Source organism: Agromyces sp. Soil535 (assembly GCF_001428255.1).
Taxonomy (GTDB): Bacteria; Actinomycetota; Actinomycetes; order Actinomycetales; family Microbacteriaceae; genus Agromyces.
In genome coordinates this window covers 227,487-283,154 of record NZ_LMRW01000023.1, presented here as the reverse complement: position 1 = coordinate 283,154, position 55,668 = coordinate 227,487, and the positions used below count along the sequence as shown (strand labels likewise).

At 71.6% G+C, this 55,668-nt stretch carries 54 protein-coding genes and 1 tRNA gene (2 of these 55 running past the window's edge); 26 read left to right on the top strand and 29 right to left on the bottom strand.

Translation table 11 applies throughout. The annotated features are described in order from the left end of the window. On the top strand, window positions 1–451 hold the 3' portion of the coding sequence (locus tag ASG80_RS14360) for a hypothetical protein (protein ID WP_056731846.1). Its footprint begins 77 nt before the window's first position; 451 of the gene's 528 nt are visible here — the last part of the coding sequence; its start codon lies beyond the left edge, outside the window; it ends in the stop codon at window positions 449–451. Window positions 452–457: 6 nt separating this feature from the next. Here the strand turns inward: ASG80_RS14360 and ASG80_RS14355 are convergent, their stop codons facing one another. The 6 genes from ASG80_RS14355 to ASG80_RS14330 all read right to left on the bottom strand — a co-directional run bounded on the left by ASG80_RS14355 (window position 458) and on the right by ASG80_RS14330 (window position 6,657). After that, on the bottom strand, window positions 458–1,945 hold the full coding sequence (locus ASG80_RS14355; protein WP_235508336.1) for a dihydrolipoamide acetyltransferase family protein: 1,488 nt from the start codon (window positions 1,943–1,945) through the stop codon (window positions 458–460). Continuing rightward, window positions 1,933–2,955 (bottom strand): alpha-ketoacid dehydrogenase subunit beta, encoded by a 1,023-nt coding sequence (locus tag ASG80_RS14350; RefSeq protein WP_156401858.1) that lies wholly within the window; start codon window positions 2,953–2,955, stop codon window positions 1,933–1,935. Before ASG80_RS14350 ends, ASG80_RS14355 begins: the two co-directional genes overlap by 13 nt. Then, window positions 2,952–4,097 (bottom strand): pyruvate dehydrogenase (acetyl-transferring) E1 component subunit alpha, encoded by a 1,146-nt coding sequence (gene pdhA / locus ASG80_RS14345; RefSeq protein WP_056731842.1) that lies wholly within the window; start codon window positions 4,095–4,097, stop codon window positions 2,952–2,954. The genes ASG80_RS14350 and pdhA overlap by 4 nt, the downstream gene beginning before the upstream one ends. A gap of 108 nt (window positions 4,098–4,205) precedes the next feature. After that, on the bottom strand, window positions 4,206–4,700 hold the full coding sequence (locus ASG80_RS14340; RefSeq protein ID WP_056731841.1) for an Lrp/AsnC family transcriptional regulator: 495 nt from the start codon (window positions 4,698–4,700) through the stop codon (window positions 4,206–4,208). Next, window positions 4,697–5,524, bottom strand: a complete 828-nt coding sequence (locus ASG80_RS14335) for an oxygenase MpaB family protein (protein WP_056731839.1) — start codon at window positions 5,522–5,524, stop codon at window positions 4,697–4,699. The genes ASG80_RS14340 and ASG80_RS14335 overlap by 4 nt, the downstream gene beginning before the upstream one ends. After that, window positions 5,524–6,657: a hypothetical protein gene (locus ASG80_RS14330; protein WP_056731837.1), complete on the bottom strand. Its 1,134-nt coding sequence runs from the start codon at window positions 6,655–6,657 to the stop codon at window positions 5,524–5,526. Before ASG80_RS14330 ends, ASG80_RS14335 begins: the two co-directional genes overlap by 1 nt. A gap of 79 nt (window positions 6,658–6,736) precedes the next feature. Between ASG80_RS14330 and ASG80_RS14325 the strand changes: the two genes are divergently transcribed. After that, complete coding sequence (locus ASG80_RS14325) at window positions 6,737–7,903, top strand: glycoside hydrolase family 3 N-terminal domain-containing protein (protein ID WP_056731835.1); 1,167 nt, start codon at window positions 6,737–6,739, stop codon at window positions 7,901–7,903. Window positions 7,904–7,999: 96 nt separating this feature from the next. Next, window positions 8,000–8,563, top strand: a complete 564-nt coding sequence (locus tag ASG80_RS14320) for a YceI family protein (protein ID WP_056731833.1) — start codon at window positions 8,000–8,002, stop codon at window positions 8,561–8,563. Between the two features lie 74 nt (window positions 8,564–8,637). On the opposite strand, the gene ASG80_RS14315 is transcribed toward ASG80_RS14320, so the two are convergent. Beyond that, window positions 8,638–9,738: a winged helix DNA-binding domain-containing protein gene (locus ASG80_RS14315; protein ID WP_056731831.1), complete on the bottom strand. Its 1,101-nt coding sequence runs from the start codon at window positions 9,736–9,738 to the stop codon at window positions 8,638–8,640. A gap of 142 nt (window positions 9,739–9,880) precedes the next feature. Here ASG80_RS14315 and ASG80_RS14310 point away from each other — a divergent pair, with 142 nt between their 5' ends. Continuing rightward, window positions 9,881–11,479, top strand: a complete 1,599-nt coding sequence (locus ASG80_RS14310; protein ID WP_056731830.1) for an ABC-F family ATP-binding cassette domain-containing protein — start codon at window positions 9,881–9,883, stop codon at window positions 11,477–11,479. Between the two features lies 1 nt (window position 11,480). Here the strand turns inward: ASG80_RS14310 and ASG80_RS14305 are convergent, their stop codons facing one another. From ASG80_RS14305 to ASG80_RS24795, 3 genes are read right to left on the bottom strand one after another with little or no spacing between them, the layout of a single operon-like run. Next, window positions 11,481–12,317, bottom strand: coding sequence for an SURF1 family protein (locus tag ASG80_RS14305; protein WP_056731828.1), 837 nt, complete (start codon window positions 12,315–12,317; stop codon window positions 11,481–11,483). Then, a complete protein-coding gene (locus ASG80_RS14300) occupies window positions 12,314–12,562 on the bottom strand; it encodes a hypothetical protein (RefSeq protein ID WP_235508335.1) in 249 nt (82 codons plus the stop codon). The genes ASG80_RS14305 and ASG80_RS14300 overlap by 4 nt, the downstream gene beginning before the upstream one ends. Next, complete coding sequence (locus ASG80_RS24795) at window positions 12,559–12,945, bottom strand: DUF3099 domain-containing protein (protein WP_082590380.1); 387 nt, start codon at window positions 12,943–12,945, stop codon at window positions 12,559–12,561. Before ASG80_RS24795 ends, ASG80_RS14300 begins: the two co-directional genes overlap by 4 nt. A 144-nt stretch (window positions 12,946–13,089) precedes the next feature. Here ASG80_RS24795 and fabG point away from each other — a divergent pair, with 144 nt between their 5' ends. Further along, window positions 13,090–13,800, top strand: coding sequence for a 3-oxoacyl-[acyl-carrier-protein] reductase (gene fabG / locus ASG80_RS14290; RefSeq protein WP_056731827.1), 711 nt, complete (start codon window positions 13,090–13,092; stop codon window positions 13,798–13,800). Between the two features lie 22 nt (window positions 13,801–13,822). Here fabG and ASG80_RS14285 read toward each other — a convergent pair whose 3' ends face one another. The 3 genes from ASG80_RS14285 to ASG80_RS14275 all read right to left on the bottom strand — a co-directional run bounded on the left by ASG80_RS14285 (window position 13,823) and on the right by ASG80_RS14275 (window position 16,774). Beyond that, complete coding sequence (locus tag ASG80_RS14285) at window positions 13,823–14,773, bottom strand: SMP-30/gluconolactonase/LRE family protein (RefSeq protein WP_056732175.1); 951 nt, start codon at window positions 14,771–14,773, stop codon at window positions 13,823–13,825. Window positions 14,774–14,870: 97 nt separating this feature from the next. Then, complete coding sequence (gene serB / locus ASG80_RS14280; protein WP_056731825.1) at window positions 14,871–15,533, bottom strand: phosphoserine phosphatase SerB; 663 nt, start codon at window positions 15,531–15,533, stop codon at window positions 14,871–14,873. Continuing rightward, window positions 15,530–16,774 carry a glucose-1-phosphate adenylyltransferase gene (locus ASG80_RS14275; RefSeq protein ID WP_056731823.1) on the bottom strand — a complete coding sequence of 415 codons (1,245 nt, stop codon included), beginning with the start codon at window positions 16,772–16,774 and terminating at the stop codon, window positions 15,530–15,532. Before ASG80_RS14275 ends, serB begins: the two co-directional genes overlap by 4 nt. An 82-nt stretch (window positions 16,775–16,856) precedes the next feature. Here ASG80_RS14275 and glgA point away from each other — a divergent pair, with 82 nt between their 5' ends. The 3 genes from glgA to ASG80_RS14260 all read left to right on the top strand — a co-directional run bounded on the left by glgA (window position 16,857) and on the right by ASG80_RS14260 (window position 19,280). Further along, complete coding sequence (glgA, locus tag ASG80_RS14270; RefSeq protein ID WP_056731821.1) at window positions 16,857–18,044, top strand: glycogen synthase; 1,188 nt, start codon at window positions 16,857–16,859, stop codon at window positions 18,042–18,044. Window positions 18,045–18,121: 77 nt separating this feature from the next. Next, window positions 18,122–18,907: an ABC transporter ATP-binding protein gene (locus ASG80_RS14265; protein WP_056731819.1), complete on the top strand. Its 786-nt coding sequence runs from the start codon at window positions 18,122–18,124 to the stop codon at window positions 18,905–18,907. A 124-nt stretch (window positions 18,908–19,031) separates the two neighbouring features. Further along, complete coding sequence (locus tag ASG80_RS14260; protein ID WP_056731818.1) at window positions 19,032–19,280, top strand: type B 50S ribosomal protein L31; 249 nt, start codon at window positions 19,032–19,034, stop codon at window positions 19,278–19,280. A 73-nt stretch (window positions 19,281–19,353) separates the two neighbouring features. Here the strand turns inward: ASG80_RS14260 and ASG80_RS14255 are convergent, their stop codons facing one another. Next, window positions 19,354–20,139 carry an exonuclease domain-containing protein gene (locus ASG80_RS14255; protein WP_082590378.1) on the bottom strand — a complete coding sequence of 262 codons (786 nt, stop codon included), beginning with the start codon at window positions 20,137–20,139 and terminating at the stop codon, window positions 19,354–19,356. 112 nt (window positions 20,140–20,251) lie between these two features. On the opposite strand from ASG80_RS14255, the gene ASG80_RS14250 reads away from it, so the two are divergent. Both ASG80_RS14250 and ASG80_RS14245 read left to right on the top strand, forming a co-directional pair. After that, window positions 20,252–21,145, top strand: a complete 894-nt coding sequence (locus ASG80_RS14250; RefSeq protein WP_056731816.1) for an alpha/beta fold hydrolase — start codon at window positions 20,252–20,254, stop codon at window positions 21,143–21,145. Next, a complete protein-coding gene (locus ASG80_RS14245) occupies window positions 21,142–22,242 on the top strand; it encodes a glycosyltransferase family 1 protein (RefSeq protein WP_056731814.1) in 1,101 nt (366 codons plus the stop codon). Before ASG80_RS14250 ends, ASG80_RS14245 begins: the two co-directional genes overlap by 4 nt. Window positions 22,243–22,254: 12 nt before the next feature. Here the strand turns inward: ASG80_RS14245 and ASG80_RS14240 are convergent, their stop codons facing one another. Further along, a complete protein-coding gene (locus ASG80_RS14240; RefSeq protein ID WP_056731812.1) occupies window positions 22,255–23,076 on the bottom strand; it encodes an NAD-dependent protein deacetylase in 822 nt (273 codons plus the stop codon). 112 nt (window positions 23,077–23,188) lie between these two features. Here ASG80_RS14240 and ASG80_RS14235 point away from each other — a divergent pair, with 112 nt between their 5' ends. Both ASG80_RS14235 and ASG80_RS14230 read left to right on the top strand, forming a co-directional pair. Then, entirely contained in the window at window positions 23,189–24,025 is an 837-nt protein-coding gene (locus ASG80_RS14235) for an RNA methyltransferase (RefSeq protein WP_056731810.1), read from the top strand. Next, on the top strand, window positions 24,022–25,305 hold the full coding sequence (locus tag ASG80_RS14230) for a D-alanyl-D-alanine carboxypeptidase family protein (protein WP_056731808.1): 1,284 nt from the start codon (window positions 24,022–24,024) through the stop codon (window positions 25,303–25,305). The genes ASG80_RS14235 and ASG80_RS14230 overlap by 4 nt, the downstream gene beginning before the upstream one ends. Here ASG80_RS14230 and ASG80_RS14225 read toward each other — a convergent pair. After that, window positions 25,287–26,072, bottom strand: coding sequence for an SGNH/GDSL hydrolase family protein (locus ASG80_RS14225; RefSeq protein ID WP_056731806.1), 786 nt, complete (start codon window positions 26,070–26,072; stop codon window positions 25,287–25,289). The two genes, ASG80_RS14230 and ASG80_RS14225, sit on opposite strands and share 19 nt — an antisense overlap. A 63-nt stretch (window positions 26,073–26,135) precedes the next feature. Here ASG80_RS14225 and ASG80_RS14220 point away from each other — a divergent pair, with 63 nt between their 5' ends. Further along, on the top strand, window positions 26,136–27,932 hold the full coding sequence (locus tag ASG80_RS14220) for a DEAD/DEAH box helicase (RefSeq protein ID WP_056731804.1): 1,797 nt from the start codon (window positions 26,136–26,138) through the stop codon (window positions 27,930–27,932). 64 nt (window positions 27,933–27,996) lie between these two features. On the opposite strand, the gene ASG80_RS14215 is transcribed toward ASG80_RS14220, so the two are convergent. Further along, window positions 27,997–29,223, bottom strand: coding sequence for a PLP-dependent aspartate aminotransferase family protein (locus ASG80_RS14215; protein WP_056731802.1), 1,227 nt, complete (start codon window positions 29,221–29,223; stop codon window positions 27,997–27,999). A gap of 110 nt (window positions 29,224–29,333) precedes the next feature. Between ASG80_RS14215 and ASG80_RS14210 the strand changes: the two genes are divergently transcribed. Continuing rightward, window positions 29,334–29,810 (top strand): Lrp/AsnC family transcriptional regulator, encoded by a 477-nt coding sequence (locus tag ASG80_RS14210; protein ID WP_056731800.1) that lies wholly within the window; start codon window positions 29,334–29,336, stop codon window positions 29,808–29,810. A gap of 54 nt (window positions 29,811–29,864) precedes the next feature. On the opposite strand, the gene ASG80_RS14205 is transcribed toward ASG80_RS14210, so the two are convergent. The 7 genes from ASG80_RS14205 to ASG80_RS14175 all read right to left on the bottom strand — a co-directional run bounded on the left by ASG80_RS14205 (window position 29,865) and on the right by ASG80_RS14175 (window position 39,374). Continuing rightward, window positions 29,865–30,959: a VIT1/CCC1 family protein gene (locus tag ASG80_RS14205; RefSeq protein ID WP_056731797.1), complete on the bottom strand. Its 1,095-nt coding sequence runs from the start codon at window positions 30,957–30,959 to the stop codon at window positions 29,865–29,867. A 164-nt stretch (window positions 30,960–31,123) separates the two neighbouring features. Further along, window positions 31,124–31,996 (bottom strand): DUF3097 domain-containing protein, encoded by an 873-nt coding sequence (locus ASG80_RS14200; RefSeq protein ID WP_056731795.1) that lies wholly within the window; start codon window positions 31,994–31,996, stop codon window positions 31,124–31,126. A gap of 113 nt (window positions 31,997–32,109) precedes the next feature. Further along, window positions 32,110–33,285, bottom strand: coding sequence for an MFS transporter (locus tag ASG80_RS14195; protein ID WP_056731793.1), 1,176 nt, complete (start codon window positions 33,283–33,285; stop codon window positions 32,110–32,112). A gap of 97 nt (window positions 33,286–33,382) precedes the next feature. Next, window positions 33,383–36,823: an error-prone DNA polymerase gene (locus ASG80_RS14190; RefSeq protein ID WP_056731791.1), complete on the bottom strand. Its 3,441-nt coding sequence runs from the start codon at window positions 36,821–36,823 to the stop codon at window positions 33,383–33,385. Window positions 36,824–36,855: 32 nt separating this feature from the next. Beyond that, on the bottom strand, window positions 36,856–38,400 hold the full coding sequence (locus tag ASG80_RS14185) for a DNA polymerase Y family protein (RefSeq protein ID WP_056731790.1): 1,545 nt from the start codon (window positions 38,398–38,400) through the stop codon (window positions 36,856–36,858). Next, window positions 38,397–39,122 (bottom strand): hypothetical protein, encoded by a 726-nt coding sequence (locus ASG80_RS14180; protein WP_156401857.1) that lies wholly within the window; start codon window positions 39,120–39,122, stop codon window positions 38,397–38,399. Before ASG80_RS14180 ends, ASG80_RS14185 begins: the two co-directional genes overlap by 4 nt. Before the next feature lie 168 nt (window positions 39,123–39,290). Beyond that, window positions 39,291–39,374: transfer RNA gene (locus tag ASG80_RS14175), tRNA-Leu, on the bottom strand. Window positions 39,375–39,486: 112 nt separating this feature from the next. On the opposite strand from ASG80_RS14175, the gene ASG80_RS14170 reads away from it, so the two are divergent. After that, complete coding sequence (locus tag ASG80_RS14170) at window positions 39,487–40,812, top strand: M20/M25/M40 family metallo-hydrolase (protein ID WP_056732173.1); 1,326 nt, start codon at window positions 39,487–39,489, stop codon at window positions 40,810–40,812. A gap of 49 nt (window positions 40,813–40,861) precedes the next feature. After that, window positions 40,862–41,686, top strand: a complete 825-nt coding sequence (locus tag ASG80_RS14165; protein ID WP_056732172.1) for an undecaprenyl-diphosphate phosphatase — start codon at window positions 40,862–40,864, stop codon at window positions 41,684–41,686. 78 nt (window positions 41,687–41,764) lie between these two features. On the opposite strand, the gene ASG80_RS14160 is transcribed toward ASG80_RS14165, so the two are convergent. After that, complete coding sequence (locus ASG80_RS14160; RefSeq protein WP_056731786.1) at window positions 41,765–42,703, bottom strand: PAC2 family protein; 939 nt, start codon at window positions 42,701–42,703, stop codon at window positions 41,765–41,767. A 75-nt stretch (window positions 42,704–42,778) separates the two neighbouring features. Here ASG80_RS14160 and ASG80_RS14155 point away from each other — a divergent pair, with 75 nt between their 5' ends. From ASG80_RS14155 to lnt, 9 genes are all read left to right on the top strand, one after another. Beyond that, window positions 42,779–43,453, top strand: coding sequence for an HAD family phosphatase (locus ASG80_RS14155; RefSeq protein WP_056731784.1), 675 nt, complete (start codon window positions 42,779–42,781; stop codon window positions 43,451–43,453). Next, on the top strand, window positions 43,450–44,475 hold the full coding sequence (locus tag ASG80_RS14150; protein ID WP_056731782.1) for a tRNA (adenine-N1)-methyltransferase: 1,026 nt from the start codon (window positions 43,450–43,452) through the stop codon (window positions 44,473–44,475). Before ASG80_RS14155 ends, ASG80_RS14150 begins: the two co-directional genes overlap by 4 nt. Window positions 44,476–44,518: 43 nt before the next feature. After that, window positions 44,519–45,466 carry an FKBP-type peptidyl-prolyl cis-trans isomerase gene (locus ASG80_RS14145; RefSeq protein ID WP_056731780.1) on the top strand — a complete coding sequence of 316 codons (948 nt, stop codon included), beginning with the start codon at window positions 44,519–44,521 and terminating at the stop codon, window positions 45,464–45,466. A 49-nt stretch (window positions 45,467–45,515) separates the two neighbouring features. Next, complete coding sequence (locus ASG80_RS14140) at window positions 45,516–46,535, top strand: YafY family protein (protein ID WP_156401856.1); 1,020 nt, start codon at window positions 45,516–45,518, stop codon at window positions 46,533–46,535. Next, window positions 46,532–47,560 (top strand): YafY family protein, encoded by a 1,029-nt coding sequence (locus ASG80_RS14135; protein WP_235508334.1) that lies wholly within the window; start codon window positions 46,532–46,534, stop codon window positions 47,558–47,560. Before ASG80_RS14140 ends, ASG80_RS14135 begins: the two co-directional genes overlap by 4 nt. Window positions 47,561–47,653: 93 nt before the next feature. Next, a complete protein-coding gene (gene tatA / locus ASG80_RS14130) occupies window positions 47,654–47,929 on the top strand; it encodes a Sec-independent protein translocase subunit TatA (protein WP_056731774.1) in 276 nt (91 codons plus the stop codon). Window positions 47,930–47,979: 50 nt separating this feature from the next. Continuing rightward, window positions 47,980–48,732 carry a twin-arginine translocase subunit TatC gene (tatC, locus tag ASG80_RS14125; protein WP_056732171.1) on the top strand — a complete coding sequence of 251 codons (753 nt, stop codon included), beginning with the start codon at window positions 47,980–47,982 and terminating at the stop codon, window positions 48,730–48,732. Window positions 48,733–48,741: 9 nt separating this feature from the next. Next, window positions 48,742–51,174, top strand: a complete 2,433-nt coding sequence (locus ASG80_RS14120) for an RNA helicase (protein WP_056731772.1) — start codon at window positions 48,742–48,744, stop codon at window positions 51,172–51,174. A gap of 33 nt (window positions 51,175–51,207) precedes the next feature. Then, on the top strand, window positions 51,208–52,782 hold the full coding sequence (gene lnt / locus ASG80_RS14115; RefSeq protein ID WP_056731770.1) for an apolipoprotein N-acyltransferase: 1,575 nt from the start codon (window positions 51,208–51,210) through the stop codon (window positions 52,780–52,782). On the opposite strand, the gene ASG80_RS14110 is transcribed toward lnt, so the two are convergent. The 4 genes from ASG80_RS14110 to ASG80_RS14095 form a co-directional block, all read right to left on the bottom strand. Further along, complete coding sequence (locus ASG80_RS14110; protein WP_056731768.1) at window positions 52,764–53,129, bottom strand: RNA polymerase-binding protein RbpA; 366 nt, start codon at window positions 53,127–53,129, stop codon at window positions 52,764–52,766. The two genes, lnt and ASG80_RS14110, sit on opposite strands and share 19 nt — an antisense overlap. Window positions 53,130–53,214: 85 nt before the next feature. Continuing rightward, window positions 53,215–53,967, bottom strand: a complete 753-nt coding sequence (locus ASG80_RS14105; protein WP_056731766.1) for a glycerophosphodiester phosphodiesterase family protein — start codon at window positions 53,965–53,967, stop codon at window positions 53,215–53,217. Window positions 53,968–53,973: 6 nt separating this feature from the next. Beyond that, window positions 53,974–54,924, bottom strand: a complete 951-nt coding sequence (locus tag ASG80_RS14100) for an SPFH domain-containing protein (protein ID WP_056731764.1) — start codon at window positions 54,922–54,924, stop codon at window positions 53,974–53,976. Continuing rightward, a complete protein-coding gene (locus ASG80_RS14095; RefSeq protein WP_235508344.1) occupies window positions 54,921–55,388 on the bottom strand; it encodes an NfeD family protein in 468 nt (155 codons plus the stop codon). Before ASG80_RS14095 ends, ASG80_RS14100 begins: the two co-directional genes overlap by 4 nt. A gap of 138 nt (window positions 55,389–55,526) precedes the next feature. On the opposite strand from ASG80_RS14095, the gene ASG80_RS14090 reads away from it, so the two are divergent. Further along, window positions 55,527–55,668, top strand: the beginning of a protein-coding gene (locus ASG80_RS14090; protein WP_056731759.1) for an SDR family oxidoreductase. The gene runs 626 nt beyond the window's last position; only the first 142 of its 768 coding nucleotides appear in the window; the start codon lies at window positions 55,527–55,529; its stop codon lies off the right edge, out of view.

Sequence of the window (55,668 nt, the reverse complement as noted above, 5' to 3'; positions counted from 1 at the left end):
CACGGTGTTGCTCCCGGGGCCGGCTCCGCACCAGGCGCCGGATGCCGCGAGCCAGCGTCAGGCCTCCAACGTGTGGAGCCGCGACCTCCGGTTCATGCTCGTGGTCCTCGCCGGCATCGTCGTGCTCTTCCTCGCGTTCGCGTTGCTCATCGCGTTCAGCCCGACCGGGGCGGCGATCAGCGCGCTCGCGATCATCGCCGCGCCGATCGCCACGATGGTGGCCGCGTACTACGGGATCACGCTCGCGCTGCGCCAGGTGAACGACGCACGCAACGCAGCCGACTCCGCCGAGTCGCGCGCCCGCGCGGCCGAGGCGAGTGCCCGCGAGTCCGATGCCTGGGCGGCGCAGATGGAATCGGGGCTCCGGGTCGCCGTGGCGAAGCTGCGCGCCGGCGCGCACGACACGCGCGACGTCGAGCGCGCGGCGGGCACGCCAGACGAGTTCTTCTGATCGCCGTCAGAGGTCGGCGAGCACCGAGACCGGACGCTCTATGCAACGCGCCACGAACGTGAGGAAGGCCGCGGCCTCCGCGCCATCGCATACGCGGTGATCGAACGAGATCGTGAGCTCGGTGACGGTGCGCACGGCGAGTTCGCCCTCGACCACCCACGGCCGTTGCATGAGCCGGCCGATGCCGAGCATCGCGGCCTCGGGATGGTTGATGATCGCCGCGGAGCCGTCGACGCCGAGCGTGCCGTAGTTGTTGAGCGTGAACGTGCCGCCCGACAGCGCCGACGGCGGGAACGCGCCCGACGCCGCCTCGCCGCTGCGGCCGCCGATCGCGTCTCGGAGCTCGCGCAGGCTCATCCGCTCGGCGCCGTGCACGACCGGCACGAGCAGCCCCCGCGGGGTCTGCGCGGCGATGCCGAGGTTCACAGCGCCGTGCATCACGATCTCGTCGCGTTCGGCGTCGAAGCTCGAGTTCAGCAGCGGATGCCGCGCCAACCCGGCCACGACGAACCGCGCCACGAGGGCCGTCATGCCGAACCGCTCGCCCGTGGCCTCCTGCAGCTGGCTTCGGGCGGCGAGGAGCCCGGTGGCGTCGACATCCATCCACACGGTCGCCTCGGGGATCTCGCGACGCGAGCGGGCGAAGTGCGCCGCGGCGGCACGGCCCATGCGGTCGAGCGGCACGCGGCGGTCACCGGGAGCCTCCGACGGGGTGGGGCGAGCGGATGTCGCAGCCGCGGGCCGCTCCGCCGTGACCGTCGGCGCGCCCGGTGCTGCGGGCGACGCGACCGGTGAGGTTGCTGGCGCTGCGCCCCCTTCGAGCTCGTGCACGAACGCCTCCACGTCGCGCCGCATCACGAGGTGATCGGGGCCGGAGCCCTCGAGCTGGCTCGCGTCGAACCCGTGCTCGCGGGCGATGCGTCGGACGATGGGCGAGACGACCGGGGAGCGGCGCGCCGGGTCGAGGCGCGAGGGTGCCGGGCCCGTCGTCGGGCGGCTGGAACCCCCGCCCGCAGCGGGCTGACGCCGGCCGAAGCGCGCCGGCGCACCGGCCGCACGCTTCGTCGCGGTCGACGCCCTGGTGCCGTAGCCGATCAGCACGGCCCCCGACTCCTCGGCGGCCGACTCGGTCGGCACGGCGACCCCTGGCTCGGCGGCGACCGGGGTCGCCGGCGCAGCTGCGGCATCCGCGGCCTGCGGCTCGCCGGTGGCGGCGGCATCAGGCTTGGCGGCCGCCGGGGCACCCACGGGCGCGAGCGTCATGAGCACGCTCCCCGCGTGCAGGACCTGGCCCACCTCACCGCCGAGCGACTCGACGACGCCGGCGAACGGGGTGGGCAGCTGCACGACCGACTTCGCGGATTCGAGCTCGACCACCGGCTGGTCGATGGCCACCTCGTCGCCCGGCTCGACGAGCCACGCGACGATCTCCGCCTCGGTGAGCCCCTCGCCGAGGTCGGGAAGGATGAAGTCGCGCCCCATCAGTCGTCCCACTCCCAGGTGTCGAGCGCGGCGAGCACCCGGTCGGGTGTCGGGAGGTAGTGCTCCTCGAGCTTCGGCGACGGGTACGGGATGTCGAATCCCGTGATGCGCATCACGGGCGCAGCGAGGTGGTGGAAGTTCCGCTCGGTGACCCGCGCGGCCACCTCGGCGCCGTACCCGCCGAACTGCGCGGCCTCGTGGATCACGGCGGCGCGCGATGTCTTGCGCACGGATGCCCCGACCGTCTCGTCGTCGAAGGGGGAGAGGCTGCGCAGGTCGACGACCTCGATCGAGAGGCCCTCGGCCTCGGCGGCGTCGGCCGCCTCGAGCGCGGTGCGCACGGTGGGGCCGTAGGCGAGGAGCGTCACGTCGGTGCCCTCGCGCACCACGACCGCGCGGTCCATCGGCGCCGTGATGACCGGCAGGGCGAGCGCAGCCTTCGACCAGTAGCGGCTCTTCGGTTCCATGAACACCACGGGGTCGTTGCTGTCGATGGCCTCGCGCAGCATCGAGTACGCGTCGGCCGGGTTCGACGGCATCACGACGGTGAGGCCCGGCGTCGACGTCCAGTACGCCTCGGACGAGTCGGAGTGGTGCTCGACGCCCCCGATCGCGCCGGCACACGGAATGCGCACCACCATCGGCAGCGTCATCCGCCCCTTCGTGCGGTTCCGCATCTTCGCGACGTGCGAGACCATCTGCTCGAACGCGGGGTAGCTGAAGGCGTCGAACTGCATCTCGACCACGGGACGCATGCCGTACATCGCCATGCCCACTGCGGTGCCGATGATGCCGGACTCGGCGAGCGGGGAGTCCCAGATGCGGTCCTCGCCGAACTGTGCTTGCAGGCCGTCCGTGACCCGGAACACGCCGCCGAGGGGGCCGACGTCCTCGCCGTACACGACGACGCGGTCGTCGGCGGCCATCGCGTCGCGGAGCGCGGCGTTCAGCGCGCCCGCCATGGTGAGCTGCGTCGGTGCGGATGCCGCGGGCGCGTCGAGCCGGGTCGTGGTCGCGGTCATCGGGCGGCTCCGGCGTGGTTCCGGTGTCCGGCCTGCGTCGCGGCATCCGCCAGCTCGGCCTCGAGGCGGGCACGCTGCTCGAGGAGCGATGCGCGAGGACGCTCGTACACGTGGTCGAAGAGCTCCAGAGGGTCGAGGTCGGCCTCGGTCGTCATGACGTCGCGCGTGTGCGCGGCGACCGCCTCCGCGGCATCCGCGATCTCGGTGCGCGCCGCCTCGGAGAGCGCGCCCTCGGACACGAGGTACTTCTCCAGGCGCTCGATCGGGTCGCGGCGCTTCCAGTGCTCGACGTCGCGGGCCTGGCGATAGCGGGTCGGGTCGTCGGAGTTCGTGTGCGCCTCGATGCGATACGTGAGGCCCTCGATGAGCGTCGGGCCGCCGCCGGAGCGGGCGCGGTCGACCGCGGCGCGCGTCACGGCGTAGATCGCGGCGACGTCGTTCCCATCGACGTGATAGCCCGGCATGCCGTAGCCCACCGCCTTGTCAGCGAGGGTCGCGGCATGCGTCTGCCGGGCGAGCGGCACGCTGATGGCGAACTGGTTGTTCTGCACGAGGAACACCGTGGGCGTCTGCCAGACGGCGGCGAAGTTGAACGCCTCGTGTGCGTCGCCCTCGCTCGTCGCGCCGTCGCCGAGGTACGTCATGGTCACGATCGGGTCCTGGCGGAGGCGCGCCGCGTGGGCGAGCCCGACCGCGTGCAGCGCCTGCGTCGCGAGCGGTGTCGTCTGCGAGGCGCAGCGGTGCGCGTACTGGTCGTAGCCGTTGTGCCAGTCGCCGCGGAACGACAGCAGGATGTCGGCGGGCTCGATGCCGCGGGTGAGCAGGGCGATGCTGTCGCGGTAGGTCGGGAAGAACCAGTCACGCGCCTCGATGGCCGAGATGGCGCCGATCTCGCAGGCCTCCTGTCCGTACGCCGAGGGGTAGGTGGCGAGCCGGCCCTGCTTGGTGAGTGCGGTGACCTGCACGTCGAACCGTCGTGCGACGACCATGCGGCGATAGAGCTCGAGGAGCGTGTCGAGGTCGGGCAGCTCGAACCCGCCGGATGCCGCGCTCCGCACGGCGTGACCTGCGTTGTCGAGGAGGCGGATGGGCTTCTCTGAGGGGAGTGCGCGGACGCTGTGGTGCTCGACGTTGAGGCTCATACCGCCATGGTGCGCCAGTCTGCGGCCGTGCGCGGGGCGTCGGAGCGAAGCGTGAACGAACGGCTCCCGCGATGGAAAAGCGTTGCCATCCGTCCGTCGCAGGCGGGCTCAGGTGTGCCAGATGTCCAGGGTCTGCGCGGGCGGATGACCCTCGATCTCAGCGAGGATCAGGTGCGACCGGGTCGACACCACGCCGGGCATGTCGTGGATGTCGCGGAGGATGGCCTGGCTCAACTGCTCGTGGTCGGGAGCGCTCACCGTGAGCATGATGTCGATGTCGCCGGAGACGGCCTGCACCTTCTCGACGAAGGGGAGCGTCGCGAGCTTCGCCGCGATCACCTCCCACGACACCTCGCCGATGCGCACGACCACGAGCGCTGAGATGTGGAGCCCGATCGCCTTGCGGTCGATCTGCGCGCCGAATCCCGTGATCACGCCGCGCTTCTGCAACTGCTGCACTCGGTTGTGCGCCGCCGTGCGGGAGATGTGCACGCGCTCGGCGAGGGTGCGTACCGACAGTCGTCCGTCCCGGCTGAGCTCCGCGACGATGCGCCGATCGATGCTGTCGAGCGGCTCGTTCCGGTGCGGGATCTGCTGGGTCATCGTCGTCCTCGTGGCTCATGCTCAGCGTAGCGGCTGCGGCGTCGCACGCGCCGGAGCGAGGCATGCATCGGGGCGTGCCGCACGACGCGCGGGAGCCGCGGCCACACGAGCGCGATGCCCTGGAACCAGCCGTCGGCGACGCGTTCGACTCGCGGCGTCCAGCGGAACCCGTAGGCGTCGCGCACGGCGGCCGGCAGGAGCGCGGCGGTGAGGAGCCGGATCGGCGGCAGGAGCGCGGCCGCGCCGAGGTGGAGGTCGGATGCCCCTGAGAGCAGCGCGCGAGCGACCGTCCTCGCCTCGTCGCCGACGACGAGCCGGTCGAGGCGGTCGGTCCACCATGCGTCGAACTCGGCGCGCGTGTCGGGCCATCCCTCCCGCGTCGCCTGGAGCCGGAAGCCGACGGGTGCGTAGCCGCGCACGATCGCATCGCCGGTCTCCGCGTCGAGCGGCCCCCAGAGCCGCTCGTGCAGGTCCATGGCGACTGCGAGCAGCGTCGAGGCCACCCAGCGCTGCGCGTCGGCGTCGAACGCGCTGTAGGCGGGTCGTCCGTCGCCGGCCGTTCCGCGCACCGGCACGTGGCGGGCGTTCACCGTGCGCACCGCTTCGGCGACGAGCTCGTCGTCGCCGAAGCCGACCGCGTACACGTAGTCGAGCGTGCCGCGGAGGCGGTCGAGCGGACGGTCTCTGAAGCCGCTGTGGCGCGCGACCCCGAGCGCGACGCGCGGGTCTGCCAGCTGCAGCAGCACGGCCGCGCCGCCGCCGATGAGCAGCACGCCCTCCGCGCCGTGACGCCGGAATACCGCGCGTTCGTCCTCGCCTTGCATCAATACCAGTTGTACGCCTCGGAGTGCGCCCACGCACCGCATGGGGCCCCGTACCGCGCGTCGATGTAGCCGAGCCCCCAATCGATCTGCGTGGCCGCGTTGGTGCGCCAGTCGGCGCCCGCGCTCGCCATCTTGCTCCCGGGAAGCGACTGGGGGATGCCGTAGGCGCCGCTCGAGGCGTTGTACGCGTCCGCGCGCCAGCCCGATTCGCGGGTCCACAGAAGGTCGAGGCACCGGAACTGGTCGGAGCCCCAGCCGTGGCCCGCCAGCCGGCTCGCGGCATACGCCTTGGCGGCGACGCGGTCGACGACCACGCCCGGCGGCGGCGCGCCACTGTCGCCGCCTCCTCCGCTCCCGCGGGACGCCGCGGCGGCGGCGGCCTCTCGCGCGGCTCGCTCCTGCGCGGCCTGCTCGCCGATGCGGAACTGCCGTTCGAGTTCGACCGTGCGGTCGCGCAGGCTCGCGAGTTGGGCGTACAGCGTGTCGAGCACGCCCTGCTGCTCGACCACCTGCGCCTCTGCCGCCTCGTGCGCCTCCTCCGCGGCTTGCGCGGCATCCGCCGCCTCTTCGGCGAGTCGAGTGCGCTCGGCCTCGGCCACGTCGGCCTGCTCGCTGAGCGCGGCCGCATCGGCACGGGCGGCCTTGGCGCGGGCGGCCACGCCGCCGTACACCTTCGTGAGTTGCGCGGCGCGCGCGAGCCCGACGAGCAGGTCGGCCCCGCCGTCGGTGTCGAAGAGCAGCCGGAGCGTCACGTCGGCGCCGCCCGAGCGGGCGAGCACGGCCCCGAGACGCCCGAGCCTGGCGGAGGAGGCGGCCGCCTCGGCTGCGGCCGCGTCGGCCGCCGTGCGAAGGGTGCCGGCGCGTACCTCGGCCGCCGCACGCGCGACCTCGGCAGCCGCGGAGGTCGCCGCCGCCTCGACTGCGGCGTCGCCGAGTCGGCCCGCCTCGGCCTCGAGCTCGTCGACGAAGGTCGTGATCCGTGCGGCCTCCGCCTCCCGCGACGCGACGTCGGCCTTGGCGGCCTGCACCTGGTCCCAGGTCGGATAGTCCTCGGCGGATGCGGGCGCTGCGGGCGTGGTGAGCAACACGAGCATCACCGCGATGCCCGCGATCGCCTTCCGTCCGCCTCGCACAGCACCCCCTCCGAGCGCCGCGAGTCTACCCACGGGCGCGATCGGCGGTCGCTCGGACACGCAGCGTACACTCGGCCCGATGCACATGAGTCGATCGGCGGCGCTGCCGCTCCTGGTCGCGGCGGTGCTCGTCGGGGTCACCGCGTGCAGCCCGATGGCGCCGACCGCGCCGTCGTCGACCCATGAGTCCACCGCTGCACCCGGGCATGACCGGGGTGATCCGATCGAGGCATGGGTGGACGAGCGGATGTCGCACCTCACGCTCGAGCAGAAGGCCGCCTCGCTCCTCATGCTGCACGCACCCGGCACCGACCCGGCGCCGCTCCTTGCCTACGTCGACGCGGGCGTGTCGGGGCTGCTCCTCATGGGCGACAACGTACCGGGCACGCCTCCGGAACTTGCGGCCCTCACGTCGGCGGTGCAGGACGGCCAGGACGCACCGGTGCTCATCGGCATCGACGAGGAGGGCGGCGAGGTGCAGCGCCTGCCGTGGGATACCGCGGCGAGCGCGGAGACGCTGCGCGGGGCGCCGGCAGCCGCCGCACGCGACGCCTTCGCGACCCGGGCGGCGACACTCGCCGACGTCGGCGTCTCGGTGAACTTCGGCGTCGTCGCCGACGTCACGCCGGATCCCGCATCGTTCATCTCCGGCCGCGTACTCGGCACGGACCCGTCCGCCGCGGCGGAGCGCGTCGCTGCGGCGGTGTCGGGGGAGCGGGGCGTCGTGCTCAGCACCATCAAGCACTTCCCCGGCCACGGCGCGGCGCCGGGCGACTCGCATTCGAGCGTCCCGGCGGCTCCACTGACCCTCGAGGAGTGGCGCTCGGGCCCGGCGATCCCGTTCTCAGCGGGCATCGCCGCGGGTGCCGATATCGTGATGACCGGCCACCTTTCGTACCCGGCGGTCGACGCGGCGCCCGCCTCGCTCTCGCCGACGTGGCACCGGATCCTGCGCGACGAGCTCGGCTTCGACGGCGTGATCGTGACAGACGACATGCTGATGCTCCAGCACAACGACCTGCCGGAGTTCGCCGATCCCGGCGAGAACGCGGTCCGCGCGGTCGCGGCGGGGTCCGACCTGCTGCTCTACGTGCTTCCGGCCGATCCGTCGGAGTTCGGCATCTCGGTGAGCGGACTCGTGGCGTCGATCGTCGGCGCCGTGCAGTCGGGGCGCATCAGCCAGGGGCGGCTCGACGACGCCGTCGAGCGGGTGCTCACCATGCGGCGCTCGCTGGCGACGACGTGAACGGATGTCGCACGCGGGGGAATAGATCTCGAGGGTTCATGCGTTTGCATGTGTGTGGCCGATCGGCCGCAGCGACATCGAACGGAGAACCGCACCATGACGAGCACCGCCACGACGATCGAGATCCCCGGCTACCGCGCCGGCACCTGGAAGGTCGACAACTCGCACAGCGAGGTCGGCTTCAGCATCCGCCACCTCATGATCAGCAAGGTGAAGGGCAAGTTCGAGCGTTTCGACGCGACCTTCGTGACCGCCGAGAACCCGCTCGACTCGAGCGTGACGGCGTCGGCCGAGGTGGCCTCGATCACCACGAACGAGCCGAACCGCGACGCGCACCTGCGCACGGGGGACTTCTTCGAGGCGGAGACCCACCCGACGATCGATTTCGTCTCCACGGGCGTGCGCGTCGACGGCGGCGACTTCAAGGTGGACGGCGACCTCACCATCCGCGGCACCACGAAGGCCGTGACGTTCGACTTCGACTTCGGCGGCTTCGGCGGCGACCCCTACGGCAACTACAAGGGCGGCGCCACGGCGAAGACCGTGATCAACCGCGAGGACTTCGGCCTCAGCTACAACGCCGCGCTCGAGACCGGCGGCGTGCTCCTCGGCGACCAGGTGACCATCACCCTCGAGCTGCAGGCCGCGCTCGAGCAGTAGATCGCTCGATCCGAGCGGGCGGTGCCGCGATCGCGGCACCGCCCGTCACCGTTCGACGGCGTGCAGCGCGTCGGTCAGTTCGCGGTCGCGACGGCGCCGAGCCGTTCGCCGTTGAAGCGAGCCCAGCGTGACAGAGCCGTGCGGTACCGCGAGGGCTCGACGGGCGCGTCGAAGCCGTAGAGGTCGACGGATGCCGTGCCGCGGGCGCGCGCGACCTTCCACACGCCCTCGACCACTCCCGCCGCGACGAGCACCGGCTGGAAGACGCCGTTCGCCCCGGGCACGACGCGACGCGCGTGACGTGGATCGCAGATCGGATCACGGTCGGTGTAGCCGAGGAAGTACTCGTCGAACGCGGCCAGCGCCATCCGTCCGCCACCGCGTGGAGCGGTCGAATCGGCATCGGCCGGCCACCCCGCGTCGGCGGCGACGAAGTGCCCGTCATCGAACGCCGTCACGGCATCGCCTGCCGCCGCGAGCGCGATGCCTGCATCGCCGAGCGTCAGGCCGGCCCACCACGCGAAGTCGCGCACCGTGACCGGACCGTGACCGGCCGCGTACGACGTGAACAGGCGCGCGAGCGTCTCCTCACGGCCGGGCTGCTCGCCCGTCGCGAGGGCCCACTCGTCGAGCAGCACGAAGCGCTGGCCGCGCCCCTCCACCGGGCCGCAGCAGAGCACCGCGTCCTGCGCGAGCCACCAGATCAGGTGATAGCCGCGCTGCCCTGTGGTCGAGATGCCGGCCGACTCCCAGGTGCCCAGGAGCTCCTCGCGCGACAGGGATCGGCCGACGAGCTCACGCTCAGCCACCGCACGAGCCCGGCGGTAGACCGCCGCATCGAGCTCGAGCAGCCGGTGAGTGGTGGCCGCGCGCTGCAGCATCCGGGGTCCGGTGATGGCGAGGATCGGCCGCAACGTCTCGGTCGGCAGAAGGTGCAGTGTGCCTCGCATGGGCCAGGAGCGCACCACCTCGCGCGACTCGATCGCCGCGTCGACATCACCCGCGACCGATCCGGGCACACGGACGCCGAGCACCCATTTCGCGGCCACGAAGTTCTGCGCCTGCACCGCGCCGAGGCGACGCGCCGCCGCGGTGATCGACGGCAGGCCGCCACGTAATCCGTGGGATTCGAGGCGCGCAGCGCGCAGGCGGGCGGCACTGGCGGGCTTCGGCATGCCTCGAGTCTGGCGGATGCCGGCGACATCCGTTCACCGTTGGAACGCTGCCGACGACCGGCGGGTCGCGCCGGTGACGATAGACTGGGGGGCTGTGCCACTCGGCACGTCGCCACCCACCCCGTCCCGCCGGAGGATCACCGTGCTCGCCGTCCATGATCTCGAGATCCGCGTCGGCGCACGCGTGCTGATGGAGCACGTGGACTTCCGCGTCTCGTCGGGCGACAAGGTGGGGCTCGTCGGCCGCAACGGCGCCGGCAAGACCACGCTCACCAAGACGCTCGCGGGCGAGACGCTGCCCACCGGCGGCCGCATCGACCGTTCGGGCGAGATCGGCTACCTGCCGCAGGACCCGCGCTCCGGCGACCCCGAGATGCTGGCGCGCACGCGCATCCTCGACGCGCGTGGTCTCGGCTCGCTGGTGCTCGGGATGCACGAGGCATCCCACCTGATGGGGTCGGACGACCCGGCGGTGGCCGAGCGGGCCATGCGCAGGTACGGCAATCTCACCGACCGATTCACCGCGCTCGGCGGCTACGCGGCCGAGGCCGAAGCCGCGTCGATCGCCTCGAACCTGAACCTGCCCGACCGCATCCTCGACCAGCCGCTGAAGACGCTCTCGGGTGGCCAGCGCCGACGCATCGAGCTCGCCCGCATCCTCTTCTCCGACGCCGAGACGATGATCCTCGACGAGCCGACCAACCACCTCGATGCCGACTCCGTCGTGTGGCTGCGCGAATTCCTCAAGGCCTACAAGGGCGGCGTCATCGTGATCAGCCACGACGTGGAGCTCGTGGGCGAGGTCGTGAACCGCGTGTTCTACCTCGACGCGAACCGCTCGATCATCGACATCTACAACATGGGTTGGAAGCACTACCTGCGCCAACGCGCCGCCGACGAGGAGCGCCGCAAGAAGGAGCGCGCCAACGCCGAGAAGAAGGCCGGAGCACTGCAGTTGCAGGCGGCGAGGTTCGGCGCGAAGGCGTCGAAGGCCGCTGCAGCCCATCAGATGGTCGCTCGTGCCGAGAAGCTGCTCGCGGGCCTCGAGGAGGTGCGCGCCGTCGACCGGGTCGCGAAGCTGCGATTCCCGACGCCGGCGCCGTGCGGCCGCACGCCGATCACGGCGAACGACCTGTCGAAGAGCTACGGCTCACTCGAGATCTTCACCGCGGTCGACCTCGCGATCGACCGCGGGTCGAAGGTCGTGATCATCGGCCTGAACGGCGCCGGCAAGACGACGCTGCTGCGCATCCTCGCGGGTGTCGACCGGCCCGACACAGGCGTCGTCGAGGCGGGGCACGGGCTTCGCGTGGGCTACTACGCGCAGGAGCACGAGACGCTCGACGTGAAGCGGTCGGTGCTCCAGAACATGGTGAGCGCGTCGCCGAACCTCACCGAGACGGAGGCGCGCAAGGTGCTCGGCTCGTTCCTCTTCACGGGCGACGACGTGCACAAGCCCGCCGGCGTGCTCTCGGGCGGCGAGAAGACCCGGCTCGCGCTCGCGATGATCGTCGTGTCGGGGGCGAACGTGCTGCTGCTCGACGAGCCGACGAACAACCTCGACCCAGCCAGCCGCGCCGAGATCCTCGACGCGCTCGCGCATTACGAGGGGTCGGTCGTGCTGGTCAGCCACGATCCGGGCGCGGTCGAGGCGCTCAACCCCGAGCGGGTGCTCATCATGCCCGACGGCACCGAAGACCACTGGAGCCGCGAGTACCAGGAGCTCATCGAGCTGGCGTGACCTACCGCCGGTCGAGGATCTCGTCCTCGATGTCGGCATCCCCGCGCTCGCGTGGCGGCTTCCGTGGCTCGCGCGGCGCCTTCGGCGCCTCGGGCGACGCGGATGCCTCGACGAGGGCACGGCGCTCCTGGTTCGCCGCCCAACCCAGTCCGATGAACCCGAGGAGCGCGAACACGAACCACTGCAGGGCGTACGAGAGGTGCGGACCCTCATCGCGAACAGGGCGAGCCGCTGCGAGCGGCGGGTCGCCGGCGTCGTCGCCCGCCTGCACGAGCAGCCCATACGCGCCCGTGTAGCTCGGCTCGCCGACACGGTCGGCGAGCTCTTGGAGATCGATGGTCGCGAGCTCGTCGCCGGTGCTGGTGCGGCCGGCGATGCGCTCCTCACCGGCCTTCAGGCGCGCCTCCACCTCGATGTGCCCCGAGGACGGGGCGGCGTACTCGCTCGGTCGGCCGTCGGAGTCCTGGGCGATCCAACCGCGGTCGACCATGAACACGGTGCCGTCGTCGAGGCGGAACGGCGTGACGACCTCGAAGCCGGAACTGCCCCCGAAGGGGCGATTGCGCACCACGACCTCCTCGTCGGCGAGGTATTCGCCGGAGAGGGCGACGACCTGCCAGCGCTGGTCGGCGTCGAACGCGTCCGTATCGGGGAGCGCCTCTGCCACCGGTATGGCGCCCGCGTCGTAGTTCGCGTCGATGCGTGCGACCTCGGCGAGCGCCTCCGCACGCCGGTTCAGCTGCCACGTGCCGAGCGCGCAGCATGCCACGGCGAAGACGATCACGAGGGCGAGGTATCCGAGCCAACGCGGTGACCTGAGGAACGACCACTCGCTCACGACTCCGCCCCCGTCGCGGCATCCGTCGTGACTGCCTCGAACGGCGCGACACGCACCGGGAACGACCGCGCCTCGAGGAACCCGCGGAGGTACTCGACGTGCTCGTCGCAGGCGAGCCAGGTCTTCCATCGGTCATCCGTATGGATGCGGGGATTCTGCCAGTCGATGCGCCAGGTGGCGGTCTCGCGGCATGCCGCGCGCGAGCACACGTCGGAGGCGGCATCCGCCCCGATGACGCCGATCACTCGACACCGTGCCCGTCGTCGGGCGGGGGAGCGGCCTCGGGGACCGGTTCGGCGTTCGGGGCATCCGGCGCCTCCGCATCGGGCGGCTCGCCTGCGCCCTCGGCAGGCATGGCACCCGGTTGCGCGGCGGTACTGGGCACGATGCTGCCGGGCCGGAGCACCTCGGGGGCCCTTGTCGGCCCACTGACGTTGGCGAGCACCACGGCCACGTACGGCAGGAAGATCGCGCCGGCGGCGAAGACCGCGAGCCACCAGCCCTGTGCGAAGAGCATGGCGAAGATGCAGGCGACACGGATCGACATCGCGATCGTGTACTTGATCATGCGCGCCCGCCGCTCCGCTTCGGGCGAGGGCGGAAGCGAGGTGATCGACTGCTGCTTCATGGTGGTCGCCGTGGGTCGCGCGGCACTCCTCTCCCTCAAGCCTACGTCCGTCTGAGCCCGGCGGAAGCCCCGATCGGCGAGCCTCTATGCTGGGACGGGCCGATCGGCCAGGGCGCCCGCCCGACCGCACAGAACGGAGTCCACATGACGACGAGTCGCACCGTCCTCGTGACCGGTGGCAATCGGGGCATCGGGTATGCGATCGCCCGCGAGTTCATCGCCCAGGGTCACCGAGTCGCCGTGACGGCCCGTTCCGGCGAGGGCCCCGAGGGCTCGCTCACGGTGCGGGCGGATGTCACGGATGCGGCCTCCGTCGACCACGCGTTCACCGAGGTCGAGGCGACCCTCGGCCCCGTCGAGGTCATCGTGGCCAACGCCGGCATCACGCGCGACACGCTCCTCCTGCGCATGAGCGAGGACGAGTTCACGAGCGTCATCGACACGAACCTCACCGGGGCGTTCCGCGTCGTCAAGCGCGCCTCGAAGGGCATGCTCAAGGCGCGCTTCGGCCGCATCGTGCTCATCTCCAGCGTGGTCGGCCTCTACGGCTCCGCGGGGCAGGTCAACTACTCGGCGTCGAAGGCCGGTCTGGTCGGCATGGCACGCTCCCTCACGCGCGAGCTCGGCGCCCGCAACATCACGGCGAACGTCGTCGCCCCGGGCTTCATCGAGACCGACATGACCGACGATCTGCCCGAGGCCCAGCAGGCGGAGTACAAGAAGAGCATCCCGCTCGGGCGGTTCGCGTCGCCCGAGGAGGTCGCGAAGGTGGTCGCGTGGCTCGCCGGCGACGACGCCGGCTACGTCTCGGGCGCGGTCATCCCCGTCGACGGCGGCCTCGGGATGGGGCACTAGGCACGCATCCCGTCGCACTGACTCAGGGGTCGATCCGCACCACGTCGTACTCGGTGTCGGGCGTCGGCGGCGTGCTGAATCGCGCGTTCGGCAGGAACAGGCTCGAGCCGTACGCCGCCACCGTGGTCGGCACGTCGAACTCGGGACTGGTCAGCTGGTCGACGAGCGTGCCGCTCGTACCGTCGGCGGCCAATCGGACGACCGCGACGGTGTTCGAGAAGTTCTGCACCACGTAGAGCGTGCCGCCGATCACGAGGAGGCCGTCGCCGTTCGGCAGTGCGGTGCCGCCGAGATCGACCGTGGTCGCCTCGCCGGTCGCCGGATCGACGCGGAACAGGGTCGCCGTCGCCGACTGGATCACGAGGAGCGACTGGCGATCCGGCGTCTCGGCGATGCCGTTGGCGTTGAAGTCCGGCTGCTGCACCCAATCGCCGGTGAGTGACAGGGTCACGATCTCCGAGGCATCCGGCAGCGTGCCCGACGGTGCCACCGGCAGGAAGTACAGCTCAGCTGCGAAGCTGTTCGTGAACCAGGCACCGTCGCGGGTCAGCACGACATCGTTGATGAATGCCGGACCCTCGGTCAGCTGGTAGTCGGCGAGGACGTCGCCGGTCGCACTGTCGACGACGCGTGCGGTTCCGGACGGCCCGCCCGAGACGAACAGGCGACCGTGCTGGTCGATCTTGAGGCCGACCGACGGAGTACCGGGGCCCTCGCTGATGACCTCGCCCTGGCCGGTGCGCAGGTCGGCGGCGTAGATGTCGCCGTCGGCCAGTGATCCGAGGTAGGCGGTCCCGCGCGGATCGATGGCGATGCCCTCGGGGCGGAAGCCATCGGGCAACTCGATCAGGTCCTCGACCGCACCGCCTCCCGGCGGCGAACTCGCGGCGTAGGCTGCGCCTGCCGCCGAGACGGCGAGGAGGCCAGCCAATGCGACGGCGGCGAATGTACGTGCGACGATGCGACCGGACATGCGCACATGCTACGTCGGCATCGCCGCAGCGGCCAGCTTCGGCCGGTTCCCTCATCGAGGCGACCCGGCGATCGGGCGCAGGCGGTCCGAGGCGGCGTCAGCCGCGCAGCCCGAGCAGCGCCAGCACCTGGCTGAGGTCGGGACGGTCGATCGCGACATCCGCTCGCTCGCGTACGACCGGCTTCGCGCAGAATGCGACTCCGAGCGTCGCCCGGCCGAGCATCTCGAGGTCGTTGGCGCCGTCACCCACCGCGACGGTGCAGTCGAGGCGGATGCCGCTCGCCTCGGCCCACTCGTCGAGCGCCGTCGCCTTGGCGTGGGCGTCGATGATCGCGCCTTCGACACGACCGGTGAGCCGCCCGCCCACCACCTCGAGCCGGTTCGCGCGGCAGAAGTCGAGGCCGAGCCGCGTCGCAAGCGGATCGAGCAGCTCATGGAACCCGCCGGAGACGACGCCCATGCGCCCGCCGGCGGCGTGGACGCCCTCGATGAGCTCGTGCACCCCGGCGGTCGGCGTCATGCGGGCCCGCGCCTGCTCGAACACCGCGACGTCGAGTCCCACGAGCGTCGCGACCCGTTCCCTGAGGCTGGCCGCGAAGTCGAGCTCGCCACGCATCGCACGCTCGGTCACCTCGGTCACGAGGTCGAGGCTGCCCGCGGCGTCCGCGAGCAGTTCGATCGCCTCCTCGCGGATGAGCGTCGAGTCCGCATCGAGCACGACGAGGGGGCCGCTCGCGCGGCCGGCCGCCGTGCCCGTCACGCGGAGGCCCGAACCCGCGAGCCCTTGCCGACGACCGTGATGCCGCTGTCGGTCACGATGAAGCCGCGCGCAAGGTCCTCGGCGCGGTCGACGCCGATGTGCGCCCCTGCCTCGACGACGACCTCCTTGTCGAGGATCGCCCGCTGCACGGTGGCGCCGGCGTCGATGCGTGCGCGGTCGAAGAGGATCGAGTCCGCCACGTGTGCTCCGGAACCCACGATCGCCCACGGCCCGAGCACGCTGCGCTCCACGTGCGCCCCCGAGATGACCGATCCGAGCGAGACGATCGAGTCGATGACGGTGCCGAGGGAGCCGCGCGCGTCGCGTGTGAACTTGGCCGGCGGCGAGTTGAGCTGCTGGCTGAAGATCGGCCACTCGCGGTTGTAGAGATTGAACACGGGCAGCACCGAGATGAGGTCCTGGTGGGCCTCGAAGAAGGAGTCGATCGTGCCCACGTCGCGCCAGTAGTAGCGGTCGCGGTCGGTGGAGCCCGGCACGTCGTTGCGCTTCAGGTCGTAGACGCCCGCGGCGCCCTGCGAGACGAACGCGGGAATGATGTCGCCGCCCATGTCGTGGCTGGAGTCTGTGCGCTCCCCGTCGCGGAGCACGGCGTCGATGAGCGCATCGGCGTCGAACACGTAGTTGCCCATCGACGCGAGCACCTCGTGCGGCGCGTCGGGCAGCCCCACCGGCTCCTTCGGCTTCTCGAGGAACCGATGGATGCGGGCGGGGTGCTTGGGGTCCACCTCGATGACCCCGAACTGGTCGGCCAGCGAGATCGGCTGGCGGATCGCGGCGACCGTGGCCGACAGGCCCGACTCGATGTGGGCGTCGATCATCTGGCTGAAGTCCATGCGGTACACGTGGTCGGCGCCGACCACGACGATGATGTCGGGCTGCTCGTCGTAAATGAGGTTGAGGCTCTGCAGGATGGCGTCGGCCGACCCCGAGAACCAGCGCTTGCCGAGACGCTGCTGCGCGGGGACGGATGCGACGTAGGAGTTCAGCAGCCCGTTCATGCGCCACGTCTGCGATACGTGGCGGTCGAGGCTGTGCGACTTGTACTGCGTGAGCACCACGATCTGCCTGAGGCCCGAGTTCAGCAGGTTCGACAACGCGAAGTCGATGAGTCGGTACTGCCCGCCGAACGGCACCGCGGGCTTCGCGCGGTCCTCCGTGAGGGGCATGAGCCGCTTGCCCTCGCCGCCAGCGAGGACGATGCCGAATACCTTGCGCGCCATGCCCACCAGCGTAGTCAGACGACGCCGCTTGCGTGGTGGGGAAGTCGGACCATGACGGATGCCGCTGCGCTAGCGTTGCACCATGCGCGTCGACCTGCTCACCCGTGAGTACCCGCCCGAGGTGTATGGAGGCGCCGGAGTGCACGTCGCCGAGCTCGTGCGGGCGCTCCGTCGCGACCTCGACGTGGTCGTGCGCTGCTTCGGGGCGCCGCGCGACGAGGCCGGCGCATTCGGGTACGCCACGCCCGCCGAGTTCGACGGTCGAAACGCCGCGCTCGGCACCATGGGCGTCGACCTGCTGATGGCCGGGGATGCCGCCGGCGCCGACCTCGTGCACTCGCACACCTGGTATGCGAACTTCGCCGGCTTCACCGCGAAGAGGCTTCACGGCATCCCGCACGTCGTCACGGCGCACAGCCTGGAGCCGCTGCGGCCATGGAAGGCGGAGCAGCTGGGCGGCGGCTACCGCCTGAGCTCCTGGGTCGAGCGCACGGCGTTCGAGGACGCCGACGCCGTCATCGCCGTGAGCGGAGGCATGCGCCGCGACATCCTGCGCGCCTACCCGTCGATCGACCCCGGCAAGGTCGAGGTCGTGTACAACGGCATCGACCTCGCCGACTGGCAGCCCAACCACGACGCCGAACTCGCGCGGTCGCTCGGCCTCGACCCAGATCTCCCGTCGGTGATCTTCGTCGGGCGCATCACCCGGCAGAAGGGACTGCCGTACCTCCTACGCGCGGCGCGCCTGCTGCCGCCCGACGTGCAGCTCGTGCTCTGCGCGGGTGCACCCGACACGGAGGAGATCCTGGCCGAGGTCACCGCCCTCGTCGACGAGCTCAGTGCCGAGCGCGGTGGCGTCGTCTGGATCGACCGCCACCTGCCGCGAAACGAGCTCACCGCGCTGCTCACGGCTGCGACCGCGTTCGTCTGCCCGTCGGTGTACGAGCCCCTCGGCATCGTGAACCTCGAGGCCATGGCGTGCGGCGCTCCCGTGGTGGGCACCGCCACCGGCGGCATCCCCGAGGTCGTCGACGACGGCGTGACCGGGGTGCTCGTGCCGATCGAGCAGGCAGACGACGGCACGGGCACTCCGCTCGACCCCGACGCGTTCGTCGGCGACCTCGCAGCGGTGCTCACGCGCGTGGTGACCGACCCCGACTCCGCCCGGGCGATGGGGCGGGCGGGGCGTCGCCGCGCCGAGGAGCATTTCGCGTGGGACGCGATCGCCGCACGCACACGCGAACTGTACGAGCGGGTGCTGGAGGGTTGACGCGAGCGCGACGTCGCGCCGGCGGCGGCCCCTCCGGCGGAACGGAGGGCCCTTCCGGTCCCGATAGCATGGGTCACATGGCGAGTACGGTGCTGCAGTTCCGCGATGTGTCGGTGGTCCGAGACGGCAATCTGATCCTCGACTCGGTGACGTGGAGCGTCGACTCCGACGAGCGCTGGGTCATCCTCGGGCCGAACGGTGCGGGCAAGACGACGCTGCTGCAGATCGCCGCCGCGGCGATGCATCCGTCGAAGGGCACGGCGGACGTGCTGCAGGAGGCGCTCGGCAAGGTCGACGTCTTCGAGCTCCGCCCCATGATCGGCTTCGCCTCCACGGCGATGGCACGCAAGATCCCGCGCAATGAGATCGTGCTCGATGTGGTGCTCACGGCGGCGTACTCGGTCACCGGCCGCTGGAACGAGGAGTACGAGGAGATCGACCTCCGCCGCGCCCATCGCGTGCTCAAAGAGTGGGGCCTCGAAGGCTTCGCCGAGCGCAAGTTCGGCAGCCTCTCCGACGGCGAGCAGAAGCGCGTGCAGATCGCCCGCTCGGTGATGACCGACCCCGAGCTGCTCCTGCTCGACGAGCCCGCCGCGAGCCTCGACCTCGGCGCACGCGAGGAGCTCGTCGGCCTTCTCGGCGGCTACGCCTCCTCGACGGCATCGCCCGCGATCGTCATGGTGACCCACCACGTCGAGGAGATCCCGCAGGGCTTCACGCACGCGCTGCTGCTCTCGCACGGCGGCATCGTGGCCGCCGGACCGATGGCCGAGGCACTGACGTCTGAGACGCTCACCGAGACATTCGGGCTCGACATCGACCTCACCGAGGCCGAGGGGCGATTCGCCGCGCGCGCCGCCTGACGTGCCACCGCGGCGATTCTGCTAGAATCGATAGCTGGCCCGAGGGCCACCATGCTTTTCTGCCGCCGTGCGTGCGCTCGTGGGCGGAATTCCAGTTCATCATCCGATCAGCAAGGAAGTCTCCATGAAGACCGACATCCACCCCGAGTACAACGCCGTCGTCTTCCGCGACCTCTCCTCGGGCGCCACGTTCCTCACCCGCTCGACCGCGACGAGCGACAAGACGATCGAGCTCGATGGCGTCACCTACCCGGTGATCGACGTCGAGATCTCGTCGGAGTCGCACCCGTTCTACACGGGCAAGCAGCGCATCATGGACTCGGCCGGCCGCGTCGAGAAGTTCAACCAGCGCTTCAAGAACTTCGGCAAGTAGGCACTGCCGAACGAGGGCGGGCGACTCCAGTCGCCCGCCCTTCGTCATGCCGTGACCGACTGGCGGGTCGAGGCTAGAACAGCATGTCGGCGGACGCCGGTACCGGCAGGGCGAGCTCGAGCACCGGGGCGGACATGGGCAGCGTCGCCGTCGCAGGTCGCCGGACGGGCCAGGCGCCCGAGGTCGTGAACCCGGGCTCGCCGTTCGCGCGACGGTACGCCTGGTAGCTCTCGGCCTGCTCGCGGCACCAGTCCACCTGCCGCGCGTGAAGGTCGGCGACCGCGACTGCCGCGAGTTCGGGATAGGTACGCACGATGGCCTGCGCCACGCGGCCGGCCGCGACAGCATCGGCGCCGGCGTCGTGAGCGTTCGGCAGCTCGACGCCGTAGTGCGCGGCCGCCGCCGTGAGGGTGCGCTTGCCTCGCCGGTAGCGGTCGACGGCCTTGTCGATGACGAGCGGGTCGATCACCGGCCCGGGGCCGGGCAGCGGCGTGTGGCCGTAGCGCTCGGCCTCGCGCTCGAGGAGGGTGAGGTCGTACGCCGCGTTGTAGGCCACGATGGGCAGGCCCCGGCTCGCGGCATCCGACAGTGCTGCGATGATCTCGGCGACCGCGCCGGCAGCGGGAACGCCCTCGAGCCGGGCTCGCTCGGTGGTGACGCCGTGGATGAGCGACGCGGCGGTGGGGATCTCCACGCCCGGATCGACGAGCCACTCGCGACGCTCGAGCACCTCGCCGCTCGCGCCGATCACGCCCACGTGGGCGGTCACGATGCGGCAGGTGTCGACGTCGATGCCGGTGGTCTCGAGGTCGAAGACGACGAGGGTGTCGGCCCAGCGGGCGCTGCTCGTGGCATCCATGGTTCGAAGGCTATGGGCGGCCACCGTCAGACCCGCGGAGCGACCCGCGTGTCCCGGCATCGACTGTGGACGGCGGGCGATCGCGCAGGCACCGCGCCGTAGAATGTGCGGGATGATCGCCTCCCCGTACGACGAGCAGCTCGCTCGCATCCCCGTGAGCGCGCACCGCACCGACGTCGACGGCGCCGAGACCGCGTGGTGGGAGTACGGTCAGGCGGATGCCCCGGTGCTCGTGCTCGTGCACGGCTTCCGCGGCGACCACCACGGCCTCGAGCCCGTGGTCGCGCAGTTGCCGGGGTTCCGCATCATCTCACCCGACCTTCCGGGCTTCGGCGAGTCGGCGACGTTCGCCGATCGCCCCCACGACATCGAGGGGTACGCCGACTGGCTGGCCGCGTTCATCGACGCGAGCGGCATCACCGGCCCGTACGCGCTACTCGGACACTCGTTCGGATCGATCGTCTCGGCCGCCGCCGTGGCCCGCGGCCTCGCGCCCGAGCGACTCGTGCTGGTGAACCCGATCGGCGCTCCCGCACTCGAGGGCCCGCGCGGGGTGATGACCCGCCTCGCGGTGCTGTACTACCGCACCGCAGCGGCGCTTCCCGAGCGCGCGGGCTTCGCGCTCCTCCGCAACGGCGCGATCGTGCGGGTCATGAGCGTCACCATGGCGAAGACCCGATCGAAGACGCTCCGCCGGTGGATCCACGACCAGCACGACCGGTACTTCTCCGTGTTCGGCGATCGCGACGCCGTGCTGGAGGCGTTCCGGGCGTCGGTGAGCCATGACGTGAGCGAGTACGCCGCCGACATCCACGTGCCCACCCTGCTCGTCGCCGCCGAGCGCGACGACGTCACCCCGATCGACGCGCAGCGTCGCCTCGTGACGCTCTTCCCGGATGCCTCGCTCGAGATCATCCCCGAGGTCGGGCACCTGATCCACTACGAGACGCCCGGCGACGCCGCCGGCCGCATCCTCCGCTTCCTGCGCTCCGGAGCGCGCGCGTGAGGGTCGTCGTCGACTGCCGTTATGTTCGCATCGGCCACCACGACGGGATCAGCCGGTTCACGGCGGGCATCGTCACGGAGCTCGGCAAGCGGCATCCGCTCACCATGCTCATCAGCGACCACCGGCAGCTCGAGATGCTGCCGGCGCTGCCGTGGCAGCTCGTGAGCTCGCCGACGAGCATTCGCGAGCCGCTCGTGGCCCTCCAGGTGAGGAAGCTCCGTCCCGACATCGTGTTCACGCCGATGCAGACGATGGGGTCGTGGGGACGCGACTACAAGCTCCTGCTGACCCTGCACGACCTCATCTACTACGAGAACCGCACCCCGCCCCTCGACCTGTCCTGGCCCGTCCGCCTGCTGTGGCGGCTCTACCACCTCGCATGGTGGCCACAGCGCATGCTGCTCAACCGCGCCGACGCCGTCGTCACGGTGTCCGAGACCACTGCCGGGCTCATCCGGGAGCACCATCTCACCGATCGCCCGGTCACGGTGGTGCCGAACGCCGCCGGCGACCACGGCGCGCGCTCGCTGCCGCGCCAGCGACCCGAGGGTCGCCGGCTCGTGTACATGGGCTCCTACATGCCGTACAAGAACGTCGACACGCTCGTGCGCGCCGTCGCCGCCCTGCCCCGACACGAGCTGCATCTCATGAGCCGAATCAGCCGCGATGAGCGTGCCCGGCTCACGCAGCTCGCCCCGCAGGCCCGGCTCGTTTTCCACAACGGTGCGACGGATGCCGAGTACGCCAGGCTCCTCTCCGGCGCCACCGCGCTCGTGCACGCGTCGCGCGCGGAGGGGTTCGGCATCCCGCTCGTCGAAGCCATGCGCCTCGGCACGCCGGTCGTGGTGAGCGACATCCCGATCTTCCGCGAGATCGGCGGCGACGCCGCCCTCTTCTTCGATCCGGGCAACCCCGAGTCACTGGTCGCGGCCCTCTGGTCGCTGGAACGCGAGGGGGAATGGGAGTGGCGCTCCGCGGCATCCGTCGCCGTGGCCGCACGCTACAACTGGGCGTCGTCCGCGGAGCAGCTGCTCGCGCTCATGCGTCGCACGGTGGCGCCGGGCACGCGTCGTCGTCGCGCGGGCCGGCGGCGCTGAGCCGACGACGGGTCATGACCGCAGTGCGGCCGCCATCGCGGTGAGCGTCTCGCTCGCGCCGGCGTCGATCTTCACCGTCGCGCGGCTGTCGCCCTTGGTGATGCCGCGGTTCACGACGATGATCGGCGTGCGGCGGCGACGCGCGAGCTCGATGAGCCGCATGCCCGAGTTCACCACGAGCGACGATCCCGCCACGAGCAGCGTGTCGGCACCCTGCACGAGCGAAGCCGCGGCCTGGTAGGTGTCGGCCGGCACGAACTCGCCGAAGAACACGACATCGGGCTTCAGGATGCCTCCGCACACGGTGCAGGCAGGGATCACCATCGCGTCGACGTCGTCGACGTCCACGTCGCCGTCGGGCCGCGGACGAATGCCGGTCTCGAGGTCGATCGCCGGGTTCAGCTCGGTGAGGCGGTCGGCAATGGCCTGCCGGGCGTAGTGCTGGCCGCACGTGAGGCACAGCACGCGGTCCATTCCGCCGTGCAGCTCCACCACGTGGCGGCTGCCTGCCCGCCGATGCAGCCCGTCGACGTTCTGCGTGACGACCCCCGTCACGACGCCGCCCGCCTCGAGGTCGGCGAGCGCGACGTGGCCCGAGTTGGGTCGCGCATTGCCGAAGCTGCGCCAGCCGAGATGGCTCCCCGCCCAGTAGCGCTTGCGCGCCGTCTCGGAGGCGAGGAAGGCCTGCAGGGTCATCGGCGTGCGCACCGGGGCGCCCTCGCCGCGGTAGTCGGGGATGCCGGAGTCCGTCGACACGCCCGCGCCGGTGAGCACTGCGACCTGTGCGCCGCGCATGAGGCCGATCGCCGCATCGAACAGCGCATCGGTCAGCATCGGAGCTTCGAGGCCAGGCACCACCGCGTCTCCCTTCGCCGGTGGTCCGATTCTAGACGTCTCCGTTTTCCGGAATGTTTCGTGCACTGGCAGGCTGGAGGGGAGGAGACCCATGCACATCGAACGAGTCCGCGACGCGGCATCCGACGCCGTGGCCGACTACGCCCGGCTCACCGACGTGACCCTGCGCAGCGCCCACGAGCCTGCGCAGGGCCTCTACATCGCCGAGTCCGCGAAGGTCATCCGCCGAGCCATCGGCGCGGGCCATCGGCCGCGCTCCGTGCTCATGGAGGAGAAGTGGCTCCCCGGCCTCGAGTCCGCCCTCGCTCCGTTCGACGTGCCCGTGCACCTCGCCGACCCCGACCAACTCGAGGAGATCACCGGCTACCGCGTGCACCGTGGGGCCCTCGCGGCGTTCGAGCGTCCGGCCCTCCCCGACCCGGCGGAGCTGCTCGCCGCCGCGCGCAGGGTCGTCGTGCTCGAGGACATCGTGGACCATACGAACGTCGGCGCCATCTTCCGCTCGGTCGCTGCGCTCGGAGCCGACGCGGTGCTCGTGAGCCCGAGGTGCGCCGACCCGCTCTACCGGCGCAGCGTTCGGGTCAGCATGGGCACGGTCTTCCAGGTGCCGTGGACGCGCCTGCCCGAGTGGCCCGAGGCGGCACGGATGCTGCACGCCCACGAGTTCTCGATCGCGGCGCTCGCCCTGGCCGCCGACGCGGTCTCGCTGCGCCACCTCGCCACCGACCCGCCCGAGCGGCTCGCGCTCGTGTTCGGCGCGGAGGGCGACGGGCTCAGCACGCACGCGCTCGACGCCGCCGATCTCGTCGTCAGGATCCCCATGGCGCACGGCGTCGACTCGCTGAACGTGGCCGCCGCGGCGGCCGTCGCGCTCTACGCGCTGGCCGTCGATCCGATCACCGGCGAGCCCGCGGGAGGCGATCGATGAGCGCCGCGTCACCGAAGCCCAGGCCGAGCGTCCGCGTGTACCGCCGACGTCGCATCGTCGTGTTCAGCGCCCTCGCCATCGTGCTCGCGCTGCTCACCACGGGCGGCTTCTACACCGCCAACGCGCTGGGGGCGCCCATCCCGGCCGCCGCACCGCAGGTGACCGACCCGGCGCCGGTCGTCGCCGCACCGCAGGCGCTCGCCCTGCCGGGATTCGGCAGCTACGCGGTCGGCGCGGTCGGGTTCGACGGGCTCCTGGCGGCCGGCAACGAGCAGGACCCCGTCGCGATCGCCAGCATCACCAAGGTCGTCACCGCGCTCGTGGTGCTGGAGGAGCATCCGATCGCAACGGGGCAGGGCGGCCCCGAGATCGCCTACACCGACGCCGACGTCGCCATCTACTGGGACATGATCGCGCAGAACGGGTCCGTCGCGCCGGTGCAGGCGGGAGCGACCCTGACGCTCCGCGAGAGCCTCGAGGCGATGCTGCTGCCGTCGGGCAACAACTATGCGATCTCCATCGCGAACTGGGCGTTCGGGTCGGTCGACGGATTCCTCGAGCGGGCCCGCGCCTGGCTCGACGCGCACGGCCTCGTCAACACGCGCCTCGCGGACTCGAGCGGTCTCTCCCTCGAGAACGTCAGCACCGCCGCCGAACTCGTGCAGCTCGGCGAGATCGCGCTCGAGAATCCCGCCGTCGCCGAGATCGTCGCGACGCAATCGGTGGACGTCCCCGAGCTCGGCACCCTCAAGAACGGCAACAAGCTCCTCGGCACCCACGGCGTCGACGGCATCAAGACGGGCACCACCGACGACGCCGCGAACCTGCTCTTCTCCGCCGACGTCCCGGTCGGGTCGTCGAGCGTCACCGTCGTCGGGGTGCTCCTCGGCGGCGCGACGCACGCCGTGCTGAACGACGCGATCGCCGCGCTCCTCGACTCCGTCGCACCAGGGTTCCACGAGGTCGCGCCGCTCGAGGCGAACCAGACGCTCGCGGAGTACGAGACCCCGTGGGGCGAGACGGCCCGAGCACGCACGACCGGCGGGGCATCCGTCGTCGTCTGGAGCGACACGCCGGTCGACGTCGAGGTGCACGCCGATCCGGTGACGCTCGCGGACCGCGGCGACGAGGTGGGCACCGCCGTGGTGCGTGCGGGATCGCAGGAGATCACGGTGCCGCTCGTGCTCGACGCCTCGCTCACCGACCCTGGGGCCTGGTGGCGACTGACGAACCCCGGGGCGCTCGACCCGGCGCGGGTCGCTCAGTCCGGCAGCGAGTAGGGACCGGCATCCGGTCGCTTCGCCGAGACGAGGTCGCCCGACGACTGGTGACGGATGCGGCGCAGGACCCACGGCACGAGATACGCGCGCGCCCACGCAAGGTCTTCGACGCGTGCCTGCCGCCACGTGCTCGTCGGGAGCGGCTCGGGCTTCATGGGCTCGAGGTCGTTCTCGACGTTGAGCGCGTCGAGCACCATGCGCGCAACCGTGTGGTGGCCGAGCGAGTTGACGTGCAGGCGGTCGGGCGACCACATGCGCTGGTCCTGGATCTCGCCGAGCGCCCACAGGTCGGCGACGATGCAGTCGTACTTCTTGGCGACCGTCCGGAGGTTCTCGTTGTAGATCGCGACCTTGCCGCGGATGCCGCGGAACACGGGTGAGAACCCGACGTCGACCCCGGTGAAGATGACGATCGCGGCGTGGTCGCGGGAGAGCCGTTCGATCGCGTGCTCGAACCGCGCCGCGACCTCGTCGGGGTCGGTGCGCGGCCGGATGACGTCGTTCCCGCCAGCGGAGATCGTGATGAGGTCGGGCCGGAGCGCGCGGGCAGGCTCGAGCTGTTCGTCGATGATCTGGTGCATGAGCTTGCCGCGCACCGCCAGGTTGGCGTACGCGAAGTCCTCGGTGCCCTGCGACAGCACCTCGGCGACTCGGTCGGCCCAGCCGCGGTGGCCGCCCGGCATTGTGGGCTCGGGGTCGCCGATGCCCTCCGTGAACGAGTCGCCGAGGGCGACGTAGCGGGACCAGGGATGCAGCTGCGTAACCATGACTCCCATTGTGCCAAGTCGTCGGTTCGAGGATGTCAGGCCCCTCCGCTACTCTCGAATCCAGTGAGCACCGCGACCCCTTCCGGCCACCAGCCGGGCACCTCGGCCGCCGAGCACCTCTCCCCGTCGTTCCCCGAACGAGCAGCGTGGGGCACCGCGAGCAAGCTGCGCGCCTGGCAGGCCGAGGCCCTCGAGCAGTACCTCGCCGAGATGCCACGCGACTTCCTCGCAGCTGCGACGCCGGGCGCCGGCAAGACGACCTTCGCCCTGCGTCTCGCGGCCGAGCTCCGCGCCCGCCGCGTCATCGACCGCATCACGGTGGTCGCACCGACCGACCACCTCAAGCGGCAGTGGGCGGATGCCGCGGCCCGTGCCGGCATCCGACTGGATCCGGGCTTCCGCAACGCCCACGGACAGTCCGCCCGACACTTCCACGGCGTCGTCGTCACGTACGCGCAGGTGGCCATGCGGCCCGCCCTGCACCGTGAGCTCACGATCTCGGGACGCACGCTCGTGATCCTCGACGAGGTGCATCACGGCGGCGACGCGCTCTCGTGGGGCGACGCGATCCGGGAGGCGTTCGAACCCGCGACGAAGCGCCTCTCGCTCACGGGCACGCCGTTCCGCTCCGACACCGCGCCGATCCCGTTCGTGCGCTACGAGCCCGACGCACAGGGCGTGCGGCTGTCCAAGACCGACTACGACTACGGCTACGGGCGCGCCCTCGCCGACGGGGTCGTGCGTCCGGTGCTCTTCATGGTCTACGCCGGGCACATGCGCTGGCGTACCAAGGCGGGCGACGAGATGGAGGCCCGCCTCGGCGAGGACAACACGAAGGACATCACGTCGTCGGCGTGGCGCACGGCGCTCGAACCCACCGGCGAGTGGATCCCCGCCGTGCTGCAGGCGGCCGACCGCCGTCTCACCGAGGTGCGGCACGGCATCCCCGACGCGGGCGGGCTCGTCATCGCGACCGACCAGACCGTGGCGCGGGCGTATGCGCAGATCCTCGAGGGCATCCGCGGCGAACCCGTCACCGTGGTGCTCTCCGACGAGAAGGAGGCGAGCGCACGCATCGAGGAGTTCGCGGGCGACACCCGCAGGTGGATGGTCGCGGTCCGCATGGTGTCCGAGGGCGTCGACGTCCCTCGGCTCGCCGTCGGGGTCTACGCCACCAGCGCGTCGACGCCGTTGTACTTCGCGCAGGCGATCGGCCGCTTCGTGCGTGCCCGCCGTCGCGGCGAGACGGCCTCGGTGTTCCTCCCCAACGTGCCCACGCTCATGTCCCTCGCCGCGCAGCTCGAGCTCGAGCGCGACCATGCCCTCGACCGTCGCAGCGGCGATGGTGACGACGACGGCCTCGACGACAGCCTCCTGGAGTCCGCAAACCGCGAGGAACGCGCGTCCGAAGAGGCCGGGCTCGGCACGTGGGAGGCGATCGGGTCGGATGCCTCGTTCGACCGTGTGCTCTACGACGGCACCGAGTTCGGCACGCTCGCCGAGCCCGGCAGCGACGAGGAGTTCGACTTCATCGGCATCCCGGGACTCCTCGAGCCCGAGCAGGTCTCCGAGCTGCTGCGGCACCGCCAGGCGCGCCAGGCCCGGCGCGCGGGGGACCGGCGCAAGCACACCGCGGAGTCGGAGCAGCCCGAGCCGGTCGCCCTCTACCGCACCCTGAAGGAGCAGCGGGCGCTGCTCAACAGCCTCGTGGGCCTGTGGGCGCGCCACACGGGCGAGCCGCACTCGCAGGTGCACGCGGAGTTGCGGCGGGTGTGCGGCGGGCCGGCGGTCGCCCAGGCGACGGTCACGCAGCTGCAGTCGCGCATCGACCTGCTGCGCCGGCGGCTCGGCAGCCGCTGAGGCCGCGCCTGCGACGTCCGGAGCCGCATCCGCCGCCGGACACCATGGAGGCCGACTCCCGGGCTCAGCCGGCGGTCGCGCCCGCCTGCTCGGGAGCGACGAGCCCGCCGAGCTCCGCCGCAGCGTCGAGCGCGGCCATCAGGTCGGCCGTGAGGTCGTCGACGTGCTCGAGCCCGATCGAGAGGCGCACCACCGCGGCACCGGGCTTCGCCTCGCCCGCGACGGGGCGGTGGGTCAGCGAGGCCGGGTGCTGGACGAGCGAGTCCACGCCTCCGAGGGACACGGCGTGCGTGACGAGTTCGCAGGACTCCGTGAAGCGCGCGGCGGCGTCGTAACCGCCGGCGAGCTCCAGCGCGATGATCGACCCGGGACCCTCGAGCTGCGTGCCGACGAGTCCGGCGGGGTCCTGCCCGGGCAGCCCGGGGTAGTGCACGTGCGCCACGGCGGGGTGGGCGAGCAGTCGCTCGGCGAGCACGCGCGCGGTCTCCTGCTGGGCGCGCACGCGCACCGGCAGCGTGCGGAGTCCGCGATGCAGGAGGTAGGCGGCCATCGGATGCAGCAGCCCGCCGGTGAGCGCGCGGACCCGGCGCAGCCGTTCCACCCAGACCCGGTCGCCGGCGACGACGCCGCCCATGACGTCGCCGTGTCCGCCGAGGTACTTCGTGGCGCTGTGCAGCACGAGCGTTGCGCCGAACTCGGCCGGGCGTTGCAGCACGGGGGTGGCGAACGTGTTGTCCACGAGGACGGGCACGCCGCCAGCGGCATCCGTCACGCTGCGAAGGTCGAGCAACTCGAGTGTGGGGTTCGCCGGAGTCTCGACGATGACGAGCCCGGTGTCGGGTCGGATGGCGGCGGCGATGCCTGCGGCATCCGACCAGGTGACCTCGGTGCCGAGCAGGCCGCTCTCGAGCACGTGGTCGGTGCCGCCGTAGAGCGGGCGAACGGCGACGACGTGCGGCTTGCCTGCAGACGCCGTGGCGATGAGCGTGGCCGCGAGCGCCGCCATGCCGCTCCCGAAGGCGACGGCGCCCTCCGTGCCCTCGAGCCCGGCGAGCGACTCCTCGAAGCGGGCGACGCCCGGCTGCCAGAGACGCTGGTAGACCGCGGAGCGCCCCTCGCCGAGGTCGTGCCCCGTGGCGAGCTCCTCGTACGAGAGGCCGCCGGTCTCGACGGACCCCAGCGGGTTCGTGGTCGACAAGTCGATGACGGGCACATGGGATCCGCTCGTCCGGACCCCGGCCATGCCGCCGTGCACGGCGCGGGTCTCGAACTGCGACGACGATGTCTGCATGCCTTGAATGAAACAGAATCTGTGACGATCAGCAAATCGCCTTGCAGGATCGGTGCGATACACTGAAAATTCCGAAGCTTCTGCAATCAGATCGCAGGGGAGGGCCACCGATGGCGCAGAAACCCGAACTCGACCGCGTCGACCGAGCGCTGCTGCAGGCGCTCTCCACCAATGCGAGGGCATCGGGCGCCGCACTCGCCGCCGAGGTCGGAGTGGCCGAGTCCACGGTATCGCTGCGGCTCCGGCGGCTGCAGAGCCTCGGCACGGTGCGCGGCTACCGGGTGGACGTCGACCTGGCGTCGCTCGGCGTCTCGCTGCAGGCGCTCATCGCCGTGCGGCTCGTCAAGCACGACCGCAGCGAGATCGACGCGTTCCGAGCGCAGGTGCCGCACCTGCCGGGCGTGCTCGCGGTGTACCACATGGCCGGGGCCGACGACTACCTCCTGCACGTGGCCGCCCGCGACGCCGAGGAGCTGCGCCAGTTCGTGCTCGACCACCTCACGGGGCATCCGGCGGTCGCGCACACCGAGACCAACCTCATCTTCGAGCACGTCGACGGCGACGGCTGGAACAAGCTGGTCGGCTGACGCGACGTCGGTAAGACGGATCCACGACGCGGCTGCAGCTGGCGCCGCCTTCGGTCAGCCGATGGTCGTGCCGAAGGCGAGGCCGAGCACGTAGGTGACGGCCGCCGCGCCGAGACCGATTCCGAGCTGCCGCATGGCCCGTCTCAGCGGCGATGCACCCGACAGCAGGCCGACGATCGCGCCCGTCGCGAGCAGCGCGACGCCCACGAGTACCACAGCCGTGAGGATCGCGGCCGAGCCGCTCAGCCCGACGATCCACGGCAGCACCGGGAGGACGGCGCCCGACGCGAAGAACAGGAAGCTCGACAGCGCCGCCGACAGGCCCGTTCCCACCGCCTCGTCGTCCATCGCCACGACCGAGAGCGCATCGGTCGGCGCCTGCGCCTGCTCCGCCGCCTGTACGCGTGCGACCACCAGCGCGGCGCGCTCGTGCGCCTCCACTTCGTCCATGCCGCGCGCGCGGTACACCAGGGCGAGCTCGTTGGCGTCGATGTCGAGGTCGACGAGCGCCTCATGGGTGGCGGGGTCGGGGGCGGATGCCTCGAGGAGCTCCAGCTGCGATCGCACCGACACGTACTCTCCCGCCGCCATCGAGAGGGCGCCCGCGAGAAGGCCCGCGATGCCCGTGAACAGCACGACCGAGGCGGGCACGCCGGTGGCGCCGATGCCGAGCACGAGCGCGAGGTTCGAGACCAGCCCGTCGTTGGCGCCGAACACCGCGGGGCGAAGGGTCCCGGCGAGCCGGCGCCGCCCTCTGGCGGCGAGTCCTCGCACGACCTCGCCGTGGATCCGCTCGTCGGCGGCCATCGCCGCGGTCGCATGGGGATCGGTCGCGTACGGCGAGCGGGCCTCGGCGCGCTGCGCGAGGGCGAGCACGAAGATCGAGCCGAACCGGCGGGCGAGCGCGCCGAGCAGGCGGGTGCGCACGTCCGCGCGCGGCATGCCCGAGTCGTCGCCGTCGAGCAACGCGAGCCAGTGCGCCTCGTGGCGCCCCTCCGCCGCGGCGAGCGCGAGCAGGATCTCGCGCTCCTCGCCATCGCGCCGGGCGGCCAGCTTGCGGTAGACGGCCGCCTCGGCACGCTCGTCCGCGAGGTACCGGCGCCACCTCGCCCGGTCGGCCTCGGTGCTCGACCGCTGCACGTCGTTCATCTGCTCCACATCCCATCGGGAGCCGCGGACGCTGGTCCGGTTGCTCCCGCTCCGTCACGTCGCTGCCGCCTGCGCGGCCTCAGCCACGATATCGGCGGGCGGCGCGGCATCCGGTCCATCCACCTGGATTGGCAGGTTTTCGGAGGGCCGAAGCGCCGTGCCGCTCAGGTCTCCTGCGGCGCCGTCACGAAATCGATGAGCTCCTCGACCCGCCCGAGGAGCGCAGGCTCGAGGTCGCCGTAGCCGCGCACGCGGCCGAGGATGTGCTGCCAGGCCCGCGCGACGTCGGCCTGGTCGGCGTGCGGCCACCCGAACGCCTCGCAGACGCCGTGCTTCCACTCGGTGCCGCGCGGAATGACCGGCCACGCCTCACGGCCGAGGCGGGCCGGCTTCACGCCCTGCCAGATGTCGATGAACGGATGCCCCACCACGAGCACGTGCCGGCCGTGCGGCCCGCGCGCCACCGCGTCGGCGATGCGGTGCTCCTTCGAGCCCGGCACCAGGTGATCGACGAGGATGCCGGCACGCCGGTCAGGGCCGGGACGGAACTCGTCGAGCTGCGCGGCGAGCACGTCGACGCCCTCGAGGTACTCGACGACGACACCCTCGATGCGCAGGTCGGCGCCCCAGACCTTCTCGACCAGCTCGGCGTCGTGGCGGCCCTCGACGAAAATGCGGCTCGGCAGCGCGACGCGTGCGGGCGCCCGATCGACGGCGAAGGAGCCCGATGCCGTGCGGAGCCGACCGGTGGGCGCCTTCGGTGCAGGGGTCACGAGCTGCACGGCGTCGCCGTCGACGAGGAAGCCGTGCCCGAGGGGGAACATCCGCTTGCGGCCGAACCGGTCCTCGAGGGTGACGGTGCGCGTGTCGACCTCGACGACGGCGCCGCAGAACCCGTCGGCGGCGAGTTCGACGACGAGGTCCCGCTCAGCCTCGAGCGTCGGGATGGTGCGCCGTCCGCGTGCTCGCCAGTCGCCGGCGAGCACGTCGGCGCTGTAGCGGTCGGATCCGTTCGGGTCGTGGGTCGCAGTCGGCACCGATCGAGGCTAACCGAAGACCGGCGGCCGGGCGGTCGCCGACACGGTGCGACGTCGAACCCGATCGCTCGCCACCCGAGCTGCGTCGCGCCCACGATGTCGGGCGTCGATGGTCATCCCGCGGGCGGTGCCGACACCGTCGACCGCCGCCGGAGCATGAGCGTCCAGACCGCGCCGCCGACCGCGACCGCGGCGCCGACGCCGAACGCCCACGGGATCCCGAACGGGTCGGCGACGAGCCCGAGCAGGATCGGGCCGATTCCCAGGCCGAGGTCGATCGCCGCGCTCGCGGTTCCGGATGCCACGCCGCGTTGCGACGGCGAGGCGGTCGCGAAGATCGCCGCGAAGAACGCCGGCGTGCTGAACGTGACCCCGACGGCGGTGACTGCCGCCCCGAGGATCAGGCCCGCGGGCGACGGCCATGTCGCGGCGAGTCCGAGGCCCAGGGCGATCGTGCCGAGCGCCGCGGCCCCGAGGGCGAGCGGAGGCAGCCGGTCGGGAACCCGCGCGAACGCGATGCGGCACACGACCACGACGCCGCCGTACACGAAGAGCGCGAGGCTCGCGTTCGCAAGGCCCACGCGGAGGGCGTACAACGACGCGAAGGCGAGGAATCCGCCCATCGCGACGAGCGATGCGAGGAACCCGACGGCGATGGGGAGGGCCGGTCGGTGGATGAGGTGGAGCCCGACATCGTCTGGCGGGCCGCCGGCGCGCGTTTCCCCGACGAGGAACGTCAGGCCCGCGGCGAGCACCGCCAGAGCCGCGGCGCCGGCCCACGCGATCCCGAATCCGAACGCCCGCACGAGCACCTCGCCGAGCGGCGGCCCGAGCGCGATGCCGAGGTAGAGGCCGAGCGAGTTGTACGACAGCGCCTCGCCCATGCGCTCGGGCGGTGCGAGGTCGGCGAGGGCGGCGAACCCGGCGACGAAGAACGCGGCCTCGGCGACGCCCGCCAGCAGTCGCAGGGCGACGATGACAACGAGGTTCTCGGCGAGGGCGAGGAGCGCGAGGCTCGCGGCGGCGAGCAGCGCGCCGCCGAGGAGGAGCGGGAGGCGGCCGCGGAGATCCGCGAGCCGCCCGGCGATCGGCCGGAGCACGAGTGCCGAGAGGGCGAACGCGCCGAATGCCAGTCCGGCCGCGGCGTCGTCTCCGCCGAGGGGGCCGGTGACGTAGATCGGGAGGGCGAAGATCGCCACGCCGACGGCGGTGAAGTAGCAGAGTTCGGCGAGGCCCAGCGCGATGAACGCGGGCGTGAACAGGCGCCCTGCAGGCGGCCGGCGCGTCATCTCCCGACACCTCGGCGGAGCACACCTGGGCTCAGCGGTCGTGGATCGCGGGCGTCCACGACCTCAGGATATTCCGGCGGGCATGGTCGGGTCGCGTTCAGCGGAAGTCCCGCGAGCGAGCGGGCGCCGACACGGTGAGCCGCTCGAACCGGTCGGCGACGAGGTTGACGACCCCCTCGGGGGAGCGCTCGAGGATGCCGCGCACGATCATCGCAGGCGCCTCCCGGGCGATGCGACGGTAGCGGTTCCATACGCCCACGCCCGCGATCACGTTGAGGGTGCCGGACTCGTCCTCCAGGTTCATGAACGTGATGCCGCTCGCGGTCGCCGGCCGCTGGCGATGGGTGACGACCCCGCCCACCTCGATGCGGCGGCCGCTCTCAGCCTTGCGCAGCAGGTCGATCCGGATGGCGCCCCGCTCGTCGAGGTGCTCGCGCACGTGCCGGATCGGGTGGTCGTCGGGGGAGATGCCGGTGGCCCACAGGTCGTACACGACCTGCTCGGCAGGGCTGAGCAGCGGCAGCAGCGGCGGCTGCACGACCACGATCGAGCCGGCGAGGTACTCCTCGCGGTCCTGCGCCGCCTCGCCTGCGAGCCAGAGCGCCTCGCGCCGCTGCAGGCCGAACCCGTCGAACGCGCCCGCCGCGGCGAGCGCCTCGAGCTGCTCGGCGTTCAGGCCCGCGCGCCGGGAGACGTCTGCCATGTCGCGGTACGGCCCGCGCGCCTCGCGTTCGGCGACGATGCGCTCCGCCACGGCGGTGCCGATCGAGGAGACGTCGGCGAGCCCGAGGCGCACCGCGAACGCGGCGTCGCGCCGGTGCTCGGCGGAGCGGTCGGGCGCCTCCCTGTCGAACCGGCCGAAGGGCGGCTGCACGGGGTCGGCGCAGGCGGCCATGCCGCTCGGCCCGCGCCGGGTGCCGACCGCACTGTCGTCGCCAGCGGATGCCGCGGCCCCATCGAGCGCCTCGAGGCCTGCGTCCACCCCCGACCGCAGGATGTCGGGTCGGAGCATCTCCACGCCGTGCCGCCTGGCGTCGGCGGTGAGCGTCTGCGGCGAGTAGAAGCCCATCGGCTGGGCGCGCAGGAGCGCCGCGAGGAACGCCGCGGGGTAGTGCAGCTTCAGCCAGGAGCTCGCATACACGAGCAGGCCGAAGCTCAGCGCGTGGCTCTCGGCGAAGCCGAAGTTCGCGAAGGCCTCGATCTTCTCGTAGATGGAGTCGGCGACGTCGGGCGCGATGCCGTTCTCGGCCATGCCGGCGAAGAGCTTCGACCGGAGCTTCTCGATCTTCTCGATGCCGCGCTTCGAGCCCATCGCCCGTCGCAGCAGGTCGGCGTCGGCGGCGCTGCAGTTGCCCACCGCGATGGCCATCTGCATGAGCTGCTCCTGGAAGAGGGGCACGCCGAGCGTGCGGGCGAGCACCGGCTCGAGCTTCGGATGCAGGTAGCTCACCTTCTCCTCGCCCGTGCGGCGCCGGATGTAGGGATGCACGGCACCGCCCTGCACCGGCCCCGGCCGGATGAGCGCGATCTCGACCACGAGGTCGTAGAAGCAGCGCGGCTGCAGCCGGGGGAGCGTGCCCATCTGCGCGCGGCTCTCGACCTGGAACACCCCGATCGAGTCCGCGCGGCAGAGCATGTCGTAGACGGCCGCCTCCTCCTTGGGAATGGTCGCGAGCTCCCACTCCTCGCCCGTGTGCTCGCGCACGAGGTCGAACGTGTACTGCAGGGCGGCGAGCATGCCGAGGCCGAGCAGGTCGAACTTCACGAGTCCCATCCACGCGCAGTCGTCCTTGTCCCACTGCAGCACCGTGCGATTCTCCATGCGGGCGTGCTCGATGGGACACACCTCGCCCACGGGCCGATCGGTGAGCACCATGCCGCCCGAGTGGATGCCGAGGTGGCGCGGGAAGGTGAGCAGCTGCTCGGCGAGCTCCACGACGGGGCCGGGGATGTCGTGGTCGTCGGTGGAGACGACGGCTCCCCACCGCTCGACCTGCCGCGACCACGCGTCCTGCTGCCCGGTGGAGTACCCGAGCGCCTTCGCCATGTCGCGCACCGCCGCCTTCGGCCGGTAGCTGATGACGTTCGCCACCTGCGCGGCGTTGTGGCGGCCGTACTTGCCGTAGACGTACTGGATGATCTCCTCGCGCCGGTCGGAGTCGAAGTCCACGTCGATGTCGGGTTCCTCGTCGCGCAGCGCCGAGAGGAACCGCTCGAAGGGGAGGTCGAAGGTGATGGAGTCGACCGCGGTGATGTCGAGCACGTAGCAGACCGCCGAGTTCGCGGCCGAGCCGCGACCCTGGCACAGGATGCCGCGACTGCGCGCCTCGCGCACGAGGTCGTACACGATGAGGAAGTAGCCGGGGAAGTCCTTCTGCTCGATGACGTCGAGCTCGCGCGCGAGGCGTTCGCGTACGTGGTCGGGCAGCCCCGGGTAGCGCCTCTCGGCGCCCGCCCACACGAGCTCCCGCAGCCAGCTCATGGGCGTGTGTCCCGTGGGCACCTCCTGCCGCGGCAGCCGCGGCCGCGCGCTCCGGAGGCGGAAGCCGAGCTCCTCGGCGAGCGTCACCGAACGGGCGACCGCACCCGGGTAGCGCTCGAAGCGTCGCATCATCTCGGCCCCGCTGCGCAGGTGCAGGCCGTCCGAGGCGGGCAGCCACCCGTCGAGCTCGTCGAGGCTTCGCCGGGCACGCACCGCCGCGAGCGCCGAGGCGAGCCGGTGCTCGCCTGGCGTGGCGTAGTGCACCGCGTTCGTCGCGAGGAGCGGCAGGCGTGCCCGTGCGGCGAGCTCGGCCAGGGCGTCGTTCGCGTCCTGGTCGAGCGGATGCCCGTGGTCGAACAGCTCCACGACGACGTGGTCGCGCCCGAAGAGGGCGACGAGGCGGTCGAGCTCGCGCCACGCGGCATCCGGCCCGCCGTCGGCCAGTGCGCGTCGCACTGCGCCCTTGCGGCATCCGGTGGGGATCACCCACTCGCCGCCGGAGCGCTCGGCGAGCTCCTCGAGCGAGTACGTGGGACGGCCCTTCTCGCCGCCCGCGAGCTGGCCCGCGGTGATCGCGCTCGCGAGGCGGTGGTAGCCCGGCTCCTGCCGCGCGAGCACGAGGAGGTGCTCGCCCTCGGGGTCGGCGACGCCCATCTGCGGCTCGCCGAGCCCGAGCGAGAGCTCGGCGCCGAACACGGTGCCCAGCTCGGGGAAGCTCTCGGCCGCCTCGGCGAAGCGCACGATGCCGTAGAAGCCGTCGTGGTCGGTGATGGCGAGACCCGAGAGGCCGAGCCGGTGCGCCTCCTCGACGAGCTGCTCGGGCATGGAGGCGCCGTCGAGGAAGCTGTACGTGGAGTGCGCATGCAGCTCGGCGTAGGGCACGATCGGGCCGGCCGGTGCCTCGAGTCCCTCCGAGGGGCGGTACGGATGCCGCTTACGGCTCCACGCGGGGCTGTCGCCGCCGTCGGCGATGAGCGGCGGCCCGCCCGGCCGTCGCCGATCGGAGAGCTTGCGCTCGAGCTCCGACCACGGGATCGACGGATTGTTCCAGCCCATCGCTCACCCCACCTGACGATCGCGAGCAGCCATCAGTCGTACCTCGCCTCGGCCCACCAGCCCTCGCGGTCGCGCACGAGGAGCCAGGCGCAGCCGTCGTCGTCGACGACCTGGAACCGGTGCACGCGCTTGGCGTGCTCGGCGTCCCACCAGCGCTCGACCACGGGCCACGGGCCCGCCCAGGCACGAACGGGCGCCGCTTCGCCGCCGCCGACGGCGAAGCGCTCGGGCGGCGCGGAGATCGCGCCGCGCTGGTCGATCGCGACGATGTCGCCGCGTGCGTCGAGCAGGGCGATGGGCAGCCGTTCGCGGAACACGCTCGCGGGCGCGAGTGCGGGCAGGCTGCCCGGCCACGGCGCGTCGCTGGTGCGCTCGGGCGGCCGATCGCCCCAGGGCACGAGCACCTGCCGGTCGGCGAGCATGCGGCCGCCGCCGATCGCCGCGGTGACGACCGCCTCGTGCCCCAGCATGCTCTGCACGCGGGTGAGTCCGTGGTGCACCCGCTCGTCGGGCCCGCCGCCCCAGAGCCCCTCCTCGTGGTTGCCCGTGGAGTCGATGCGCTCGGGCACGACCCGCAGCCGCACGATCGGCGAGGCGAGTCCGCTGTCGGCGGTGCCCGCGCCCTGCAGCTGCCACCGCACGCGGTCGACGACGTCGGTGGGCGTGAACCACCGCGGATGCAGCCAGCTGCGGCTCGAGTGCCCGCCGCGCTCGTCGTCGAGCTCGATGCGCAGGCCCGTGCAGACGAGCCGCACCGCCCGCATGCGGTCGATGAACTCCTCGGCGCCGACCCGGAACGCGAAGGCGAGCTGGTCGATGCGGTCGAGCGGCGGCTCGAAGTGCTGCTCCACCTCGAACTCGGGCGGGGGCGTGCGGGCCACGACGCGCGCCTGCTCGCGCCCGGCCGCGCGATCGTGCGCGAACGCGCCGGCCGCCCCGAACCTTCGCCGCACGTCGTCGTCGGGGAGCGCGGCGAACTCGCCGAGGGTATGCACGCCGAGCCGGTTGAGCAACGTCGCCGTGCGCGGATCGACCACGAGCCCCACGGGCAGCGGGGCGATGAAGGCGGCGGATGCCCCGGGCGGAACGATCCCGACGGAGGACTCGCGTGCGGCGCGTGCGGCCTGTTCGGCCGCGAAGGGCCCGTCGGCGATGCCGATCCGGGCGCCGGGCACCCCGAGTTCCGCGACGGTCTCGAGGAGCGCCGCCGCCGCGGCATCCTCACCGCCGTAGTACCGGGCGGGCCCACGGGCCCGCATGGCGAGGGTGCCGGGGCGGATGAGCTGCACCCCCGGCACGGTCGCCTCGACGCGGCGCACCACCGGCTCGAAGACGCGCATGTCGAGGGCCGCGTCGTAGTCGAGCACGGTGAGCCCGGGGGAGCGGTACTGCGCCTCGCGGAGCTTCAGGCCGCGGGCGACGCCGTCGCGGCGTGCGGCCGGCGAGCAGGCGTAGACGAGGCCTGCCTCGGTGAGGGCGATCGGCGCAGCGGCGTCGAGTCCATGCTCGCGGCACACCGCGAAGATCGGCCAGTCGGGGCACCACAGCACGATGGCGCGGCCGGGGTCGGCGGTCATCCGGTGGCCCTCCGCTCGAGGTCGTCGAGGCGGATCGGCTCGGCCACATCGGCGGTGCCATCCGTGCCGACCGGCGCGAACTCGAGCGAGCGGCCCGGCAGCCGCAGCCGGGACCTGGTGCTGCGCACGAATTCGCCGCGGCCGGCCACGCTCACCACCACCTCGCGTTCGGCGAGATGTCCGTGCCCCTGCTCGAGCCCCTGCCACTCGCTCGCCTCGACGCCGAGGCGGGCGTCGCTGCCCGGCCAGTCGCCCGCGACCAGCAGCGTGGTGCCGCGCTGGCGGAGTCGGGCCTGCAGCCGGCTCGACTCGGCGGGAGCGACCCGGCCCGCGGGCCGCACCGCGACCACCGGGATGACGTCGGCGAGCGCGGCGACCACGGTGAGCCACTGGCGCCCGGGGTCGGGCACGAGCACGAGCCGATCGAGGGCGATGCCGAACCGCGCGGCCGCCTCGACGCCGAACTCGGGCATGCCGGCCACCGCGACCCACCGTCCGCTCGCGCTCGGCCCGGCGAGCAGCGCCATGAGCAGCGTGGTCGACCCCTCGACCTGCACGACGGTGCCCTCGCGCAGGGTACCGCCCGGCAGCACCGACTCGAGTGCCGGATGCGTCGGCACCGCCTTGGAGTCGAGCCGCGTCGCCTGCATCCCGCGGATGCGGGCCTGCAGCTCCTCGACGTGTGCCGGCCGTGGGGCGGGGGCGACGAGGGGAGCGGTCATGGTCATACCCCAGTTTCGAACATACGTTCGAATCAGGCAAGTCGAAGATGCCGACCGTCCACCCCACGTTCCGGGGTCATCCGAGCGACGCGGATGCGACCTCCGCCGGCGCGCGCCCGGAAACGAGAGAAGGCCGGATCATCATGATCCGGCCTTCTCGACAACGCGTGCGCGAGGGGGGACTTGAACCCCCACGCCCGTTAGGGCACTAGCACCTCAAGCTAGCGCGTCTGCCATTTCCGCCACCCGCGCGTTGTCTCCGGCCCTCGATCGCTCGAAGGCCCGAGAGAAGACATTAGCACGGATTGCGGGGCGCCTCGAACGCCGGTGGCCCGCCCCCGACCGCGCGACTACGGTGAAACGCATGGCCGAGTCATCCGCAGTCCAGCAGCCGACCACCGACCTCGACGAGACCGCGGTGATCGCCCGGGACCTCATCCGGATCGACACGACGAACTACGGCGAGGGCAGGGCGAAAGGGGAGCGCGAGGCCGCCGAATACGTGGAGGCGAGGCTCGCAGCGCTCGGCTTCGCGCCGCAGCTCTTCGAGCCCGCGCCGCGCCGCACGAGCGTCGTCGCGCGCGTGCCAGGACGCAACCCCGGCAAGCCCGCGCTCGTGCTGCACGGCCACCTCGACGTCGTCCCCGCCGACCCGCGCAACTGGAGCGTCGACCCGTTCGCCGGCGAGATCCGCGACGGCATGCTGTGGGGCCGGGGCGCGGTGGACATGAAGGACATGGACGCCATGATCCTCACCGCCCTCGGCGACATCATCGGGTCGGGATCGCTCCCGGAACGGGAGCTCGTCGTGGCGTTCTTCGCCGACGAGGAGGCCGGCGGCGGCGTCGGGGCGGGCTGGCTCGTCGACCACCACCCCGAGCTCTTCGACGGTGCCACCGAGGCGATCAGCGAGGTCGGCGGCTACTCGATCACGGTCGGCGGCGAGCGCGCCTACCTGCTGCAGACGGGGGAGAAGTCGCTCATCTGGGTGCGGCTCGTGGCGCACGGCGTGGCCGCGCACGGTTCGCGCCTCATCCGCGACAACGCCGTCACCAAGCTCGCCGAGGCGATCGCGCGCCTCGGCCGCACCGAGTGGCCGCTGCACCTCACCGACACCACGCGAGAGCTCCTCGCCGCGATCGCCGACACCCTCGGCGTCGACCCCGAGCAGGTCACGCCCGACGAGCTCGCGCTCGCAACCGGGTCCGCGTCGGGGTTCGTCACCGCGACCCTCCGCACCACGACCAACCCCACGGCGCTCGACGCCGGCTACAAGCACAACGTGATACCCGACCGGGCGGAGGCGCTGGTCGACATCCGCACGCTCCCCGGCCAGGAGGACGCGGTGCTCGAGGAGGTGCGCGAGATCATCGGCGACGAGATCGAGATCGAGTTCGTGCACCGCGACGTCGGCCTGGAGTCCTCGACGACCGGGCCGCTCGTCGATGCGGTCACGCGTTCCCTCGCCGTGCACGATCCCGACGCCAGAGTCTTCCCGTACCTGCTCTCGGGCGGCACCGACAACAAGTCGCTCAGCCGGCTCGGGATCGCGGGCTACGGGTTCTCGCCGCTGCGGCTCCCCGCCGACCTCGACTTCCCGGCGATGTTCCACGGGGTCGACGAGCGTGTTCCGCTCGACGCACTATCCTTCGGAAGGAAGGTCCTGCGGGACCTTCTGCTCAGTTACTGACCGACGACCGGTCTCATCCCTCCGGCTTCCGCGGAGGCGGAAGGCGAAGATCACCGTGCTCGAAGCGATCATCCTCGGACTCGTGCAGGGGCTCACGGAGTTCCTCCCGATCTCGTCGAGCGCGCACCTGCGGATCCTGGGTGAGTTCCTCCCGGGCGCACAGGATCCGGGAGCCGCATTCACCGCCATCATCCAGCTCGGCACCGAGACCGCGGTCGTCGTGTTCTTCTGGCGCGACATCGTGCGCATCGTCTCGCACTGGTTCGGGTCGCTGTTCGGACGCACTCCCCGCCACGACCCCGACGCACGCATGGGCTGGCTGATCATCGTCGGCTCGATCCCGATCGTCGTGCTCGGCATCCTCTTCCAGGACGAGATCGAGACCACGTTCCGATCGCTCTGGATCACCGCCACCATGCTCGTGGTGTTCGGCATCATCCTCGGGCTCGCCGACTGGGCCGGGGCGAAGACCCGCACGCTCGACCACCTCACCATCCCGCACGGCATCGCGTTCGGATTCGCGCAGGCCCTCGCGCTCATCCCCGGCGTCTCACGCTCTGGCGGCACCATCTCGGCCGGGCTCTTCCTCGGCTACGAGCGCGCGGCGGCGACGCGCTACGCCTTCCTGCTCGCCATCCCCGCGGTGTTCGGCAGCGGCCTCTTCCAGCTCGTGAAGAGCTGGGGCGAGCCGTCGGTCTACAGCCCGATCGAGACGGCCGTGGCCACGCTGGTCGGGTTCGTCGTCGCCATCCTCGTGATCGCGTTCCTCATGCGCTACATCTCACGGCACAGCTACCTGCCGTTCGTGATCTACCGCATCACGCTCGGCCTGGTGCTCTTCGCGCTGCTCGCCACGGGCACCGTCGACGCGTGACGGATGCTGCGGCATCCGCGCCATCGCAGGCGGACGGATGCCGCGACACGGCCGCGCGGCGAGGTCCGCGGTGACGGCTCAGGAGCCGTCGCGCGGCCGCCAGGGCTCGTCCCGGGGACCCTCCCGCCCATCGGCGCGACCCTCGGGCCCGTCGCCGCGGCGGCGGAGGTAGCGTTCGAACTCCTGCGCGATCGCCTCGCCGCTCGCCTCGGGCGCGTCCACCGCGTCGCGCGCCTGCTCGAGTTGCGTGATGTAGCCCGCCATGTCCTCGTCGTCGGCCGCGAGCGCGTCGACGCCCGCCTCCCACGCCTTCGCCTCCGACTCGAGGGTGCCGCGCGGGATGCTGAGGCCCGTGAGCTCCTCGAGCTTGCCGAGCAGGGCCAGCACGGCCTTCGGCGAGGGCGCGTTGTGCACGTAGTGGGGCACGGACGCCCAGAGCGACACGGTGGGGATGCCCACCCGCTCGGCCTGGTCGGCGATGACGCTGAGGATGCCGACGGGGCCCTCGTAGCTGGAGCGGTCCACGCCCAGCGCCGCGCGTACCTCGCGGTTCTCGCTCGATGCGAACACCGAAAGTGGCCGCGTGTGCGGCGCGTCGGCGAGCATCGCCCCGAGCAGCACCATGCCCTCGATGTCGGCAGCAAGCGCGGCATCGATGAGTTCCGCGGCGAAGCCCTTCCAGCTGCGCGCGGGCTCGGCGCCGAGCAGCACGTGCAGGGTGTCGGCGCCCGGGCCGGTGACGCGCTCCTCGTCGTTCGACGTGGGCGTGCCGCCGGGGCCGAGGATCGCCGCGCCCGGCCATTCCAGGCGGCGCACGCCGTCGTCGCCCACCACGACCGTGGGCCTCGTGAACTGGTAGTCGAAGTACGACTCGGGGTCGACCGCGTCGATCTCGACGAGCCCGAGGCGCTCGGCCAGGAGCTTCGCCGCACCGGTCGCCGCCTCTCCGGCGTCGTTCCATCCCTCGAAGGCGACGACGAGCAGCCTTCCGCCCTCGAACCCGGCCGGCTGATTCACTCCAGGTGCCCCGCTTCCCGCCCCGGACGCCCGGGGTCCCCTCCACAATAGGCCGTGCCCGTAGACTTGCGGGTTGTGACCACTCGCCTGCCCGCCGCCGTCCTCTGGGACATGGACGGCACCCTCGTCGACACCGAGCGCTATTGGATGGCGGCCGAGGAGGAGCTCGTCGCGTCCTTCGGCGGCCGTTGGACGCACGAGGACGCCCTCGGGCTCGTCGGCAGCGGCCTGTGGGAGGCCGCGCGTGTGTTCCAGGCGGCGGGCGTCGACCTCGACGCCGACACGATCGTCGCGCGGCTCACCGCCCGCGTGCAGGAGCAGCTCGTCGAGCACGGCGTGCCGTGGCGGCCGGGGGCGCGCGAGTTGCTCGAGGCGCTGCGCGAGGCATCCGTGCCCACCGCCCTCGTGACGATGTCGATCCGGTCGATGGCCGACGACGTGGTGAACGCGATCCCGTTCGAGGCATTCGACGTGATCGTCACTGGCGACTCGGTCGACAACGCCAAGCCGCACCCCGAGCCCTACCTCGCCGCGGCCGCCGCGCTCGGCGTCGACGCGGGCGACTGCGTGGCCATCGAAGACTCTCCCGCCGGCCTGACCTCGGCGTGGGCGGCCGGCGCCGTCACGATCGGCGTGCCGAACATCCTGGCGCTCGACGAGGCCCCCGCGCACGTGCTGTGGGACACGCTCGTCGACAAGTCGGTGTGGGATGTCGCGGCTGCGCTCGACGCGCGGGAGGCCCTCGCGTGACCGAGAGCCGCGGCGAGCGCAGCGGACCGTTCCGGGCCGGCGACCGGGTGCAGCTGACCGGCCCCAAGGGTCGCATGCACACGATCACGCTCGAGCCCGGCAAGCTGTTCCACTCCCACAAGGGCCCCATCGCCCACGACGACCTCATCGGACTCCCCGACGGCTCGGTGGTCGCGAACCAGGTCGGCGTCGAGTACCTCGCCCTGCGGCCGCTGCTCAGCGACTTCGTGATGTCGATGCCGCGGGGCGCCGCGATCGTGTACCCGAAGGACGCGGCGCAGATCCTGGCGCAGGCCGATGTCTTCCCGGGCGCCACGGTCGTCGAGGCCGGCGTCGGTTCCGGCGCGCTCTCGCTGTGGCTCTTGCGTGCGATCGGTCACGGCGGCCGGCTGATGTCGTTCGAGCGGCGCGAGGAGTTCGCGGGTGTCGCGCGCGGCAACGTCGCGACGTTCCACGGGTACGACCCCGAGAACTGGACGATCACGCTCGGCGACCTGGCGGAGGCGTTGCCGGCTCAGGCGCCCGCGGCATCCGTCGACCGCGTGGTCCTCGACATGCTCGCGCCGTGGGAGTGCATCGACGTGGTGTCGACGGCGCTCAAGCCCGGCGGCGTGCTGCTCTGCTACATCGCCACGGTGACGCAGCTCTCGCGGGTGGCCGAGGCGATCCGGGCGACCGGGGAGTACACCGAGCCGCAGTCGTCGGAGACGATGGTGCGCGGATGGCACGTGCAGGGCCTGGCCGTGCGCCCCGACCACCGCATGATCGCGCACACCGGGTTCCTTCTCACCGCCCGACGCCTCGCGCCCGAAACGGTGCTGCCCGAGCTCAAGCGCCGACCGTCGAAGACCGAGTTCAGCGACGAGGACGTCGAGGCGTGGACCCCGGGCGCGCTCGGCGAGCGGTCGGTCAGCGCGAAGGCACTGCGCAAGCGCGCGCGGGCAGCGGATGCCGCGGCCGAGCGGTCCCGAGCGTCGGAGCCTGTGGAGCCTGCCACCGAAGGCCCCGACGAAGCCTTGTAGGCTACCAACGCCCCTCCGCGACCCATCGAAGAATCGAGGATCAGTGCGCTCGTCACTCGCGCTCATCGCCACGGCCGGCCTCGTCGCCGTGGCCCTCTCCGGTTGCACGCCCGCGCCCGCCGCCCCCGAGGCGACGTCCGGCCAGTCGTCCGACGCCGTCGTGGTGTCGGGCGACTTCGGCGAGAAGCCGCGCGTGAAGTTCCCCGCGCCACTCGCCCCCGGGGAGACGCAGTGCACCGAGGTGATCGCGGGCGACGGGGAGCGGCTCCAGGAGGGCCAGCAGGCGATGATCGGCCTCGCCGTGTACAACGGCGCGAACGGCGAGACGCTGCAGGAGCCCACCGGCTTCGGCGACGAGGACCAGATCCCGCTCGTGGTCTCCGACTCGACCCTGCCCGGCCTCAAGAAGGCGCTGACGTGCGCCAGCGTGGGGTCACGGGTCGCCGTCGTCGTGCCGCCGGAGGACGCCTTCGGCGACGAGGGCAACGCATCGCTCAACATCGCCCCCGATGACAGCCTCGTGTTCGTGATCGACGTGCAGCGCGCCTTCCCGGCCCGCGCCGAGGGGACGCCGCGCCTCAGCCGCGACGGCTTCCCGGCCGTGGTGCTCGCACCCGACGGGCGTCCCGGCATCACGGTGCCGAAGAGCGATCCGCCGAAGGAACTGCAGACCGAGGTGCTGAAGCAGGGTTCCGGCGAAGTCGTGGAAGAGGGCGACTCGGTGGTCGTGCACTACACGGGCGTCCTGTGGGACGGCAACACCGTCTTCGACTCCTCGTGGAAGAGCGGTGCGCCGACGACGTTCGTCGTGAGCACGGGCGACGACGCGCAGGTGATCCCGGGCTTCGCGAACGCGATCATCGGCCAGCAGGTCGGCTCGCAGATCGGCGTCATCGTGCCGCCGTCGGAAGGGTACGGCGACCAGGGCAACGAGCAGGTGCCGGCCGGTTCGACGCTGTTCTTCGTGATCGACATCCTGGGCGTCATCTGAGCCGGCGCAGGCGGTCGGACGCCGCCCGCGGTTCAGTATGATCGCACGTGTGTCGGGTGCATCGCGCAAGGGTGAGCCGAGGATCCCGGTCGAAGATCGGCTCTTCAGCCTCGTGCTGGCGCTGCTCGCCACCGAGACCGGCCTCCTGAAGGCGGAGATCCTCTCGTCGGTGCGCGGCTACGCCGAGCGCTATGACGAGTCGGGTCAGAACGCGAACCTCGAGCGCCAGTTCGAGCGAGACAAGGACGACATCCGCGAGCTCGGCATCCCGCTCGAGACCGTGGAGTCGCCGGATCGCCCGGGCGACAACCAGGCGCTTCGATACCGCATCCCCAAGGGCCAGTACGACCTGCCCGAGGAGGTGCGCTTCACGCCCGACGAGCTCGCCCTGCTCGGTCTCGCTGCGGAGGTCTGGCGCGAGGCCTCGCTCTCGTCGGACTCCCAGCGGGCCCTCACCAAGCTGCGGTCGCTCGGCATCGAGCCGCGCGAGCCCGTGATCGGCTACGCCCCGAGGCTGCGGGTGCGCGACGCCGCGTTCGAGCCGCTGCGCCAGGCGCTCGACCGCCGCCAGACGGTGCGGTTCCGGTACTTCAAGCCGGGCGAACCGGCGCCGCGCGAACGCATCGTCGACCCGCTGGCGGTGGTGCTCCACGAGGGCCGCTGGCACCTGCACGGCTTCGACCGCAACGCAGGCGGCCCCCGCACCTTCCTCCTCTCGCGCATCATCGGCAAGGTCGAGCCGGTGCCCGGACTGACGTTCGACGCGCCGCCACCCGGCATCCAGGATCGCATCCTCGCCGAGCTCGACGAGCTCCGGCTCCGGAACGCGGCCGACCTCGCGGTCACTGCAGGCAGCGACGCCGAGGTGCGCCTCGGCAAGCGCGCCGTGCTGCGCGACGAGGACGCGGGCGTCATCCGGCTCCACTACACGGATGCCGCGGTGTTCGCCGACGAGCTCGCCGCCTACGGCCCCGAGGTGCGCGTGATCAGCCCTGCCTCGCTCCGCGACGCGGTGCGCGAGCGCCTCGCGGCGGTCGTCGCCGCCCATCGCGACGGGGGAGCGGCATGATGGCCAAGCGCGCGAAGCCGCTGAAGGCGCCAGACAAGCTCGTGTTCCTGCTGTCGTTCGTGCCGTACCTGCTGGAGCGGCGCGTCGTCGACGTGGCAGAGGCCGCCCAGCACTTCGGCATGACCGAGGCCGAGATCCGCGATGCAGTCCGCCTCATCGCGACGTCGGGCCTGCCGGGTTCGACGGGCACCTACCAGCCGAACGACCTGTTCGACATCGACTGGGACTCCTTCGAGGACGACGATGTCATCGTGATCGTGCACCACGTCGCGATCGACGACGCCCCGCGGCTCTCGGCGCGCGAGGCAGCAGCGCTCATGGCCGGCCTGCAGTACCTCTCCGCATCGCCCGAGAGCGCCGGGAGCGCGTCGCTCGCCTCGCTCAAGGCGAAGCTCGCGGCGGGGGCCTCTTCGGCGCCGAGCCGACTGGCGGTCGCCGAGACCGAGGCCGACGCGTCGCTCGCCGTGATCCGCGAAGCCGTGGCCGAGGGGCGCCAGGTCGAGTTCGACTACCTGAACGCCCGCGGAGAACGGGGCCGGCGTCGCGCGGATCCGCTGCGGATCATCTCGCAGGATGCCGACTGGTACCTGCAGGCGTACTGCCACACGCGGGAGGACGTGCGGAACTTCCGCGTCGACCGCATGAGCGACCTCGTGCTCACCGACGAGCCGATCGGCGACCACTCGCATCGCGTCGTGCCCGACACCCTGTTCCAGAGCTCGGACTCCGACCTCGCCGTGGTGGTCGACGTGGCGCCGTCGACCCTGCCGCTGCTGGCCGACTACCTCGCCGACTCGCGAGCCCGCGAGGTCGACGGGCGACTGCGGGTCACGCTGAGGCTCTCGCACGTGCATGGGCTGAAGCGCCTCGTCGCAGGCCTTCCGGGCCTCGTCACCGTGGTCGCGCCCGCCGAGGCGAGGGCGGCGGTCGCGGAATGGGCGGCGGCCGGACTGGCGGGCTACGCGGGCCGCGAGGCATCCGACGACGACCCTCGCGGAACCGGCGCCACCGACGGTTCAACCTGACCTCGAACGGTCGGCCGACACCCGATTCGGTCGACGGGCACGTGCGGCAGGTAGACTGTCGCCAAGATCCCCCCGGAGAACGGACGAACACCTATGTGGCAAGGCTTCACTGGTTGGCACGCGCTGATCATCCTCGTGGTCATCCTGCTGCTCTTCGGCGCCCCGAAGCTCCCGGCGCTCGCCCGTAGCCTCGGGCAGTCGATGAAGATCCTGAAGAGCGAGGTTCGCCCCGACAAGGACGAGGCGGGCACGACCGAGGCCGCGGCGGCCGACGCGAACACCACGGCCGCGACGGCGAGCAGCACCGCGACCGACACGACCGCCGGGCAGGCCAAGACCGACGAGGCCGATTCCGGCAAGAGCCGCTGATTCCGATGTCCGCGGTGAAGGATCGCGGGGAGAAGAACCGCGAGAAGCGCATGTCGCTCGGTGCGCATCTCATCGAGCTGCGCAAGCGCCTCTTCATCTCGGCCATCGCCATCGTCGTCGGCGCCGGGCTCGGCTGGTGGCTCACCAACGCCTTCGTGTGGAACGCGATCCAGGAGCCCGTGAACCGGGTCGCCGAGGCGCAGGGCAACGACACGGCGATCATCTTCCCGACCATTTCGAGCGCGTTCGACCTGCAGTTGCAGATCGCCTTCACGCTCGGGCTCGTGATCTCGAGCCCGGTGTGGCTCTACCAGGTGTTCGCGTTCCTGGTGCCGGGACTGAACACGCGCGAGCGCAAGTTCACGTTCGTCTTCTTCGTCACGGCGATCCCGCTGTTCTTCGCGGGCTGCGCGGCGGGCTGGTTCGTGCTGCCGAACATCGTGAGGCTCATGACGAGCTTCGTGCCGGAGGGCGGCCAGTCGCTGCTGACGGCGAAGGAGTACGTCGACTTCGTGTTGAAGCTCGTGGTCGCGATCGGCATCGCGTTCGTCGTACCGGTCTTCATCGTGCTCCTGAACTTCGCGGGCATCATCAGCGCGGCGTCGATCATCAAGTCGTGGCGGGTGGCGATCCTCGTGATCGTGCTCTTCACCGCGATCGCGACGCCCTCGGCCGACGTCATCTCGATGTTCATGCTGGCGCTCCCGATGGTGGCGCTGTACTTCGCGGCCTGGTTCGTCGCGCACCTGCGCGATCGCCGTGTGGAGCGCCGGAACCGCCTGGAGTTCGAAGCCGCTGTCTAGGCTGGAGGGGTGAAGAGCCTTTCCCCGGCCGAGCGATACGCGATCTCACGCGAGCAGCGCCGGAAGCCCCGACTCGTCGAGTTCACGTCGAGGCTGCGCTTCGACCTGGATCCGTTCCAGCGCGCCGCTTGCGCCGCGCTCGACGAGGGGCGGAGCGTGCTCGTCGCCGCGCCCACCGGTGCGGGCAAGACGGTGGTCGCCGAGTTCTCGGTGTTCCTCGCCATGCAGGAGCCTGGGGCGAAGGTCTTCTACACGACGCCGATCAAGGCGCTCAGCAACCAGAAGTACCAGGAGCTCGCCGATGAATGGGGCGCCGCAGAGGTGGGCCTGCTCACCGGCGACACGAACGTGAACTCCGGCGCCCGCATCGTGGTCATGACCACCGAGGTGCTGCGGAACATGCTCTACGCGGACTCGCCGCTGCTCGACCGGCTGGCGTACGTGGTGATGGACGAAGTGCACTACCTCGCCGACCGGTTCCGCGGTGCGGTCTGGGAAGAGGTCATCATCCACCTGCCCGAGGAGGTGCGGCTCGTCTCCCTCTCGGCCACCGTGTCGAACGCGGAGGAGTTCGGCGACTGGCTCCAGGCGGTGCGCGGCGACACCGACGTCATCGTCTCGGAGGACCGGCCCGTGCCGCTCGAGCAGCACGTGCTCGTGAAGGCCAAGATGCTCGACCTGTTCGACTCATCCGGGCTGGCGGCCACGAACCGGGTCAATCCCGAGCTCCAGCGCCTCGCCCGCGCCGGCGGCCGCTCGATCTCCTCGCGCTCGGCGCGAGGGCGCCGCGGCGGCGACCGGGGCCGCTACCACCAGCCGACGCCGGGCGGCGGCCGCGTCGAGCGCCCGGAGGTGATCGAGCTGCTCCACGGCAAGCACCTGCTGCCGGCAATCGTGTTCATCTTCTCGCGTGCGGGATGCGACCAGGCGGTCCGCCAGGTGCTCCGTTCCGGCATCCGCCTCACCGAATCGTCCGAGCGCGATGAGATCCGCGCGATCGTCGAGGAGCGAGCACGGATGCTGCGCGACGAGGACCTCGCCGTGCTCGGTTATTGGGAGTGGCTGGAGGGCCTGCAGCGCGGCGTGGCGGCGCACCACGCCGGCATGCTGCCGGCCTTCAAGGAGGTCGTCGAGGAGCTCTTCCAGCTGAAGCTCCTGAAGGTGGTCTTCGCCACCGAGACGCTCGCCCTGGGCGTCAACATGCCGGCGCGATCCGTGGTGCTCGAGAAGCTCGAGAAGTTCAACGGCGAGGCGCGCGTGCCGATCACGCCGGGGGAGTACACCCAGCTCACCGGGCGGGCCGGACGCCGTGGCATCGACGTCGAGGGGCATTCGGTGATCCAGTGGGTCGACGGCCTCGACCCCGAGGCGGTCGCCGCGCTCGCGTCCCGGCGCAGCTACCCGCTGAACTCGAGCTTCAAGCCGACCTACAACATGGCGGTGAACCTCGTCGACCAGTTCGGCCGCGAACGCACGAGGCAGATCCTCGAGCTGTCGTTCGCGCAGTTCCAGGCCGACCGTGCCGTGGTCGACCTCGCGCGCACCCTGCGGAAGCAGGAGGAGTCGATGGCGGGATTCGAGGAGGCGATGCGCTGCCACCTCGGCGACTTCGGCGAGTATGCGGCGATCCGGCGACGTATCGGTGAGCTCGAGCGGCAGGCCTCGAAGGGCAACCCGACGCACGCGCAGCGGGAGCGGATGCAGCGCGAGCTCGTCGAGGCCCGCAAGACGATGCGGGCGCATCCGTGCCACGGCTGTGCGGAGCGCGAGCAGCACGCTCGTTGGGCGGAACGGTGGTGGCGGCTCGAGCAGGAGCACGATCGGCTGTCGCGGCAGATCCGGACCCGCACCGGTCAGGTGGCAAAGCGCTTCGACCGGGTCGCCGAGGTGCTCGAGACGCTCGGATACCTCGAGCGCGACCGCCATGGGTCCCTCGTGTCGACGTCGGCGGGCCGCATCCTGAAGCGCATCTACGGCGAACGCGACCTGCTCGTGGCGGAGTGCCTGCGGCAAGGGCTGTGGGACGGACTCGACGTGCCGTCGCTCGCGGCCGTCGCCGCAACACTGGTCTACGAACCCCGGCGCGACGACCGCGGCGAGCAGTTCAGGCTGCCCCGCGGCAGGTTCCGCGAGGCGTTCGAGCAGACGACGGATGTCTGGAGCGAGCTCGACGACCTCGAACGGGAGCACCGACTCTCCGGCAGCGACCAGCCCTCGCCTGCGCTCGCCTCGGCGATGCACGCGTGGGCCGGCGGCGCCGGACTGGGCACGGTGCTCACTGACACCGAGCTGGCCGCCGGAGACTTCGTGCGCCTCACGAAGCAGGTGGTCGACCTGCTCGACCAGGTCTCCATCGTGGCCGACGCGGAGCTCGGGGCCACGGCGCGCGCGGCGATCGACGCGGTGCGCCGAGGCGTCGTCGCGTACGGCTCCGTCGCGTGAGTCCACGCTCCGCCGGTCGCCTAGGCTGATCTGGTGCCCGAGAATCCGCGTCCGCTGCTGCCTCTCTGGGTCGCGGTGCTCGCATCCATCGCCGGCGGGCTCGTCTACGACCTCGGGTTCCCGGGCGCGAGCATCTGGCCGCTCGCCTTCGTGGGCATCGCCCTTGCGCTCGTCAGCCTGATCGGGCGCGGCGCGTGGTCGGCCGTGCTCGTGGGCTTCGCCTTCGGTCTCGCGTTCTACCTGCAGCAGGTCTCGTGGACGTCCCTCTACCTCGGTCCGGTGCCATGGCTCGCGCTGTCGATCCTCGAGTCGTTGTTCTTGGCCGGCGGCGCGGTGCTCATCACGCTCGCCTACCGCTGGGTGCCGCGGGCGAGCACCTCGAGGTGGGTGCGCCTCGTCTGGCTCCCATTGCTCGTGGCGGGCCTGTGGTGCGTGCGGGAGGCGGCGACCGGGACGCTCCCGTACGGCGGGTTCCCATGGGGGCGGGCGGCGCTCAGCCAATCCGAGAGCCCGTTCGCCCACGTCGTCTCGTGGGTCGGGTCGACGGGCCTCGGATTCATCATGGTCGCCCTCGTCGCGGGCGTCATCGAGTGGGTGCGGCTGCGCGGGTGGCAGGACCTGCGCTCGGCGGTGCCGATGGCGGCGCTCGCGCTCGTCGCGCTGCTCGTGCCCGCGTGGCCGACCACCACCACCGGGGAGCTCCGGGTGGCGAGCGTGCAGGGCAACGGCCCCGCCGGGTACTTCGACGAACGCGCGCAGGGCGACGTACTCGAGGCGCAGCTCGAGGCCACGGAGCCCATCCTCGACGAGCCGGGCATCGACGTGCTGCTCTGGCCCGAGGGCGGGTCCGATATCGACCCCACGCGGAGCGGCGACGTCGCTGAGATCTTCGATTCGCTGAGCGAACAGCTCGACGCACCGCTGGTACTGAACACGGTGACCACCCGCGACGACGAGTTCTTCAACACCTCGCTGCTGTGGCGGGCCGGCGAGGGGGCGGTCGACAGCTACGACAAGCGCAATCCGGTGCCGTTCGGCGAGTACATCCCCGATCGGTGGTTCTACGAGGCGCTCGCTCCCGATCTCATCGGCCTGATCCAGCGCGGCTACTCGCCTGGCACCAACCCGCCCGTATTCGACCTCGGGGAGGCGGTGACCGGCCTGGCGATCTGCTTCGACGTGATCTACGACGAGCTGATCTGGGAGGGCGCGCGCCACGGCGCAGACCTCTACATGTTCCAGACGAACAACGCGGACTTCCGCGGCACCGACGAGAACCAGCAGCAGCTGGCGATCGCACGTCTGCGAGCGATCGAGACCGGGCGTTCGGTCGTCAACATCTCGACGGTGGGCACGAGCCAGGTGATCGACCCGGGCGGTCGCACGGTCGACGCGGTGCCCGCCTACGAGCCGGGCGCGATGATCACCGATGTCGAACTGCGCGAAGGGCTCACGCCGTCCGTCGTGATGGGCAGCTGGGTTCCCGCCGTCATCGTGCTGGCGTCGCTCGGCGGCCTGGTGGCCGCGGGCATTCTCGCGCGGCGTCGCTCACGTGGCGACGTCGGTGGCGAGGCATCCGACCTGTCGGGTCAGGCGCCGATCTTCTGATGGCCGCGGCGCGCGCGAAGGTACGCGAGTCGCTCCTCGAGCAACTCCTCGAGCTCGGCGCGGGTGCGGCGCTCGAGCAGCATGTCCCAGTGAGTGCGGGCGACCTTCTCGCCCGAGCGGTCGATCTCGACCGGCTTGGAGTCGACGAGGAGGGTCGCGGCTGCACCGCAGTACTTGCACTCCCAGGTCTCGGGAAGCTCTGCCTCGGTCGAGAACGTCATCACGGTCTCGCGGCCGCACGTCTCACAGCGGTAGGTGTAGTCGGCACGGTCGGCGAAGATCACGCCGTCCTCGCTCTGCAGGCTCTGCGCGCCGATTCGCATGCCCCGAAGGCTCCGGTCCGCCATGGCGTACTCCTCTCGATCGTCTACAGGTATAAACGATCAAGCTGGGCATTCCCTTTCCGAGGACTGGGGGATTGCCGGGGAATTCTCAGCTTCGAGCGGCGATGAGCGGGAGGGCGAGGTCGGCGCGGTCGGTGACGAGCCCGTCGACCCCGAGGTCGAGGAGCCGGGTCATGTCGGCGGGGTCGTTCACGGTCCAGACGTGCACCTCCGCGCCGGCGCGATGCACCGCCTCCACGAAGCGAGGAGTGACGAGCCGAACGGGGCCGACCCGCTCGGGGACCTGCAGGGCCGCCGCGCCGTGGAGTGCGCCGGCGAGCCTGCGAGGCCAGAGGAGTGACGCGAGTCGGGCACGGATGACGCCGGCACGGCCGGCCGACGTGACCGCGTCGGGCACGAGCCCTGCGAGTCGGCGCCGTCGGCCGTCGGAGAAGCTCGTGAGGAGCACGCGTGACGCCGACCCTGTGCGTGCGAGGGCGGCCACGGTGGGATCGACGGCGCCCTCGACCTTCACGTCGATGTTGAACCGCAGCTCCCCGAACCCGTCGAGCGCCTCCTCGAGCGAGCAGAACCCCTGTGCGTGCCCGAGCTCGACGCGTCGAAGCTCGCCCATCGTGAGCTCCGACACGTCGACGTCGCGACCGGCCACCCTCTTGAGCGTCGGGTCGTGCGCGACGACCGCGACGCCGTCGCGGGACACGTGCACGTCGGTCTCGAGGTACGCCGCGCCGATAGCGACCGCCTTCGCGAAGGCGAGCATGGTGTTCTCAGGCGCGTCGGGCGCGAGGCCGCGGTGTGCGAGCACCCGCGGCCTCGGCGGATCGAAGTACGTCGACTCCACGCTGCGTCAGGGTCGGTCGGTGGGCGAGATCCGCGTCGACGGGTCGGCAGGCGGGGCATCCGTCGGTGCCCCCGACTGCGGCGTGAACGCCTTGCCGATGCCCTTCAGCGCCTCGGTGAGCTCACTCGGGATGATCCACAGCTTGTTGGCCTGGCCCTCCGCCAGCTGCGGCAGCATCTGCAGGTACTGGTAGCTGAGCAGCTTGGGATCGGGGTCGCCCTTGTGAATGGCGTCGAAGACGGTGAGGATCGCCTCCGCCTCGCCCTGCGCGCGCAGCACCGCGGCCTTCGCATCGCCCTCGGCCTGGAGGATCGCGGCCTGCCGGGCGCCCTCGGCAGTGAGGATCTGCGACTGCTTCGTGCCCTCGGCGGTCAGGATGAGCGCACGCCGGTCGCGCTCGGCGCGCATCTGCTTCTCCATCGAGTCCTGGATGGAGAGGGGCGGGTCGATCGCCTTCAGCTCCACCCGCGAGACGCGGATGCCCCACTTGCCGGTCGCCTCGTCGAGCACGATGCGCAGCTGGCCGTTGATGTTGTCGCGGCTGGTGAGGGCCTCTTCGAGGTTGAGGCCGCCGACCACGTTGCGGAGGGTCGTGGTCGTCAGTTGCTCCACCGCCCCGAGGTAGTTCGCGATCTCGTAGGTGGCCGCCCGGGCATCCGTGACCTGGAAGTAGACGACCGTGTCGATCGAGACCACGAGGTTGTCCTCGGTGATCACCGGCTGCGGCGGGAACGAGACCACCGTCTCGCGCAGGTCGACGAGCGGGCGGAGCCGATCGATGAACGGCACCAGCAGGTTCAGTCCGGGCGTGAGGGTCTTGTGGTACCGGCCGAGTCGCTCGACGACGCCGGCGTAGGCCTGCGGGATGATGCGGATCGATCGCGCGAGGATCACGATCACGAAGATGGCGATGGCCGCGACGACGACCACGCCGATGATGGTGGAGACTTCGATCACTGGGGGGTGCTCCTCTCAACGGGCACGACGACCGCCGTCGCGCCATCGATGCCGGTGACGAGCACGCGCTGGCCCACCGCGACATCCACCTGCTCGGTGATGGGGGAGAGGCGCGCCGTCCAGATCTCTCCATTCTGGAGACGAACCTGGCCGCCCGACGGCGTAACCGTGCGAACGACCGAGCCGTCGGCCCCGATGAGCGCGTCGATGTTGCTGCGGGCCGGGTCGCCGCCGCGCCTCAGCAGCCGAAGCAGCGGCGGTCGCAGCGTGAGGATGAGCGCGACCGCGACGACTGCGGCGATGATGAACTGCGCCCACCAGGGGATGCCGAAGAGTCCGGACAGCAGACCGGCGACGCTGCCGAGGGCAAGCATGAGGAACGTCATCTCGAGCGTGAAGACCTCGATCGTCGCGAACACGAGGATCAGGACCAACCAGACGATCCACGCGTACTGGGTCAGCACATCCAAATTCGGTCTCCTTCGCACGCACCCCGGTTCGAAACTAGCAGGGCGGATGCCGCGGCGGGGGAGTTGATAGTCTCGGTTCGGCGCCCCGCCAGGACCGTCCGTCCGCACCAGAAGCCACGAGGAGTCCCTGCCGTGACCAACCCACTCGCCCCCGGATCGCTCGACGGTCGCGTCGCACTCGTCACGGGCTCGTCGCGCGGCATCGGCGCCGACACCGTGCGGTACCTCGCAGGGGCGGGCGCGGCGGTGGTCGTCAACTACCGCAGCAAGGCCC

What these genes read in the sequence shown, in the direction of transcription:
- ASG80_RS14350 (WP_156401858.1), bottom strand. Translation starts at nt 2,955, where the DNA reads ATGACCGCGACCACGACCCGGCTCGACGCGCCCGCGGCATCCGCACCG.
- pdhA (WP_056731842.1), bottom strand. Translation starts at nt 4,097, where the DNA reads ATGAGCCTCAACGTCGAGCACCACAGCGTCCGCGCACTCCCCTCAGAG.
- ASG80_RS14340 (WP_056731841.1), bottom strand. Translation starts at nt 4,700, where the DNA reads ATGACCCAGCAGATCCCGCACCGGAACGAGCCGCTCGACAGCATCGAT.
- ASG80_RS14335 (WP_056731839.1), bottom strand. Translation starts at nt 5,524, where the DNA reads ATGCAAGGCGAGGACGAACGCGCGGTATTCCGGCGTCACGGCGCGGAG.
- ASG80_RS14325 (WP_056731835.1), top strand. Translation starts at nt 6,737, where the DNA reads ATGCACATGAGTCGATCGGCGGCGCTGCCGCTCCTGGTCGCGGCGGTG.
- ASG80_RS14320 (WP_056731833.1), top strand. Translation starts at nt 8,000, where the DNA reads ATGACGAGCACCGCCACGACGATCGAGATCCCCGGCTACCGCGCCGGC.
- ASG80_RS14315 (WP_056731831.1), bottom strand. Translation starts at nt 9,738, where the DNA reads ATGCCGAAGCCCGCCAGTGCCGCCCGCCTGCGCGCTGCGCGCCTCGAA.
- ASG80_RS24795 (WP_082590380.1), bottom strand. Translation starts at nt 12,945, where the DNA reads ATGAAGCAGCAGTCGATCACCTCGCTTCCGCCCTCGCCCGAAGCGGAG.
- fabG (WP_056731827.1), top strand. Translation starts at nt 13,090, where the DNA reads ATGACGACGAGTCGCACCGTCCTCGTGACCGGTGGCAATCGGGGCATC.
- ASG80_RS14285 (WP_056732175.1), bottom strand. Translation starts at nt 14,773, where the DNA reads ATGTCCGGTCGCATCGTCGCACGTACATTCGCCGCCGTCGCATTGGCT.
- ASG80_RS14275 (WP_056731823.1), bottom strand. Translation starts at nt 16,774, where the DNA reads ATGGCGCGCAAGGTATTCGGCATCGTCCTCGCTGGCGGCGAGGGCAAG.
- glgA (WP_056731821.1), top strand. Translation starts at nt 16,857, where the DNA reads ATGCGCGTCGACCTGCTCACCCGTGAGTACCCGCCCGAGGTGTATGGA.
- ASG80_RS14265 (WP_056731819.1), top strand. Translation starts at nt 18,122, where the DNA reads ATGGCGAGTACGGTGCTGCAGTTCCGCGATGTGTCGGTGGTCCGAGAC.
- ASG80_RS14260 (WP_056731818.1), top strand. Translation starts at nt 19,032, where the DNA reads ATGAAGACCGACATCCACCCCGAGTACAACGCCGTCGTCTTCCGCGAC.
- ASG80_RS14255 (WP_082590378.1), bottom strand. Translation starts at nt 20,139, where the DNA reads ATGGATGCCACGAGCAGCGCCCGCTGGGCCGACACCCTCGTCGTCTTC.
- ASG80_RS14250 (WP_056731816.1), top strand. Translation starts at nt 20,252, where the DNA reads ATGATCGCCTCCCCGTACGACGAGCAGCTCGCTCGCATCCCCGTGAGC.
- ASG80_RS14240 (WP_056731812.1), bottom strand. Translation starts at nt 23,076, where the DNA reads ATGCTGACCGATGCGCTGTTCGATGCGGCGATCGGCCTCATGCGCGGC.
- ASG80_RS14235 (WP_056731810.1), top strand. Translation starts at nt 23,189, where the DNA reads ATGCACATCGAACGAGTCCGCGACGCGGCATCCGACGCCGTGGCCGAC.
- ASG80_RS14230 (WP_056731808.1), top strand. Translation starts at nt 24,022, where the DNA reads ATGAGCGCCGCGTCACCGAAGCCCAGGCCGAGCGTCCGCGTGTACCGC.
- ASG80_RS14225 (WP_056731806.1), bottom strand. Translation starts at nt 26,072, where the DNA reads ATGGTTACGCAGCTGCATCCCTGGTCCCGCTACGTCGCCCTCGGCGAC.
- ASG80_RS14215 (WP_056731802.1), bottom strand. Translation starts at nt 29,223, where the DNA reads ATGCAGACATCGTCGTCGCAGTTCGAGACCCGCGCCGTGCACGGCGGC.
- ASG80_RS14210 (WP_056731800.1), top strand. Translation starts at nt 29,334, where the DNA reads ATGGCGCAGAAACCCGAACTCGACCGCGTCGACCGAGCGCTGCTGCAG.
- ASG80_RS14205 (WP_056731797.1), bottom strand. Translation starts at nt 30,959, where the DNA reads ATGAACGACGTGCAGCGGTCGAGCACCGAGGCCGACCGGGCGAGGTGG.
- ASG80_RS14195 (WP_056731793.1), bottom strand. Translation starts at nt 33,285, where the DNA reads ATGACGCGCCGGCCGCCTGCAGGGCGCCTGTTCACGCCCGCGTTCATC.
- ASG80_RS14190 (WP_056731791.1), bottom strand. Translation starts at nt 36,823, where the DNA reads ATGGGCTGGAACAATCCGTCGATCCCGTGGTCGGAGCTCGAGCGCAAG.
- ASG80_RS14185 (WP_056731790.1), bottom strand. Translation starts at nt 38,400, where the DNA reads ATGACCGCCGACCCCGGCCGCGCCATCGTGCTGTGGTGCCCCGACTGG.
- ASG80_RS14180 (WP_156401857.1), bottom strand. Translation starts at nt 39,122, where the DNA reads ATGACCGCTCCCCTCGTCGCCCCCGCCCCACGGCCGGCACACGTCGAG.
- ASG80_RS14170 (WP_056732173.1), top strand. Translation starts at nt 39,487, where the DNA reads ATGGCCGAGTCATCCGCAGTCCAGCAGCCGACCACCGACCTCGACGAG.
- ASG80_RS14135 (WP_235508334.1), top strand. Translation starts at nt 46,532, where the DNA reads ATGATGGCCAAGCGCGCGAAGCCGCTGAAGGCGCCAGACAAGCTCGTG.
- tatA (WP_056731774.1), top strand. Translation starts at nt 47,654, where the DNA reads ATGTGGCAAGGCTTCACTGGTTGGCACGCGCTGATCATCCTCGTGGTC.
- tatC (WP_056732171.1), top strand. Translation starts at nt 47,980, where the DNA reads ATGTCGCTCGGTGCGCATCTCATCGAGCTGCGCAAGCGCCTCTTCATC.
- ASG80_RS14110 (WP_056731768.1), bottom strand. Translation starts at nt 53,129, where the DNA reads ATGGCGGACCGGAGCCTTCGGGGCATGCGAATCGGCGCGCAGAGCCTG.